Below are 57671 nucleotides of genomic sequence, written 5' to 3'. Positions count from 1 at the left end.
AGGTTGAAGATCGTGGGGAAGCCAAGCGCCTTGCGCGTCGGCCCGACGAAGCGCATCGCGCGGTGGTACTGCTGGGCAAAAAGAAAGCACAGGTCGTATCGCGCCAGCAGCGCCGCGCTTTGGGCCGGGGTGGCCTGGATATCGTACCCCAGGGCCTCCAAGACATCGGCTGCCCCGCTCTTGGAGCTGGCGGCGCGATTGCCGTGCTTGGCCACCTTGACGCCGGCCGCGGCAATCACGAACAGGCTGGTGGTTGAAATATTAAAGGTATTGTGGTGGTCGCCGCCGGTGCCGACGATTTCAAGGACCGGGCCTGCGGGGGTGAAGGCCAACGCGTTGTCTCGCATCGAGGCCGCGGCCCCGGCAATCTCCGTCGGCGTCGGGCCCTTGGCCGCCATCGCCGTTAGGTAGCTGGCGATCAGCTGCGGGTCGACTTGCCCCTGCATCAACTCGTCGTGGGTGGCCTTCGTCTGCTCAAAGCTCAGGTTGTGGTGAGCCAGTAATGCCGTAATCGTGTCGTTAATCATCGTTTGCTCCTTGGTGCCGCTGCACCTTGCCAAGTTCCCGCCGCCGACTGCTGGGCGTCGCCATCGCTTGCCTGCCATTCTTCTCACCGCCTTCTCAGATTGATTGCAAAAAAATTCCGTCCCTGACCAGTCTTCACGACTGATCAAGGACGGAATTTCTCCGCGGTGCCACCTCAATTGGCAAGTACCCTGGGTACTCGCCCACTTTGCGAAGGGCCAACACCCTCCCGGCAACTGACGTGTGTCGAAACGTCCACCCTGACTGGCCCGAGACGCCGGTGAAAAGCGATTGCTTCTCGCGGTGCATCCAAGTTTTTGGGGTGACCCTCAGTGGTCCATTTAACTGCCTGCGTTCGGCGACACTCTCAGCATCGGTCGCTCTCTTTACGGGCACAACAGTTGTTATCTCCACTTCAACGGTTTGAAACGAATTGTTCGATTGCCTAGAATATAGTCCGATTCTCATCGGCCGTCAATACTTTTCTCATAATTTTAACGGTCGAGTGCGATCGTGTACCCCCTCAGCTGACTCAGCGGCCGCGAATCGCTCGCCGTGCTGAACCTGGCCTCGATGCGAACCCGGCCCGAAGCCAGCGGCGTCAGGCGGTACAGCAGGCGATCGTGAAGGCCATCCAAGCAGGCCACCGTCAGCGAACCGTCTGGTTGCGTCACGTTCAAGTGGTAAGGCCCCCCGCTCGTGTTCACGATGCGCTCCGTATTCCACTGAATCGGGGTCTTGGTTGGGGCGAATTCGACGCTGGCCCGTTGCAAAATTGCGGTGGCGGCGTGAATGTCTTTGATCGGCGCCACCGGAGCATCCGGCACCGCGGTCGTCCCCAACCGCCAGATGTCCTTGAACGCCTTGGTCAAGGCGGCATCGGCCGGCGGGGTGAAGACCGTCGTGCCGGCCGCGTTGCTTCGCTCCTGCTTGGTCGCCAAAACCTGTGGCTGACCGGCATGAATGGTGAAGAGCAGCAGCTGGCTTTGGCCCAACACCGCGTTGCTGTCGTTGCAATAAGCCGCCAGCAGCGTGTAACTAGCGGTCGCTTGGTTGCCCTTGCGCCAGGCCACCTTGATCGTCGCGTCGGGCTTGCGCCAGGCAATCAGGTTGCCGTCAATCAGCGCGTTGGGCATATCCGCGGCGTCGCTGTAGTAGGTCCCGTTTTGGGCCCGGGTGTAGCGGTGGTAGACGAATCCCTGCTGATTGCCCCAAGCCGTCACGAACCGGGTCAGTTCCTTGGCCTTGGCCGCGTTCCAAGCCAGCCGCTTGCCGCTCGCTTGGCCCGAGGCCGCCTCGGCGCCTTGCTGAGGCTTCGGGCTGCAGGCGGCCAGGCTCAACAGCGCCGCGCCTGCGATCAGCCCTCGCCAGATTTTCAACATGTGTGACCCTCCGTTTCTGAGCTCGATTGTAGCAAAGCCGGCGGCAACACTCAATCGCATCGCGCATTGAGGGCCGATAAGATAACGCCGCCGGTTGGCGTTTTGAAGGGTCACGAGCAGATTTGCCAAAGCGTATTTACAAAACCTGACGCAAAAATAACAGTGTCAACGTGTAGTATGACATTAGGGACATCCCCCAAATGTTCCCAAACTGACTGTAACACCGCACGTTTCCCCAAAACGTGTTTCCCTGGTCGCCTCCCCAAGGCGACCTTTTTTGCGTTCAGTAGGCCTCGTGCTTGGTGGTGTCGCCAGTCACCAAGGTGCGAAAGTTGACGAACCCCGCGTCCAGCCCCCGCAGCAGGACCTCGGCCGCCCCCAGGTTGGTGGCCAACGGCACCGCGTAAACATCGGCGAGGCGAATCAGCGCGTTGACGTCAGGCTCGTGCGGCTGGGCCGTCAGCGGATCGCGCAAAAAGATCATCAGATCCAGCGCGTTTTGGGCAATCAAGGCGCCGATTTCCTGGTCGCCACCCAGCGGACCGGAGTGAAAACAGGTCACCTCAAAACCGGTGGCCTCCGCCACGATACGGCCGGTGTGGCCGGTGCCGTAGAGCTGATGGCCGGCCAGAATCTCGCGGTAAGCCGTCACCAGCCGCTTCATCTCGGGTTTCTTCTCGTCGTGGGCAATCAATGCGATGCGCATCGAATCATCTCCTTTGGGACCAGCATACCGTAAGCGCAACCAGCCGCGCAAGCATCAAAAAAACCGGCGCCCAGGCGCCGGTTGCGGTCAGTCCTCAAACAGCTTGAGGTTGGTCTTGGTGACCTTGGTTTTCTTGACGAACTCGCCGCGAACAATCACGCGGTCGTGCCGGCTCTTGGTCGCAATCTCGCAGGTGACCAACGTGATCAGCTTCTTGCCGGGCACATCGTCGACCCACTGCACTTGAGACATGTCCACCAGCACCTTTTTGGTCACCCGGTACTCGAACACGTGCTTGAGGTCGGTCAGGTAAATCTTGTCGCCTTTCTTGGCGTAGTCCAGCGCCGAGAACAGCAGCCCATTCCAGGTGATGTCGTGGCCGGCCAGCGCGTAATTGCCCTTGCCCATCACGTCGTTGGCCTTCATCGTGGCCGCGCCGACGGACATGTTGTCGTTGTCGAGCCCCTTGAGAATCGGCAACTTCAGCTTAACCGCCGGATAGGCCATCAGCCCGATGGAGTCCTTGCTGGCCATGGTGGCGCTGGCTACCGTCTTGAGATCAAGCGCCGACACACTGTCGAAGTCGAAGTTCGCCTTCTTTTTTTGGTTTTGCTCGATGGACTTGCGCGACACCGACTTGAGTGTCGAGGTAGACATCTCCTTGACCACGAACATCTTGATCTGCTCGTTGAACACCATTGCAAGCCCCAGCAGCAGGCCCAGCGTCAGTAAAACGCGCAAGGTCCAGACTTTGGCGCGGCTGTGCTTTTTCTTTGCCACAACTTTCCCTCCTGTCCGATTCGTTTGTGTCATTGTACAACGTCTGCGACTCAAGGACAAGCCGGCCCCACCCGACCGCTACCCGCGGCTCATGTAAACGGTCAGCGTCGCCTTCCCATAGGCAAAGCTGACCGTCACGCCGTTGCTCACAATCGGCTCGGGCGACTGGTTGGCGGCGTGTGCCTTGGCCGCCGCCGCAAGCCCTGCGCTGACGGCGCTGCTCTTGGCCCCCACCGCCGCGGTCAAAAGACCCAGCTGGGTGCCAAAGGCGCCGGTACCCATAGAGGTTTCAAGCGTGTTGAGCTTGACGACGGTCGTCAGACCCAACAGCTGACCGTCGTCGACACTGGCCGTCACCCGACCGCCGGCCGTTGCGGTCACCACCTTCTGGCCCGTGACCGCAGTCGGCAACTGGCGGGGCTTTGCGGCCTTTTTTGCCGCTTCCGCAATGGCGCTGGCCGCGGCCTGATCGCGATCGAACGCGGCCTGCTGCGCCGCCGAGCGGGTGGTTTTGAGCCTAGCCGCCTTGGCCGCGGCCGTGAGCTTGGCGCGTTCATCCTGGCTGAGGTACGTCCCCCACAGCGCTTGGTTGTAGCTGGTCGCCACCGCGCGGTAGGGGCCAAGCGCCGACGCGGCCGGCACCTTCACCTGCTTGGTCTGGTTGCCAGCCACCAGCCGCACCGTTCGCGCAACCACCGCCTGGGGCAAGCGGATGGTGAAGCGACCGGCCGCGACCTTGACCGTTCCCTTGGCCTGACGGGTCGAATAGCTCACGTGTGCATACCCCTTGGCGGCACCGCCAATCACCACGCTGGTGCCGCCGGCCACGGTGCTGGCGGGTTGCACGGTCAGGGCCTTCGCCTGCCGGCAGCCGGCCAGCCCTAGCGTCAGGGCCAGCAAGGCGACCCACTTGCCCCCTGTCATCGGCTCGCCTCCGCGCGAACGACCAAGTCCTTGAACAGCTTCAACTGCTCGGGATGGGCTTGCCACATGTTCTCAGGGTGCCACTGCACCGCCAAGAAGCGGTCGTCGGCCACCGATTCCACCGCCTCAATCACGCCGTCTTGAGCGTGGGCCACCGCACGCAGGCCAGCCGGCAGCATTCGCACCGCCTGGTGGTGGCGCGAATTGACGAAGCCGGTGGTGCCAATCAGCGTCGCCAAGCGGCTGGCGGGTGCGATTGTCACGTGGTGGGTCGGATCGGTCCCCGGGGCGGCCTGCGCGTGGCGCAGGCGGTAGTCTGGGTCTTGCGTCGCCAGGTCTTGGTAAAGCGTCCCGCCAAGGGCGACGCAGGCCACCTGCAGGCCGCGACAAATACCCAAAAGCGGCTTGCCGGCCGCCAGTGTGGCCCGAATCAGCGGGATTTCAAAGGCATCTCGCAAGCGGTCGGTGGTGCCAATGGCCGCCAGCGGCTCTTCCCCGTAGTACGTGGGATCCACATCCGGGCCGCCGGGCAGAATCAGCCCGTCAATGTGCGGGAGGTAGGCTTTGGCCAGCGCCGCGGCGGCCGCTTCACTGGCCGGCCGGGGCAAAACGATTGGCAGGCCGCCGGCGGCCACCACGGCCGCGACCAGCGGTGCCGGTGCGTACGGGGCAAGGCGTTGATTGAGGGGCGGCGCGGCGTCATCCAAGGCGTCGGCGACCACAGCGATAAGAGGTAACATCGACTCACCTGATTTCTCAATTGAAGTGGCTTCAATATAGCACGTGCCACGCCGAGAGACAACTTTGAGCCTGTCCCCCCCCCAACGCAAAAAAGCGCGGCGACCGCCGCGCTTCTTCGTACTATTGATTCGAGTCGCTGGCGCCGGGCCAAATCTGCGTCAACTAACCCAGATCCGCCCCGTTGCTGGCGATGACGCGCTGGTACCACGCAAAGGAATCCTTACGGCGACGTGCCAGGGTGCCGACGCCGGCGTCGTTTTTGTCGACGTAGATGAAGCCGTAGCGCTTGTCCATCTGACCGGTCCCGGCCGAGACCAGATCGATGCAGCCCCAAGGCATGTAGCCCCAAAGCTTAACGCCGTCTTCAACCACCGCCTGAATCATCTGCTCGATGTGGGCCTTGAGGTAAGCGATGCGGTACGGGTCGTGAATCGCGCCGTCCGCTTCGACCTTGTCGTAAGCGCCAAAGCCGTTTTCGACAATCATCAGCGGCAGGCGGTAGCGTTCCGTCAGCCAGTTGAGGCTGTAACGCAGCCCCACCGGATCGATTGGCCAGCCCCAATCCGAGGTCTTGAGGAACGGATTGGCCACCGCGGCGTTCTCGCCGTTGAAGTCGTAATGCGGATTGCGCTTCTGCCAGGCCACGGTCCCAGAGGCGTAGTACGAGAAGCCGACATAATCCACCTTGCCGGCGGCCAAGGCCGCTCGGTCGGCAGCCGTGATGTCCGGTCGCATGCCGGTGCGAGCGAAGAAGGCCTCCATGTAATCCGGGTAGGCCCCGAACACGTGAACGTCACTCCACCAGAAGCGCTTTTGCATCGCCTTATCGGCCATCAGGATGTCTTCTGGCTTGGCGCTTGCCGGGTACTGCGGCGTGAAGTTGACCATGCAGCCGATTTCAAAGCGCGGATTGATCGCATGCCCCGCCGCCACGGCCTTGGCCGAGGCCACCAGTTCGTAGTGGCTGGCCTGATACATCGCCGCCTCCTTCTCCTTGAGGCTGGTGCCAGCCGGGAAAAGCAGGCCGGAGTTGGTGGCCACCGCGAACTCGTTTTGGTAGCTGCACTGGTTGTTGATCTCGTTGAAGGTCATCCAGTAACGCACCGAATCCTTGTAGCGGGTGAAGCAGACCTTGGCGAACCGCACGAACAAGTCAATCAGCCGCCGGTCGCGCCAGCCACCGTACTCGGTTACCAGGTGGTAAGGCATCTCGAAGTGCGACAGCGTGATGACGGGTTCGATGCCGTACTTGTGACACTCCGCGAACACGTCGTCGTAAAACTGCAACCCCGCCTCGTTGGGCGTCGCCTCGTCGCCGTTCGGGAAGATCCGCGTCCAGGCAATCGAGGTGCGAAAGGCCTTAAAGCCCATCTCCGCAAACAACGCGATGTCTTCCTTGTAGTGGTGGTAAAAGTCAATCGCGGTGTGGTTCGGGTAGTTCTTGCCCGGCAACACCCCGGCCGTAATCTCACGCGGCACCCCGTTAGCGCCAGCGGTCATCACATCGGCAATGGACACGCCCTTGCCGCCTTCTTGCCAGCCGCCTTCCAGCTGATGCGCCGCGACCGCGCCGCCCCACAGAAAATCATCAGGTAATTGAGCCATGCTGAAGCCTCCATTCTCGTATTTGCCCCTTCACTTTAGCATGTTCGCCCGACGCGGCCAATCGTCTGGCCACCGATTGGCCACAATGTTCAGTAAGTGGCCAGAACACGCCTCAGCACTTGAACATTTTGTTCAACCCGCGGTATGCTTAGGTCAAAAAGGAGTCCAACATGAGCCTACTGAGTCGTCTGACCACCACCACCAACCTGACCCCCACCGAGCGGCGCATCGCCGCCTTCATTCACCAATCCCCGGACCGCGCTGCAGCGCTAACCATCCAGCAGCTGGCGCAGGCCACCTTCGCCTCCCACTCCGCGGTGGTGCGGCTAGCCCAAAAGCTGGGCTACACCGGTTTCGTCCCGCTGCGCAAGGCGCTTGAGGCCGAGAACCTTCAGCGGCTGCTGGCCCAGCGACCGGTCGACGCGAACTTTCCCTTCCGCACCGGCGACACCGCCATGACCATCGCCCAGAACTTGGCCGACCTCACCACCGCCACGGTTCGCCGCACCCTGACCCAGCTGGACGCAGCCGCCTTGAACCAGGCCGTCGACCGCATCCAGGCCGCCCAGCGGCTGTTTCTCTTTGCGGTCGGCGACTCCCAGATTCGGGCCCGCAGCTTTCAAAACGAGCTGACCAAACTCAACAAGTTTGCGATTATGGCCGGCGCCTATCAGGACGAATCCTGGGCGGTGGCCGGACTATCCGAACACGACCTAGCGATTTTCATCAGCTACGGCGGCGCCATCCACTCCCAGTTGGCGACCCTGCGCGTCCTGGCCGCTTGCGGGGTGCCGACGCTTCTGATCACTGGCAACGCCGACAGCGCAGGGCGAGCGGTGGCGACGCAGACCATCGTCGCCGCCCAGCCGGAGTACGACCTGATGAAAGTCGGCACCTTCGCCTCTCAGGCCGCCTTTGAGTACCTGCTGGATGTGCTGTTTGCCGTGCTTTACGCCCGGGATTACCCGCACAACCTCGCCCGAATCAAGACCCGCGTCGACCGCCAGCAGCCCTGAGGCCCTGGCACGACGCGCAAACAGCCGGCGACAGCGAGCTTGAAGCTCACTGTCACCGGCTGTTGGTGATTCTGGTCTCACTCGCCACGCGGCGGGAGTTGGTCTTGCCACTTGGGCATCTGATCCAAGAAGCGCTTGGCCTTGGGCACCACGCCGACCATATCGGCGTAGATGCGATCCAACACGCGGCGCAGCTCGGTCTTGGTCGCCGCGCTGACGGCGATGTTGTGCAGCTGGTGAAGGTCCAACACCGAAAAGCGCCGCAACAGGTACAGTGCCTTGGGCTGCACCCGAAAGCGGTAGGGGTCCAAGTGCCAGTGATCCTGGCACAGCAGGCCGCCGTACCGCTCGGAAAAGTCCAGCGGCAGATCACTGCGCCCATCCAGGACGCAACCGCGCCATTCGGGTTGAACGCCGAAGGCCCCAAGCAGCTGCACCTCGGCAATGTTAGTGATCACGGCCGGATCCAGCCCCGAATCGATCAAGGCCAAGGCCGTGGCCGCAAAATCGTACCACCGCCCGAGCGGCTCGCCGTCCTCAAAGGCCTGATCGATCAGCGCCAGCACGTAGGTTGCGTAAGCGTTGAGCTCAATGTCGCCGGCGATGGTCATGAACTGCCGGGCGTCTTTGACCGTGCTCATGAACGACAGGCCGTCTTGGTTGATGGTGCCGACGTAAGTGCCTTGGGTGAACGGAAGGATCCCGGCCGTCATTTTGAACCCCGGCTTACGCGCCCGGTTGAACATGAACATCCTCTTGCCGAACCGGTCGGTCATCAGCTTGACCAGCATGTCGGATTCGCGGTAATTGTGCCGCGCGATCACCAGCCCGGCGAACTCGGCGAGCTCGCGGGACATTACCGCAGGTCCTTTTTGTTGTAGCCCAGGCTCTTCAGGTAGGCGTTATTATCCCGCCAGTTCTTTTGAACCCGGACCCACAGCTTCAGGTTGACACGCTCACCCAACAGGCCCTCGATTTCGCGCCGCGAGCGGGTGCCAATCTGCTTGAACATCGCCCCGCCCTTGCCGATCACGATGGCCTTTTGCCCGTCTCGCTCGACGATGATGTAGGCCTCGATCTGCAGCTTGCCGGTTTCGCTGCGGTCCTTCATCCGTTCAACCTGGACGGCCACGGAATGCGGAATCTCGTCGTGGGTCAGGTGCAAAATCTGCTCGCGAATCAGCTCGCCGACCACGAAGTACTCGGGGTGGTCGGTCAGCTGGTCGTCCGGGTAGTACTGCGGCCCCTCCGGCAAAGCGGCGGTCAAGTCGTGCAGCAAGTCGGCGACATTGTTGCCCTCGGTGGCGGAAATCGGGTAAACCGCCTTGAAGTCGTGGTCCGCCTTGAAGCCGGCGATGTAAGGCAACAGATCATCTGGGTGAACCAGGTCGATTTTGTTGACAATCAAATACACCGGCACGTGAACATGGGCCAGCTGATCCAGAATGTACTGGTCGCCCGGGCCCTTCTTCTCGTCTGCGGCAACCATGAACAGCACGGCATCGACCTGATTCAGCGTCGACAAGGCCGCGGTGTCCATGTAGTCGTCCAGGGCGTTTTTGGGCTTGTGAATGCCCGGGGTGTCGACGAACACGACCTGGGCCTCGGGTTCGGTGTAGATCCCGTTAATCTTATTGCGGGTGGTCTGCGCCTTGGGGGACATGATGGCGATCTTCTCCCCTAAAATGCGGTTCATGAAGGTGGACTTCCCCACGTTCGGGCGTCCGATGATGGCAACAAAGCCGGAGTGATGTGTCAAGCGTTCAAATCTCCTTTCAAGAATGCGCCGGGCAACAACTCGGCGACGGTGGTTTCTTGGGTGGCACCGGCCAGGTTGGCCAGGGTGACGGCGGCGTCTTGCGCCATGAACTCGGCCATCACCTGCCGGCAGGCGCCGCACGGTGAGACCGGGCCAACGGTATCGGCGACGACCGCAATGGCGGTGACGTCGGTGCAGCCGGCGGCAACGGCCGCGAACAAGGCGTTGCGTTCGGCACACATCGCCAGGCCGTAGCTGGCGTTTTCGATGTTGCAGCCGGTGAACACCCGCCCGTTGGCCAGCACCGCCGCCCCCACCTTGAAGTGGGAGTACGGCACGTAGGCCAAGTCGCGCTGGGCGGTTGCGGCCGCGATTAAATCTGGCATAGTCTACCTCCAATGATTAGACTCAATGACCCAAAAGACGCCAGGCCACAGGTAAAAACACATAGGCGCCGCAGATCACCGCAATCATGGCCGCGACCAGCACAGCGCCGGCCGACATGTCCTTGATGCGCTTGGCTCGCAGGTCGAAGCGGTGGTCGACCACCAGATCCACCACCGCCTCGATCACAGTGTTCCAAAGCTCAGCCAAAAACACCAGCAGGATCGCCAAAATCAAGACGAACCAGTCGAACCGGCTGACCTGGAAAATGGCGGCACAGGCCAAGACCACGAGGGCAAAGGCGGACTCACGCCTGAAGTTGCCCTCGTGGCGGAAGGTTTCCGAAAGCCCCGCCCAAGCATGCTTGGCGGAGCTCACCCAGTGGTGGTTTTTGGCCGTGCGTTTATCGGGTGAGGCCATAGGCAGACAGGATTTTTTCCTGAAGCGGAATCATGACGGCCTCGTCCTCCGGCTTGATGTGATCGTAGCCGTTGAGGTGCAAGAAGCCATGCACGACGGTGTAACCCAACTCGCGCTCAAAGGAATGCTCGTAATCCACCGCCTGCCGCGCCACTTGGTCTGGATCGATGAACAGGTCCCCGATGTTGCGCGGAATGTCGTCGAAGCCAATCAGGTCCTCGTCGCCTTCCTCGATGGCAAAGCTGATGACGTCGGTCACCCGGTCGGTTTTGCGGTACTCGCGATTGATGCGGTTGATCTCTTCATCAGACACGATGGTGATGGCAATCTCCGTGTCGTCTTTCAGCTCGAGCGCCTTGCCGGCAAAGGCCACCAAGTCTTCCACCAGCTTGGTGTGAGCGGCGTTGAGCCGCTTGTCGTCATCGATCAGTTCTAGGTCCATGGGTCAGTTCTCCTTGTCTTCGTTGTTGAGTTTGGGGTATTCAATTCGGTTGTAAAACGTGCTGGCCAGCCCGTTCACCAGTGAGCGTTCCACCACGGCGAACTGCGCCATGCTGATCGGCGCCTCCGAGAACTGGCCGTCGACCACCCGCTCGTTGATGATGTTATGCACGAAGGTCGCGATGCCATCCGGGGTCGGGTGCTTCATCGACCGCACCGCCGCTTCGCACGTGTCGGCAATGTTCACCACGGCGGCCTCGAGCGTCTGCGGCTTGGGCCCCGGGTAGCGGAAGGCCGCCTCTTGCGTCGTCGGGTCGGCGTTTTTGGCGGTGATGTAGAAGTACTTCATCAGGGTGGTGCCGTGGTGTTGGGCACAAACATCGATGATGAACTGCGGCATGTGCCGCTTTTGCAGCATCGCCACGCCGTCTTGGACATGGGCGAAAATTATCGCGGCCGACTCCTGCGGTGACAGCTGGTGGTGCGGGCTCTCAAACCCCGCCGGCATGTTCTCGGTGAAGTACAACGGCCGCGTCAGCTTGCCGACGTCGTGGTAGTAACACGCGACGCGCGTCAGCATCTGCCGGCCACCGACCGCCGCCACCGCGTTGGCGGCGAGGTTGGCCACCATCATGCTGTGGTGATAGGTGCCAGGCGCCTCTTCCAGCAGCTGCTTGAGCAGCGGGTCGTTCGGGTTGGACAGCTTGTTGAGCCGGAAAATCGCGTCGTCGCGCCACAGCATCTCCAGGTACGGAGTAACCCCGATGGCCAGCCCGTACCCCAGCACCAGGCCGATCAGCGTGTAGCCGATGGTCTGCCAGGTGCTTGAGCGCATGAAGTCTGCGCCTTGCATCAACAGCAGGCTAAGGTTCAGGGCGAAGTTGACCCCCAGGACCCAAAAGGCGACGCGGCCCAGGACATCGTTCAGCCGCACCCGCGAGATCATCACGGCCAACAGCCCGGTGGTCAGGTACACCACCGCGGTGCCGCCGGTGAAGATGTAGCCGGTGGTCGAGTAAAAGGCGAAATAGGCAAAAAACGTCTGCATCAAGGCCGCCAGCAGCGCGAATCGCCGCCCGATGAAGGTGCGAAGAATCAGCGGTGCAAAGGCCGCCGGCAACAGCAGCGTCAAGTTGAGCTGCCCGGTGGTGGCGACAAAGCGCAGCGCCGCCATCACGGCGAGCATGAACAGCATCACGCCGGTGTAAAGCGCGGCGTTTTTGACCCGTTCGTGAAGCGGGTAAAGCCGCAGCAGCGCCAAAAGCGCCACCGCCTGAACCACCTCAAGCACAATCAGGCCGATCAGCGCCAGCGGCTTGGGTTCCTTGGTCAGGCCCAGCACCGCCAGCTGGTGCATCGCCGTGGCATCCACCAGGTGGCCTTCCTGAACGATCACCTGACCTTGCATAATCAGCACTGGGCTGACCGCGGCGGCCGCCGCGGCCTTTTTGGCCTTGGTCTGGGTGGCGTCGATCAGCTCATTGGGCACGATGGTCGCCGTCACCAACTGCCCGGCCAGCCCCCGCGCCGTTTTGCTCAGATTGGTCAACCTGAGCGTGGTCTTGGCGCTTTGAACCGCTGCCGACACCGCGTCCGGTGTGAGCTTGCCGGCCATCTGAGTGGTGACGACGCCTTGCGCCGCCGTGAACACCGCCGTGCGGGTGCTGGCCGTTAGGTCGAATAGCTGCTCGTAGAAGCGATCGCTCAGCTGATAGAAGTACGGGTAATCCGCCTTGGCATAGCTTTCGCGAAAGGCCTTGCGCAAAGCTGTCGGGCTCGGCGCCTTGTAGCTACCGGACTTGGCCTGGGCCTTGCTGGTCTCACTGGTCACGGTGGCGGCCACCGCCTTTTTGAGTCGGCTCAGCGCGTCTTGCTGCTTGCCGGCGATGGTGTTGTCAAAGGCGTAGACCGGCGTGACCGCGTTCTTGGCGGCGGTTTTGGCCTCCTTTGAACGCTTCACGTCCTGCACCGTCTGCGTCGCGATGATGGTCTGCGTCGCCACCGAGTTCTCCTTGATGCTCAAGGGTTGCGGCAACACCTGCCACACCAGCATCAAAAAGCTTGCCACCGCAAACAGGGCCACAATCAGACCTGTTCCGAACTGCCGCATGTAGCGCTTTTGCTTGTGCATGTGCCTGCCTCCTGGGTCGTCTACGCCTGAGGTGCGTGGTCACCGTATGCCTGGATAATCTCGGCCACAACCGGGTGCCGCACCACGTCGCTTGCGGCGAAGGTGGCAAAGCCGATGTGATCGAGGCCCTGCAGAATCTGCTGGGCCTCGATCAGCCCGGATACCTGGTGGTTGGGCAAGTCGATCTGGGTGATGTCGCCGTTGACAATCATCTTGGAGCCGAACCCCAGGCGCGTCAAGAACATCTTCATCTGCATACGCGTGGTGTTTTGCGCCTCGTCCAGAATCGCAAAGGCGTTGTCCAGCGTCCGGCCGCGCATGTAGGCCAGCGGCGCGATTTCGATTACGCCGCGGTCCAGTAGCCGGTTGGTGTGTTCAGTCCCCAGCACCGCATGCAAGGCATCGTAGATTGGCCGCAGGTACGGGTCGACTTTCTCCTTCAGATCACCCGGCAAAAAGCCCAGGCTCTCACCGGCCTCAACCGCCGGCCGCGTCAGGATCAGCCGCTCCACCTCTCCTGCCTTCAGCGCCGCCACGGCCATCACCACCGCCAGGTAAGTTTTACCGGTGCCGGCCGGGCCGATGCCGAAGGTAATGTCGTTGTGGCGAACCGATTGGATGTACTGGCGCTGACCAAAGTTCTTGACCCGAATCGGGGCCCCCTTGGCGTCTCGAATCAGCGTCTCCGCGTACATGTCCGCAAAGTATTCCAGTGTTCCGCGCTTGGCCATGTTGATGGCCGACGCCACATCCTGCGGCGCAACGCTGATGCCACGGTCCAACAGCGCAATCAACTGCCCGATCAGCTGAAAGGCGATGCTTGCCGCCTGGTTGTCGCCGCTGATTCGCAGCTCCTGGCCGAACGGTGCAATCAGCACGCCTAAGCCCTCTTCGATGAGCTTGAAGTTCTGGTCGTTGATACCGGCCAGTTGAATCGCCTGATCCGCATCCGCAAGGGTGATGAGTTTTTCTGTCGTGTCTGTTGCCAACACATGGCCTCCAATACCGCTAGTCTGCTTTCATTCTATCATAAACCTAGGCGTTCCCGACGGCCAGCGAGACGAAAAAAGCAGGCATCCGCCTGCCTCAATCCGCTAACCCAGCTTGGCCTTGACCAGCTTGTTGACCAGTGCCCCGTCGGCCTGACCCTTCACGCGTGGCATCAGCGCCTTCATCACCTTGCCGAAGTCGCCCTTGCCCGTGGCGCCGACTTCCGCAATCACCTGGTCGACAATGTCGGCCACCGCCGACTCGTCGAGCTGCTTGGGCAGGTAAGCCTCAACCACCTTGATTTCGGCCTCAAGTGGGGTCACCAGGTCGTCGCGACCGGCCGCGGCGAACTCCGCCAGGCTTTCCTTGCGCTGCTTAAGCTCGGTGGTCATCACCGCGGTTTCCTCGGCCGAAGTCAGGGCCTCACCCTTGGCAATCTGCTTGTTTTGAAGCGCCGCTTTGAGCATCCGCACGGTGCTGAGCGTCTGCTTGTCCCTGGCCTTCATTGCGTCTTTCATCTGTGCGTTCAACTGGTCCATCATTGCCATTGTCATTACCCTTTCCTGATTGTGATCATTGCCATTATAACAGTTTTGCGCCGCGGCCGGTGAGCCGGCGGGCAAAACAAAAAAGCCGGGGACAGGCCCCGGCCGGTGATGCTGATTAGAACTTCTTGCGCTTGCGAGCTGCTTCTGACTTCAGCTTCCGCTTAACGCTTGGCTTTTCGTAGAACTCACGCTTGCGGTATTCGGCCAATGTACCTGACTTGGATACGGTGCGCTTGAAGCGCCGAAGAGCATCATCGAGAGATTCGTTTTTCTTAACGACCGTCTTTGCCATATGATATCCCTCCCTCCGACACTGTGTAACCACCGACAGATATCATTGCCAACAGTTCTTGACCATTATATCGGACTTGAAAAAACGCGTCAATACGGCATTCCCAGTTTCTTGCGATTCACGCGAAAAAATTTGCCATTTTAAGTAAAAATCACCCGACAGCGGCGCCGCCGGGCAAACCGCCGCGCGTTTGTGTTAAAATAACGCTATCATCAACATTTCGGGCGTCCTGTGCCCAACCGGAGGAATGACATGCCGCAAGAAACGAATTACTACATTATCTCAGACTCCATCGGCGAAACCGGGCTGAAGCTGGCCCAGGCCGTGGCCGCCCAGTTCGGTGACCAAACCGCCCACTACCTGCGCTTTCCCTTCACCCACGACGAGCCTAAACTGATGGCGACCCTGGACGCCGCCAAGCAAGACAACGGCGTGGTCATCGCCACGCTGGTCACACCGGGGCTGGCGAAGCTTGGCAAGACCTACGCCAAGCAAATCGACCTGCCCTTCATCGACGTGATGACGCCGATGGTCGGTGCCGTTAGCGACTTGACCGGCGCCACCCCAAGCGGCGTGGCCGGGGCGGTTCACGATCTGAACGAAAAATACTTTGATCGCATCTCGGCCATGGAGTTCGCCGTCCTTTACGACGACGGCAAGGATCCCAAGGGTTTCTTGGAGGCCGACATTGTGCTGCTAGGGGTTTCACGCACCAGCAAGACACCGTTGTCGCTGTTCTTGGCCAACCGCAACCTCAAAGTCGCCAACCTCCCGCTGGTGCCCAACGCCCACATTCCAGCCGAGATCTACAAGGTTGACCCGAAGAAAATCGTCGGGCTGACCACCGACGCGTCGGTGTTGATGGAATTTCGCCGCGAGCGCATGATTGCCTACGGGTTAAACCCTGACACCGCCTACTCCGCAAGAGGCCAAGTCGACGCGGAGCTCAAGTTTGCCGCCGACCTGTACGAGAAGCTCGGCTGCATGGTGATCAACACCGCGAAACGCTCGATCGAAGAAACCGCCATGCTGATTCTCGAACGTATGGGCCTGGACGCCTTTGACGACGCGGCCAAGCACTAGACAACCAAAACTGGCCTGCAAGACGCAAAAGCGCCTTGCAGGCCAGTTTTTGGGTGCTAGTGCTGGGCGCGGTCAGCCGGTGCATCGGCCGCTGCGGCCAGCACCGCCAAGGCGCTGGGCGCGTAGGCCCCACTGCGCAGCCAGCCCAGCTCAACGCCATAGGGTGGCAGCTGGTGCTTCTTGTCGGCACCCACGTAAGGCGTCTCCAATATTTTGGGAATGCCAGCGAGCTGGGGATGATGCGCGATGGCGTTCAGGCAGTCAAAGCCCAGGGTGCCGGCCCCGATGTTGGCGTGGCGATCCTTATGCGCCCCTTGCGGATTCTTGGAGTCGTTGAGATGCACCACCGCCAGCTTGTCCAGGCCGATGATGTGGTCGAAGTCGTTGAGCACCCCGTCGAAGTCAGCCTTGACCGGGTAGCCCGCATCGCTCATGTGACAGGTGTCCATAGTGATGGCCAGCTTGTCGTTGCGCGACACGCGATCGAGGATGGCCGCCAACTCCTCGAAGCTACGCCCGACCTCGGTGCCCTTACCGGCCATGGTTTCAAGCGCGACCAGCACTGTCTGGTCGGCGTTGAGAATGCGGTTCAAGCCAGCGGCAATCTGCGCGATGCCGGCGGTCACGCCGGCGCCGACGTGAGCCCCGGGGTGAAAAGGCATTGCGTAGGCATGCAGCGCATCGGCCCGGGTAATCTCTTCTTGCATGAACTGAATCGCAAATTCGAAACTGTCGGGCTTGGCGGTGTTGCCGAGATTGACGATGTAAGGTGCGTGAATCACCAGGTGCGAGAGCCCCGCCGCCTGCATCGCGGCCAGCCCTTCGGGAATCTTCATCTCACTGGTGGGCTTGCGCCGGGTGTTTTGCGGGGCCCCGGTGTAAAACTGCAGCGTCGTCGCCCCATACGACACGGCCTCGGCCACCGCGCCAGGGAACATTTTGGGCGCCTTCATCGAGACATTGGCCCCAATCAACAGGTCAGTCGTCGTCATCGTCTTCCTCCTCATCGTGAATGAACCAGTCACGTGGCGTCGCCAGCCCCAGCACTTCCTTGGTTTTGCTCAGCGGATACGGGACGCGGTCTTTAGCATAGTAATCCATCGCCACAATCGTGCCCACCGTTCGGTTGGTTCCGACCGGCACGAGCACCCTGTCGCCAACTGCTAGACTGGTATCGCTGGTGCGGTAGCTGTAGGCCTGGCCATCGTGGTGGAACAGGACCTGGCAGTACAGCAGATCCTCCAGAGCCGGCCGGTGCCGCGTGAATACGCGTGAATCCAGCATCAGCGGGGTATTGGCCGCCAGGACCTGACCGATTTTGTAAGCAATCGTTGGCCAGTTGGTGAGCTGATCAGCCAGCGCCAGATTGCCGCGCAGTGTCTTCATCCCCGAGTAGCGGAAGGTGGCGTTCACGACCAGATCCGCCTGGGGCTGAGGCGGTTGGGGGCGGTCGAAGGCAAAGGTCAGCTCATCCAGCAACGCCGGCACCGCCGACCCGGTCACGGTCAGAGCCGCCGAGGTCGCAGCCGTCTCGGACACATACGAAATGGCGGCCTGATCGCGCTTCAGCGTCAAAACCTCCGCCTCACCGTACTGCACGTTCAGTGCAACCAACACATCGGGATCGCGGTCAAACAGCCACAGGTGAGGCAAACGCACCACCAGGCGAACGGCATCGGACAGCAGTCGTTGCGCCGGCGTCCAGCTCAGCGGCCCGTAGAAACGCCGCGTCTGGCCACCGGTAGTGTATACCTCCGCCGTCCAGCCGTCACCAGGCACCAGCTGATCTTGATAATCGTCAAAGTATTGCGACAGGCGCAACAGCAACGCGGCCATCGCCTCGGAACCAGGCGCGGCGGTCTCCAAGCGAGGATTGCCGCCGCTCGGCTGGCTCGTGAGCGTCGCGGCGTTCGGTGTCAGCTTCAGCGTCTGCGTCCCCGCCGCGGCCGGCAGCGGCTGATTCGGCGAATCGGTCGCGACACTGGTCAAGGTGAAGGCCGCAAGCGGCCCAAGCGGCCGACTCAAGACCTCAAGCCTTGCGAGGGCCAAGACGAACCACTGGTAATTGTCTTCGGTTTCTAACCCACCCCATGCCCACTGGCTGACCCACTCGTACTGGGAGTAAATTAGGTTCCCCAGGCTCAAGGCGTCATCAATGTATTCGGCAAAGGCCGTCAGTCCCGCCAAGGTATTCAGCGCCGGCGCCGCCGGGTACATGTACTTGACTCGCGCGTAGGCGTCCATTTTGAACGGGCTGGTCACCAGCGCCTCTTTCAGCTGTGGCGCCAGTGTAGTCAGGGTGTTGGTCGCGTGATGCGCCTCAAACCGCGCCAGCCAAGTGCTGGCAAACTGGTGTGTGGCCGCTCGATGTTTCATTCGTCTCACCTCCGCCCCATTGTACCAAAAAACAGCTGCCGGCTAGCAACTGTTTGGGAATCGGACATTCGCACGGCCGCGTCAGTCGGTCTTGGGTTCGTAGAAGCGCCCCATGATTTTCACGGACTCGGTGATGGAGACGAAGGCGTAAGGATCGGCCTTGCGCATCGCCTTTTCGAGATCGTACATCTCCGCACGGGAAATAATGGTGAACAGAATCGTCTTTTCCTCGTGGCGAAAGGCCCCTTCGGCGTCGTGGACGATGGTGATGCCGCGGCGCAGTGTGTTTTGAATCTCGTTGACCACTGCTTTTTGCTGTTCCGTGACGATCATCACCTGCAGCCGCTGCTGGCGCGTGTACAGCGCGTCCATCACCTTGCCGTTGATGAAGATAGCCAAGGCGGAGTAAAGCGCGTGTGGCCAGCCGTTGACGAAACCGGCGAGGAAAATGATTACGATGTTCACGGCGATGTTGACGGAGCCGACCGTCGTGCCGGTTTTTTTGCGCCAGACGATGCCGATGATGTCGAGGCCACCGGTCGAGATGTTGTTGCGCAGCGCAAACCCGGTCCCCAGGCCGTTGACCACGGCCCCAAAAATCCCGCAGACGATCGGGTCAGTGGTCAAGGGTTTGACCACCCCGAGCAGCCGAATCGAGACGGTTGAGAAGATGACGGCAAGAAAGGTGAACAGCGTGAAGCGATGCCCAATCTGGCGCCACGCCAGCACGAAGAGCGGCACGTTCAGCAAGAACAAAAGCGTCCCGGTGCTGAACAAATCGGTGGTCCGCATGCCAAAGACGGGCAGGTCGAACCATTTACGCACGACCGTCGCCAGCAGCTGAGCGGCCCCGGTGATCCCGCTGGCGAAGACGCCACCGGGCTCCCAGAACATGTTCAGCGCAATCGCCACGCAGATACTGTAAAAAATCGCCGCGGAAAAGCGGCTCCAGTTCTGGTGTCTGCGAATCAGTCGTTCAATGTCTTGCATCTAAGTCCCCTCCTATTGGTAGACTCAGTATAACACGCAGCAGGCGCCAGGCGCCGCCAAAATCATGCGGCCGCCGTTGGTCCGTGCCAGCCGATAGCACCACGAAACCGCCCCACGGGCAACAGGCTCACGGCCGGTCGCGAAAGTGGTTGGCATAGAGGTTGAGGCCGCCGACCACCGCGGCAACAGCCAGCCCGGCCAAGCCGCAGATGACCGGGTGCGTGAAGCCAGCAATCACGAAGAACAGCCCAGCGGCCAACACCCAAGTGCCCAGCGTAATTGCAGCCAGGAAACGCCAGGGCCGGCGCGGCGCGTCCTGCATCGGCGTGCTGATGTTCACCGATAAAATCAACACCGTGTAGCAGCCGACCATCAACGCCGCAAACAGCGGCTGGCGGTACGAAATCACGTCCTCGTACGCCTGGCCGCGCCACAGCATCACCCCGAGCACCGCCGCGATGAACAAGTTCTCCACCGCAAAGGCCGCCTTGATGTTCTTCAGGTTGCGCTGAATCAGCCGCTCGTCTTTAATCCGTTTCATCGTTGTCCTCCCAAAAGACGCCGTCCAGCGTCTGTCCCAGCTGCCGACAGATCCCGATGCACAACCGCAGCGAGGGGTTGTACGCCCCCTTCTCGATCAGGCTCAGGGTCTGGCGGGTGATGCCCACCGCTTCCGCCAATTCTTTTTGGGTCAGTCCGCGCGTCACGCGAAGCTCCCGCACACGATTGTCCATCGGTCCCTCCCGTCACATATATCTTCCATCACAAGGAAAATATAAGTTACATTGAGCTAGAAGTCAAGTACAAAAAAAACGGGCTAATCAGCCCGTTTCGTTCATCACTGAAATAAGGAAGCGTAGGCCCCGTACCCCTGCGCCTCAAGCTCGGCCGCCGGGATGAAGCGCAGGGCCGCCGAGTTGATGCAGTAGCGCAGGCCGCCCGTAGCCGTTGGGCCGTCCGTGAAGACGTGGCCCAGGTGCGAGTCGGCCTCCGCGCTGCGGACCTCGGTGCGTTCCATGCCGAAGCGCGAGTCACGTCGGTTGGTCAGCTTGGCCAGCGGCTTGGTGAAGCTCGGCCAGCCGCACCCCGCGTCGTACTTGTCCAAACTCGAGAACAGCGGCTCGCCGGACACCACGTCGACGTAGAGGCCGGGTCGGTCGAAGTCATCGTACTGCCCAGAAAACGGCCGCTCGGTGCCGCCTTCCTGGGTCACGCTGCGCTGAAGTGGCGTCAGGGCCGCGATGCGCTTTGTCTTGTCGTCCATGTTCATCACCTCAGCCTCAGTATATCAAAGCGCTAGATTGTTCGCAATTTAATGACACATAAAAAGGATCGCAGCGCTTGCTGCGACCCTTCACTCAACTATTCAGTCAACTCGTCGTCCCCGGCGTGGGCAGCCTCGGCGTCGACCCCAGCGCGAACCTGAATTCCCAGCTCGACCAGCTGTGCGTCCTCGACCGGCGTTGGCGCCTTGGTCATCGGCTCAGACGCCTTGCTGTTCTTAGGGAAGGCAATCACGTCGCGGATGTTGTCGCGACCGGCCAGAAGCATCGCCAGGCGGTCCAGGCCGATGGCCATGCCACCGTGCGGCGGGAAGCCATAGGTCAAAGCCTCAAGCAGGAAGCCGAACGCCTTTTCGGCCCGTTCCGGCGTGAAGCCCAAGGCACGAAGCATTTTCTCCTGAATCTCGCGGTCGTGGATACGAATCGAGCCGGAACCCAGTTCGTAACCGTTCAGCACCAGGTCGTAGCTTTGGGCATGGGCCTTGTGCGGGTCGGTGTCGAGCAGTGCCACGTCCTCCGGGTTCGGCATGGTGAACGGGTGGTGGGCCGAGACCCAGCGCTGAATGCCCTCATCGTACTCGAACAGTGGCCAGTTGGTGATCCAGCAGAAGTGAAAGGCGGACTCGTCGATCAAGCCGAGCTCGTGGCCGAGGTGGGTCCGCAGGTAGCCGAGGCTGGCGGCCACGACCTTGGCGGAATCGGCGACAAACAAGATTAGGTCGCCGGCCTTGGCGTTCAACTTAGTCGTGAGGGCCGCGCCGTCCGGGAAGAACTTGGCGATTGGGCCGCTGATGCCGTCGTCCGTCACCTTGAGCCAGGCCAGGCCCTTGGCACCGAAGCGCTTGATGTACTCTTGTTGGGCCTCGATCTTCTTGCGGGAGTAGTCGGCCGCAGCCCCTGGTGCGACAATGGCGCGAACCTGGCCACCGTTATCGAGTGCGGAACGAAAGACCTTGAAGTCCGAGTCGGCGACGAATGCCGACAGGTCCTGGATTTCTATGCCGAAGCGCAGGTCCGGCTTGTCCGAGCCGTACTTGTCCATCGCCGTTTGCCACTCGATGCGCTCGAACGGCAGGCTGACGGTGATGCCCATCACGTCCTTCATGATGCGGGCCGTCAAGCCCTCCATGATGTCTTGAATCTCCTTGGCCGACAGGAAGCTGGTCTCCATGTCAATCTGCGTGAACTCTGGCTGGCGGTCGCCGCGCAGATCCTCGTCGCGGTAGCAGCGGGTAATCTGGTAGTAGCGGTCGAAGCCGGCGCCCATCAGAAGCTGCTTGAACAGCTGTGGCGACTGCGGCAGCGCGTAGAAGCTGCCGGGGTAGACGCGAGACGGCACCAGGTAATCACGGGCGCCTTCAGGAGTGCTGGCGGTCAAGGTCGGCGTCTCGATGTCCAAAAAGCCGTTATCGTCGAAGTAGTGATGCGCCGCCTGCATGATTTTGGCTCGCGTGATCAGCCCCGCCTGCATCTCCGGGCGGCGCAGGTCCAGGTAACGGTAGCGCAGCTTGGTTTCCTCTGCGGCATTGACCCCATCCTCGATGGCAAACGGCGGGGTTTGCGCCTTGTTCAGAATCGTGGCGGTCGCAATCTCAACTTCGATTTCGCCGGTTTTGATCTTCGGGTTCGCAGCGGCGCGTTTTTGCACCGTGCCGGTGACCTCAATCACGTACTCAGACCGCATGGTTTCGGCCACGGCCAGGGCGTCTGCCCCGAATTCCTGGGAGAACACCAGCTGGACAATGCCTTCGCGGTCGCGCAGGTCGACGAAAATCAGGTTACCCAGGCTGCGGCGCTTTTGCACCCAGCCCTTCAGCGTCACGGTTTGGCCGATGTTTGCGGCGGTGACGTCGCCGGCGTATAAACTTCGCTTACTCATTTTGCTTCCTCCATCATGGCCTCGTAGACCCGCTTGAAGTCCTTGAGGATGTCGGCTTGCGGCACCGTCTGCTGGGTGCCGGTTGCCATGTTCTTGATTGCCACCGTGCCGTCAGCCAGCTCGGTTTCACCCAGCGTCATCACCAGCTGGGCGTTTTCCTTGTTGGCCGACTTGAACTGGGCCTTGGGCTTGCGACCCAAGTAATCCAGGTCAACGGCAAACCCCTGCAGGCGAATCGCATGCGCCAAGCGCGTGGCCGGCGCCACGGCGTCGTCTGAGATGGTCACGATGTAGGCCGGCAGGCTCGGTTCAACCTGTTGGTCTTGCATCAAAAGCATCAGGCGCTCGATGCCCATCCCAAAGCCGATGCCCGGGGTTTCGGGGCCGCCAAGCTCCTCAACCAGGCCGTTGTAGCGGCCGCCGCCGATGATGGTGGTGTAGCCGCCGCCAAAGACCGGGTCGTTGCTCATCACCTCAAAGATCGTGTGGTTGTAGTAATCCAGCCCCCGCACCATGTCGGCGTCGACCACGTAGTCGATGCCCAGGTCCTCCAGAAGCTGCCGCACCGTGTCAAAATGCGCTTGGGCGCTTGGGGTCAGGTAATCCAGAATCTTCGGCGCGTTGGCGACGATGGCCTGATCGCCCTTGTCCTTGGAGTCCAGCACCCGCAGCGGGTTTTTGACCAGGCGAACCTTGGAATCCTCAGACAGCTGATCTTCAAAAGGCGTCAGGTAATCGATCAGCGCCTGGTGGTAAGCGGCGCGGGACTCGGGATCCCCCAGACTGTTCAGCGCCACGCGCAACGACTTGGCGCCGAACGCGGCGAGCAGGTCCGTCGCCAAGGCAATGACCTCGGCGTCCAAGGCCGGACTGTCGGCCCCGAAGGCCTCGACACCGATCTGGTGGAACTCACGCTGGCGACCACTTTGGGGCCGCTCGTAGCGAAACATCGATCCCATGTAGTAGACCTTGTAAGGTTTGGCGAACTCGGGGCCAAACAGCTTGTTTTCGACGTAAGCCCGGACCACGCCGGCGGTGCCCTCAGGCCGCAGCGCCATCATGCGACCGCCCTTGTCCTCGAAATTGTACATCTCCTTGGTCACGATGTCGGAGGTTTCGCCGCTTGAGCGGGCGAAGACCTCCTGATTCTCGAACAGCGGCGTCCGCACTTCGCGGTAGCGGTAGCGCTCGAGCACGTCGCGAGCGCGGTTTTCCACCCGCTGCCACAGCTCGCTTTGGCCCGGCAGAATGTCTGCGGTGCCTTTTGGTCGTTGATAACTCATAATTGTCCTCCTTCAGGTGTCGGGACGCGAAAAAAAGCACTGCCCCCCTCTTGACGAGGGTGCAGCGCACGGTACCACCTTGTGATTTAACTCGGCCATAACGGTGGCAACCGGAGCGCGTCTGCCTCAGAAGTGTCTTTTCGGTCGGTCCCGGCTTTCACCATCCCGGGTCGCTTCACGTTGACCTATCCTGCTTCGTCATCGGCACATTGATTTAACAGTTACGATAGACGGTTTTGCCAGACTTGTCAAGCGGCCGGCAAAAATTGCCGGAGGTCGCGCAATTCCCGTGGGGTCTTGGTATAATGAAACAAAAGCAAAAAATTGTTAGGGATGATGAGATTGTCACAACCCAAGCTCAAGCGCTGGCCATTAATCCTCGCCTTCGCTGCCTTGATCGGTTTGTCCGTCGCCACCAGCACGGTTTTGGCCTCAAGCCAGACGCTGACCGTTCGGGCCAACCTGCTGAACGTTCGAATGGGCCCCGGCCTGGCGTACGCCGCCATGGGCCAGGTTCAAAGCGGTACCCGGCTGACCGTGCTCAAAAAAGAGAATTCCTGGTACCAGGTGCGGCTGGCCGGCAACAAAATCGGCTGGGTCGCCAGCTGGCTGGTCGATAACACCGAGGCCAGCACCAGCACGGCCAGCGTCGCCAAGGCCAAGGTGGCCGTCAACGTTCGCCAAACCGCGACAACCAGCGCCAAGATTTTGGGGACCCTGAAGGCCGGCACCACGCTCGACGTGCTGTACCAAGAAGGCGGCTGGACCGAAATCGCTTACCACAACACGGCAGCCTGGGTCACCTCAAGCGCCGTTCAGCTGACCGGGGCAACCACGGCGCTGGCCGCCCCGAAGCAGACCTACGTCAAGAAGGCCACGGCCCCCGCCCGCAGCCTGACCGTCACCACCAACATCAGCGTGAACCTGCGTCAGGCCGCCGGCATCAACGCCCCGATTGTCGAAAAGCTCGCTAAGGCGACGAAGCTGACGGTGCTGAGCCAGACCAGCGACTGGTACCACGTTCGCACCGCAGGCGGTAAGACCGGTTACGTGGCGAGCTGGACCGTCACCACGCCTGGCAGCAGCACCGCCAAGGCGGCCACCAGCCTGGCCGAGGCCACCATTGTGCTCGATCCTGGCCACGGCGGTCAGGATGCCGGGGCCGAATCCACCGGCAAGAAGTACGAGAAGACCTACACGCTGGCCATGGCCAAGGCCATCGGCGCCGCCCTTTCCGCGCAAGGGAGCAACGTGATTTACACCCGCGACGCGGACACCTTCGTCGACTTGGAACCCCGCGCGACCGCCTCGAACAACGCCCACGCCGACGCCTTCATCTCGATTCATTTCGACTCAAGTCCCAACCCCAACGAGGCCTCGGGCTTCACTACTTACTACTTCAGCGCCACCACCAGCAAGCCCTTGGCCTTGGCCCTCAACCAATCGCTGGGCAAGGCCCTGAGCCTGACTAACCGCGGCACCGCTTACGGTAACTTCCAGGTGCTGCGGGATAACAAGCAGCCGAGCGTCCTGATGGAAATGGGCTACATCAACACCGATAAGGACTTCAAGCTGATTGCCAGTCCCGCCTATCAGCAACGCGTCGCCGTCGCCGTGGTCCAGGGGCTGCAGGCCTACTTCCAGGCCGGCAACCACCAATAAACATCCGCGTCAAAATAAACACCCGTCATCGAAATGACGGGTGTTTATTTTAGCCTCGCCGGTGAGCGGTAGGCTCAGCGGCCGAAAAGCGACGGAATCTCGTGCAGGTGATCGACGTGGTACTCGGCCATCGGCGCATCCCCCAGGCCATCGACGTCAAAGTAGATACCGGCCACCCCGGCGGCCTGCCCGGCGATGATGTCGAGCTTGCGGTCCCCGATCATTGCGGTGGTCGTTGCCGGCAGCTGCCAGCGGTCGAGAATGTACAACACCGCATCCGGCTTCGGCTTTCGCGCCAGGTGCATCTCGGACGTCACGCCGCCGGCGAACAGGTCGCGCAGCCCGGAGTTGGCCAGAAGCTGCCACGCCGAGTTGTCGCGGTGAGTCATCAGGAAGTTGCGGCCGCCCTTAGCCACCACCGCCTCAAGCGTCGCTTGGGCTTCGGGGTACGGCTTGCAGGCCAACACCCGCTGCACCTCGACGTCGTGGTACTCGGCAAAAATCGCGGCGGCATCCCAGCCACGTTGCGCCGCGTAGTCTTCAATCACCGCGTGAACCGAGGTTTTCTTGGTGGTGATCAAAAGCGCGGCGGGATCGACCGTCACCCCGTGCTTGGTCAACGTCTCGTGCAAGGCACTCAGGATGCTCGGGTAGGTGTCGTAGAGGGTGCCGTCCAGGTCCCAGATTGCGTCAGTTAACATGTTGTTCCTCCGTGTCGAATAAAATGGTGACCGGGCCGTCGTTGGTCAGGCTGACCTGCATGTCGGCCCCGAACACGCCGGTTGCCACTTGCAGGTCGGTCGCCCGCAATCGGGCGACGAACAGGTCGTACAGCTGCTCGCCAAGCGCCGGGGCAGCCGCGGCGGTGAAGCTGGGGCGGTTACCCTTTCTGATGTCGGCGTACAGCGTGAACTGGGAAATCGCCAGCACCGCCCCGCCGACCTGGGCGAGAGCCAAGTTCATTTTGCCGGCCGGGTCGCTGAAGACCCGTAGCTTGCTGATCTTGGCCACGAGGTAATCCACATCGGCCGGCGTGTCGTTGGGCCCGACGCCCAACAGCACCACAAAGCCGCGGTCGATGCGTCCATGAACCACCCCATCGATTGACACCTGCGCGTGACTGACGCGTTGCACAACTGCTTTCATGTTCTCTCCTTTTTCCAAAAAACAGGGCCGCTTCCGCGGCCCCAGTGTCATCCCTGCTTGCGCTTGACTTCGTAAATGTCTGGCACGTTCTTGATTGCATCCATCATGCGCTCGAGGTGCGCGAGGTTGCGAATCCCCACGGTCACGTGGATGTCTGCCATCTTGTCGTGATCGACGCGGCCGTTGATGTTGGTCAGACTCTTGGTCTGCGCGTTGAGCGTCTGCAACACCTCGTTGAGCAACCCGTTGCGGTTGTAGCCGTAGATCTCAAGGTCGGTGTCGAACAGCTGCGTCTGATCGTTCATGTTTTGCCACTGCACGTCGATCAGCCGGCCGGCGTTGACCGGATCGGACATGTCGACGTTGGTGCAGTCCTGACGGTGAATGGTGACGCCGCGGCCCTTGGTGACGTAGCCGACAATCGGGTCGCCCGGCACCGGACTGCAGCACTTGGCCAGGTGAACCAGCAGGTTGTCGACGCCTTCGATCACGACGCCTTCTTCGGTGCGGCTGGTCGGCTTGCGTTCCTTGGACACCGTGGTGACCTTCTGGTTGGCGGCCAAAATCGCGGCCTCGCGTTCCTTTTGGTCCGCGGCCTCCTTCTCGCGCCGCGCCTTTTCGGTCAGCCGGTTAGCAATGACGCGGGGGCTGTACTCGCCGTAACCGATGGCCGACAGCAGCTCGTCTTCGGTGGTGAAGTTCAGCCGCTGCAAGAGCGCCGCCATCGCTGGCTTGCCGCCCATGAAGTCGCGCGGCGAAAGGTCCATGTCGGTAAGCGCATGCTCCAAGGCGTCGCGACCCTTGTCGGCGTTGACGCCCTTATCCTCTTGCTTGAAGTAGCGGCGAATCTTGTTGCGAGCCCGGGACGTGTAAACCAGGTTAATCCAGTCGCGGGACGGCTTGGAGCCGGAGCTGGTCAGCATTTCGACGATGTCGCCGTTTTTGAGTTGGTAGTTCAGCGGCACAATCTTGCCGTTGACCTTGGCGCCGACGCTCTTGTTGCCGACCTCGGTGTGAACCAAGTAGGCGAAATCCAGCGGTCCGGCGCCCTTGGGCAGCTCGTAAACGTCGCCGCGGGGCGTGAAGACGTAGACGCGATCGGTGAAAATATCGCCTTTGACGCTTTCCATGAAGTCGGCGGCATCGCTGCTTTCGTCTTGAATCTCCAGAATCTCGCGGAACAAGTCGAGCTTCTTGCCGGTTTTGTCGTACTGAACCTCTTGGGTCTGGCCTTCCTTGTAAGCCCAGTGGGCCGCAACGCCGTACTCGGCGACGTGGTGCATCTCCGCCGTGCGAATCTGCACCTCAAGCGGCTTGCCCTTGGGCCCGATCACCGTGGTGTGCAGACTCTGGTACATGTTCGCCTTGGGCATGGCGATGTAATCCTTGAAGCGACCCGGCATCGGCTTCCACTGGGTGTGAATGGCGCCGAGCACCGCGTAGCAATCCTTGATGGTCTCGGTGATCACTCGCACCGCCAGCAGGTCGTACAGCTCGTCGAACTGCTTGTGCTTGTCGCGCATTTTCTTGTAAATCGAGTAAATGTGCTTGGGACGGCCGTAAATCTCGTAACTGATGTTGAGGTCGGCCAGCGATTTTTTGATGTCGACAATGGCCGAGTCGATGTAGGCCTCCCGCTCGCCGCGCTTGGATTTCATCAGCTGCGCAATCCGGTAGTACTGCTGCGGGTTGAGGTAGCGCAAAGACAGGTCCTCAAGCTCCCACTTGATAGCCGAAATCCCCAGTCGGTCGGCCAGTGGCGCGTAAATTTCAAGCGTCTCGTTGGCGATGCGCCGCTGCTTGTCCGGACGCAGGTGCATTAGGGTGCGCATGTTGTGCAGCCGGTCGGCCAGCTTAACCAAAATCACGCGCATGTCCTTGGCCATCGCCAGAAGCATCTTGCGGTGGTTCTCGGCCAGCTCGTCCTTGTGGGCGACGTAGGTCACCTTGGACAGCTTGGTCAGCCCGTCGACGATCACCGCGGTTTCGGCGCCGAACACCTCTTGAATGTCGCCTAGCGTGATGTTGGTGTCTTCCACCACATCGTGCAGGTAACCGGAGGCGACCGTCACCGGGTCCATCTTCAGCTTGGCCAAAATACCGGCCACCTGAATCGGGTGAATGATGTAAGGCTCGCCGGACTTGCGCCGCTGGTCCTTGTGAACGTACGCGGCAAAATCATAGGCTTTCTTGACGAATGCGAGGTGCTCGTCGTTCATGTACCCCCGGCACAGGTCAAACACCTCTGCTTGGGTCAATTCAGGTTCTTCAGCCATGTTGTTCCTCCTTCTTGCAGCGGCCGGCGCAAGGCAGCAGCCAACGCAATGCGGCACGTGAGACCACACCGTGAAAACACAATTGATTTACCCTAGTATAGCGTATGCCCTCCGCGAATCAAAGGGGCGAAGCCACCGGGAAGCAAACAACGCCTCTTGCGGCCGAAGCCGAAGAGGCGTTGCATACGCGCTCAGTCTTGTTCCGCGATGCGCAGCGACTTCAACAGCCGCGCAAGCGGGGCGTAGACTAGGGCAAACAAGATCAGATTGACCGTCAGACCGGGCCCGACGTGCCGCGCAATCAGGGGGATCAGGCCGACGCTGGTGGCGCCGAGAAACCGCGCGACGAAGTAGTTGGCCACGATGTAGGTGATCAGCGTCAAGATCACCACCGCTCCGACGTACAAGGCGGTTTTGGGAATCAGCGGCTCAATCTGCCGCACCACGTAAACCAAAAGCGGCCATAACAGCAGGTTGACCCCGAGCATCCCGGTGTAGAAGCTGTCTGCAATCAGGCCGACCACGGCGGCGATGGCGACGATGTAGGCCTCATCCGGCAGCACCAGGGCAATCATCACCAGGGCCATCAGCGTCAGCTGCGGCACCCCGGTGAAGCCCGGTACCATCAGCCACTGGGCCAAAACCTGGGCCAAGGTGCCGTCGAGTAACAGCGCCACGGCCAGTACCAAGGCGACCCAGCCGTGACCCTTGAAGACGGGATCAGTTAGCATTGCCGTCCCCTCCGATCGTGCGGTCGATGACGGTGACCACGCTGGCGTCTGCGAGGTTGGCGGCCGGCTTCAGGTAGACCGTGTTGGCCAGGCCGAAGTCATCTTGCTTGACGCTGGCCACCGTGCCGATGAACAGCCCCTTGGGGGTGCTGCCGCCAAGTCCCGAGGTCATGACGCGCTGGCCCTTCTTGAGGTTCTCCTTGGTATCGATCTGGTTCATAATCAGCTGGTTGTTTTTCTCGCTGTAGCCGCTGATCACCCCGTTGATGATCTTGCCGCTGCCGGTGATGATCTGAGCGGCGAAGCGGTCGGCCGCCTTATTGTCGGTCGACAAAAGTTCAACCTTGGCGTTGGTCTTGGCGACTTCGACCACCCGCCCCAACAGCCCGGAACCCGACATCACCGGCATGTTCTTGGCGACGCCGGCGCCAGAACCCTTGTTGATCACCAGGATGTTGCGCCAATCGTTGGGCGAGCGCAGCATCACGGTAGCCGAAATCTGGGTGTAGTCGCTCAACGTGGCATTGAGCTGCAGCTGCTTTTTGAGCGCCTTGTTCTCTTGGGTCAGCGTCTGGTTGCGAACCTTGGTCTGCGCCAGGTCGTCGATCTGCGCCTTGAGCCGCTTGTTCTCCTGGAACGTGTTCAACAGCTGGTTGATGTCGTCCAACCCGCCCTTGAACAGCCGCACCGGCCCGGACACGACGCGGCCGCCGATGCCGACCACGTCGTTGCCAATCTGCTGAATCAGCGGTGGCGCTGCCCGGTTGTTACGCACCGTGATCGAGGTGAAAATCAGCCCCAGGCTGGTCAGCAAGGCGATCATCAGCACGATCATTTTTTTGTTTGAAAAGAACTTCTGCATCCTAACCTCCCGGGGAGCGACGGTCACTGAACGAAAGGGGCCGGTCCAAAACGTCGTGTTTTGTCACCGGCCCGCAGCTTAGTGTTTTTTGAGGACGTCGATGTTCTTCAGCGACTCGCCGGTGCCGATGGCCACGCAGTCGAGTGGATCCTGCGCGATGAACACCGGGACCTTGGTGGCGTCTGAGATCACCTCGGGCAGGTTCTTGAGCATCGCCCCACCGCCGGTCAGCACGATGCCGTGGTCGATGACGTCGGCCGCGATTTCCGGCGAGGTCTCCTCAAGCGTCTCCTTGATGGCGTCGATGATGGCCAGCACGATTTCGTTGATGGCGCTGGCCACGTCGGTCGCCGAGACGTCGATGGTCTTGGGCAACCCGGACAACAGGTCGCGGCCGCGAATAGTCATCGCGTCGATGTCCTTGGCCTTTTCGATGGAGGCGGAGCCGATCTGAATCTTGATGTCCTCGGCCGTGCGTTCGCCGATCAGTAGGCTGAAGTTCTGGCGAATGTAGGTGATGATGGCCTCGTCGATCTTGTCGCCGGCCATGCGAATCGAGCGGCTGGACACGATGCCGCCCAAAGAAATCGTGGCGACGTCCGTGGTGCCACCGCCGATGTCCACGACCATGCTGCCGGTCGGATCCATCACCGGCAAGCCGGCGCCGATGGCCGCCGCGTAGGGTTCTTCGATGACGAAGGCCTCCTTGGCCCCTGCTACCTTGGCCGCATCGATCACGGCGCGTTTTTCCACTTCCGTGACGCCGCTTGGCACGCAAATCATGACCTGCGGATGATTGCTCTTGCCGCCCAGCGCCTTGTCCATGAAGTACTTGAGCATCGCCGCGGTGGTGTCGTAATCCGCAATCACGCCGTCCTTCATCGGCCGGATGGCGTTGATGTTGGCCGGGGTGCGGCCAATCATCGCCCGGGCCTCTTCACCCACGGCAATAATCTCGTCTGTTTGCGAATTCTTGGCGACGACGGAAGGCTCGTGTGTGACGATTCCCTTACCGTCGACGTACACGAGGGTGTTGGCCGTGCCAAGATCAATTCCGATATTTTTCGATCCTAATCCGAGCAAAATATTCTCTCCTTCAAGTGACTGCCGTTTTTCGGTCTTTTGCATTATAGCATACTCGCCGCACCGACCACACGTCGGCCGGCCAAAACCCGCGCAATTCGGGGGATATTTGTAAAATTTTAAACCTTCTTCGCCAAGTGGTACGAGTAATAGTTATCCCCGCCGATCACCAGGTGGTCGACCAAAAGAACCCCCACCGCAAGCCCCGCCGCCTGGAAGCGGTCGGTCATCGCGTCGTCCAAGGCACTGGGCGTCGCGCGGCCGCTGGGGTGGTTGTGAACCAACACGACCCCGGCGGCATTGAGCAAAAGCGCCGCGCGAAACACCACCCGCGGGTCGGCCACGGCGCGGTCCAGGCCGCCTCGGGCCACCTCACGCTCCCCAATCACCGCCTGCTGAACGTCCAGGAAAATCGCGTGGATCACCTCTTGCGACCGCCCGGCCAACCGGGCCACCATGGCCGCACCAAGCGTGGCGCTGGACACCGCGGTCCCTTGCCGCAGGATCTGGCGGCGCTGGACCCGCGTCCCCAGCTCAACGGCCGCACTCAACACGCAGGCCTTGGCCAGGCCCAACCCGGGTAGCGCCTGCAGCTCGGCCACTGAGGCGACCCGCAACTGGCGCAACTGCGGGTAAGCGGCCAAAACTGCCGCCACGGTTTGGTGTAGCGGCACCGCGGCGCTGCCAAAGCCCAGCAGCACCTGCACCAGTTCCTCATCGCTCAGCGCGGCGGCGCCGTGCTGGCGGATTTTCTCTCGCGGCAACATAATCTCCTCCCCGCGGTCTCACACCGCGTCACAAGAGATTACGCCAACAGGGTCTGCCGCACCGCAGAAGCCAGGTACAAGGATCCCGCAATCACCACCGGCTCGTCGCGGTAGTCGGCCAGGTGGGCGGCCAAGGCCGACTGCCAGTCGCCAAACGTCGCCAGCCGCGCCTGGTCCGGGTAGTCGCCAAGCGCCGTGGCGCGGGGATTGTCCGGCACCGGCACCAGCCACAACCGAAAGCTGGTGCGTTCAAGCAACGCCAGCATCGTCTTGACGTCCTTATCGGCCAACGCGCCGATGATCAAAGTCAGTGGGCCGCGGCCGAATACCTGGTGCAGCGCGTCGATCAGCGACTGAATACCCTGGGGGTTGTGGGCCCCGTCGATCACGATCAACGGATCGGCGGAAAGCTGCTCCATTCGCGCCGGCCAGGTGCTTTTTGCCAAGCCACGACGAATGGCCCCGGCCGGCAGCGGCACCCCAAGCGCCGCGGCGGCCAGCTTGGCCGCCTGAATCGCCACCCCCGCGTTTTGCACCTGGTAGGGGCCGACCAAGGGAATGCGCAGGTCGCCCAGCCGTCCGTCGGCGTCGCGGTAGCCGAAGCGCTGCCCCCAGCCGTCGAGCTTGGCCTGGCCGACCTCAAAATCGCGGTCTTCGCGCAGCCACCGGCTGCCGGTTGCCTGCACCCGAGCCGCGACCACCGCCGCCGCTTCCGCCGGCAACGCCGCGGTGACCACCGGCCGCTTGGGCTTGATGATACCGGCCTTATGGGTAGCCACGCTGGTCAGCGTGTTGCCCAAAAGCTTGGCGTGGTCCAGCCCGACGCTTGTGATCACGCTGACCAGCGGATCGATCACGTTGGTGGAATCCGTGTCGCCACCGATGCCGACCTCAATCACCGCGACGTCGACGTGCTGCGCCGCGAAGAACCAAAAGGCGATGGCCGTGATGAACTCAAACTCGGTCACCCCAAGGCCGGGCCGTTGGCGCTGCAGCCGCTTCAGGGCCGCCGCCCCGGCGTCGTAGGCCAAGGCGAGGTCAGCGTCTGCAATCGGCTGGCCGTCGATGGCGATCCGTTCGTTGAAGCGCATGATGAACGGCGAGGTGAACAGCCCCACCGTCAGCCCGGTGGCCGACAGCATGTGGGCGATGGCGTTGGCGACCGAGCCCTTCCCGTTGGTGCCGGTCACATGGACGTACCGGCCGCGCTGCGGCTCGCCTAGCGCCGCCAAAAGCGCCGTGATCCGCTCGTGACCGCCGCTTTTGGCTAATCGCGGCAGCGCGTGAATCGCCGCCACCGCCTGTGAATAAGTCGTCATATCCTGCCCCTTTTCCGTTGCATTCCGGGCTTGCCCGGGTCTTAGTCAGTATACCGCAAAAAGGCGCCGCCGGTTCGGTGCCGCCGCAGACGCAAAAACGGCACCGAGGCCAAGGCCTGGGTGCCGCATGCTTAAAAGACGATGACTGGGGTGCCGGTGTCGACCACCGGGTAGAGCTTAGCGATGAAGGATGGCGGGTTGTTGACACAGCCGTGTGAGCCGTGTTCCTTGTACCAGTCGCCGCCGTACTTTTTTTGCCACGAGCTGTCGTGCAGCCCGACGCCGGTGTTGTCGATTGGCATCCAGTAAGAAACCGGCGTCGCGTAATCCGCGCCGCGCAAAATGGCGTTGCGCTGCTTGCTCCAGATGGCGAACACCCCGCTCGGCGTCGGCGTCGATGGCTTGCCGGTGACGACATCCGTGTCCATCACCAGCTTGCCGTCCTTGTAGTACCACTCGTGTTGATTGGCCTTGTCAACCTCGATGTAGGTGTTGCCGATGTCTGAACCGTCCGCGTGGTAACCGGTGCCGACGTGACTCAGGGCATGGGTGAAGTCCTTGCCCTTGAGAATCTCGGCGACCACCTTGGGCGTCTCCGTGGCGCTTGGAATGCTCCAGCCGTAGATGCCGGCGGGAACCGTCACCGTGCCCCGCTTAGTCGACTTGAACTGCCGACTCTTGGTGTAGGTGCCGTACTGCGCGTTGATCCCTTGAATGAAGGCCTTGACGCCGGCGCTTGAGACGCTGATTTTGCCGTCGGTGTAGCTCAGCCACTTGTGCAGGGTCTTGGTGGGAATCGTCACCGTGTGGTTTTGAATCGTCAGCTTGGCGTCAAGCTGGCTGATCGCCTGCAGCTTCGCCTTGGCCTTCACTAGGCTGGCCGATTGCTTGGTGATCTTGGGCTGAACGTACGTCGTCTTGAGGTCGACTGCGGTGCGGTTGCTGGTCACCGTGGCCGCGATGGCCTGACCCAGACGCTTGGCGCTGATCTGGGTGCCGGCCTTTTCGGGCTCAATCTCGAAGCGGTCTGCGGTCGCCACCACCTTCGCGTCGACCGGGGCCTTGCGCGATCCGTTGAGCTTGCCAGCCAGCGTCGTCGCGTACTGGTCGATCTGCTGATCCTCGCCGACCGCAAGCATCGCCGCCTTGTCGGAGCCGGCCAGCACCACCGCGCTGAAGCCCCAAGGGTTTTGCTTGGCCAACAGCTTCTTGAGCTGTGCCTTGAAATCACGCTTCAAGCCCAGCTGCGTCCCGCTGGCTTCGGCGACGGTTTGGCCGCCTTCGGTCAGCTTGTAGGTGACGCCCTTGAAATGACTGACCACGGCGGTGTTGGCCGCGGCGACGGTTTGGCCGCCAACCGCCACACCGAAAACCGTGGTGTTCGGCAAGAATCGCGCCTGGTAGTGGCGACTGCGGGCGACATAGGCGCCACCGGCCACGACCACAACGGCGGCCAGGCCAATCAGGATTGCGTGTTGTTTTTTCATGAGGCATCTCCTTGCTTGATCTCCCGCCGGGTGACGGGAATGGGCATATTATAACACGACTTGCGTCAACCCGGCGAAGTTGACGCTCGGGCCGCGGCCCAACGCTCGGCTTCATTATACCTTTATGACAAAGAGATGACAATATTACATTACCGTGTCGCGGCCGCAATCACACCCGCGCCAGCCGGCCGTCGGTCATGTCAAACACCGCGTCGGCGAACGGAATCAGGCGCTGGTCATGGGTGACCACTACCACCGCCTTGTCGCGAGTGTGGGCGAGGTCGGCCAAAAGCTGACCGACCACCTGCACCCGCGGTCCGTCCAAGGCCGCCGTCGGCTCGTCGGCCAGCAGAATCGCCGGATCCGGGTACAACGCCCGGGCGATGGCCACGCGCTGCTTTTGGCCGCCCGACAGCTCCGCCGGGTACTTGCCCACCAAGTCGGCGATGCCGAGCTGGGCCAAAAGCGCGGCCAGCGCGGTGCGACTCAGGTTGCCGGTTTTCTTGATGCGATCGACCAACTTGAACTGATCGGCCACCGTCAGGTACGGCAGCAAGTGGTAGGCCTGCAGCACAAACCCGATGGTGGTCAGCCGCAGCTGCTCACGCGCCTTGGCGCTGCGACTTTGGTAGACCTCCCCGGCCACGGTGACCACCCCGGCCGTTGGCGTCAACAGCCCCCCGGCGATGGTCAAAAACGTGCTTTTCCCCGAGCCGGACGGGCCGACGATCAGGCTGAGCGAGCCGGCTTCGGCGGCAAAGGAGACGTCGTGCAGAACCTGCACCCGGGCGCTGCCTTGGCCGAAGACCTGATCGACGTGTTCAAGTGTTAAAACTGCCATATTATCCTCCAATCACGCTGATGGGATCGACCTTGATGACCGAACGAACCGGAATCAGGCCCCCGAGCAGCGCCATCACGACCAGCAGCGCGGCGACGCCGGCCAACACCGGCACGTCAAACGCCATCGGCACGGCCGCAGGCATCGCCACGGCGGTCACCACCGTGAGCAAGGTGCCGATCACAAGCCCCGCCACGACCAAAAGCACCGACTGCGCAAGCGTCGCGCGAACCAGCACCCCGCTTGGCACCCCTTGGACGCGCATCACCGCGTAGTTCGGCAGTTTTTGCATGGTCAAAATGTACAGGAACACCGCGATGACGATCAACGAAATCACCATCAAAAAACCAATCATCAGCTCGAAGGTCATGTTCTGCGCGGAATACCCCGGCAGCTTGTTGATGAAGGTCTTCAGCTGGTAGGTCTGAAGCGCCGAGTCCTCGGCCTTGTAATCGGCGTTCTTCGACACGACGGCACTAGCCACCGGTCCGGGCATCAGGTTCTTCAGCGTTCGCCAGGCGGCGAGTTGGCCGTAGATCACCGGCGCGATGTTCATCTTCGCGTTGTCCGTGAAGCCGACAATGGTGTAGGCCGTTTGGTCAGCGTTGAGCTTGACCTTGTCGCCCAGCTTGTAGCCGGCCTGCTCAAAGGCGGTATCGGCCACCACCTGATGCGCATTTTGCGGCTTGTGGCCGGCCGTCAGCTTGACGGTCTTGGCCACGAACTGGGTCGCGTCCAGGCCGATGAACACGGCGCTTTCGTTGGCGTGACCCTTGGCCTTGGCGACCACCGACGCCTGGCCGATGTAGGCCTCGTCGTCAGACAAGCTACCGGCCTGAGCCTTGGTCAAAAGCGACTGACGCATGTCGACGTTGGCGTTGGCGTTGAGCGTCACGTTATCGACGCCCCACGACGACAGCGCCGCCGTGTTTTGGCGAGCCAAGCCCAGCGCCAGGCTGGTCAAAATAAAAATCAGGTAGCTGATCAGCACAATCATGGCAATAATCAGTCCCGAACGCAGCTTCTCCTTGCGAAGCTCCTTGAGTGCTAAAAACATCGTGTCATCTCCGAATCTTTGCAACGGCGGCCGCGAGTTGGTGTAGCCGCGCCGCCTGAGTTTCAGGTGCCAAAATCACGTCCTTGATGGTTTGGTGGCACAAAACCGCCACCGCCCACTCGCCGGGATCGGCCACAAGCGCCGAGGGCCGGCTGCCCAGCACGCTTTCGTTGGCGCGAAAGTGCTGCCGAATCAAGGCCCCGTACTCGGAGTCCTGAACGCTGTCGAGAAAGGCCCGAGTCGCCGCCACGTAGTCGGCGGCGCTGCATTGGCTTGGCAGCCCGGCGTGAATGGACCGCATGGCTTGGCCGAACAGGTACTGATACGCATCGGTCAGATCCGTGAAGTACTTGTAAAACGCCCCCCGCGCGATGCCGGCGGTCGCCACAATGCGGGCGACTTGGGCGTCGGCGAGCGGATGCGCGGCGAACTCCTGCAGCAGGGCCTGCGTCACCCGGGCTTTTTTGGGCTGAGCCAAGTTCATGAACGTTGTCGAAACCATAATCCCCCTCCATTTCAAGCGTCGACGCCTCACCTGAGCCGCTTCTTACCGAAAGTGACACAGTGTCAACTCGACCAGTATAGCATGAAGTGACACGGTGTCAACTTGAAAACAAAAAAACCGCCGCAAGTTGCGGCGGCCGCGCCGAAGCCACCGGACTCGGTGAATCCGGTGGCCTCGGCTTATTGGGTTACGTTCCTGACTTCATCTTACCGTGGTGGTGCCATTGCGCCCAACGGTTTCGGTCATCCGCGCGGCTAACTCGCTTGGGAGTGGCGGTGGCCGACCTGCAGCCGGTGGGGTGGTGCGAATCCGGGTCCCTGGTTTCCCCTCGTTTGATTCCGGGGTTGCACTAAAACTCTCGAGCTAAAAGCCGTGTGGCAATACACTGCGGCTTGTCATGGGTGGGGGCTGCGGTGCGAGCCGCAGGATGTGCCCCGCGCGGTGGATAACAAAGCAGCTGTGGCCTTTTGCTGCCTCCCCGTGCAAGAATAATCATTCGCGGATAGCTTAACACCGGACCAATTAGACGTCAAGCATTTTGCCTCGCGTCGTACCCACGCCAAACACCCGGCGCGATTTCGCGCCGGGTGTCTGTAGTACTGATGGTTCTGGCTAGCCTACTTGGCCGCCTGAAGCTCCGCGATGCGGGCATTGGTGGCCGCGAGCTTGGCCTCAAAGTCGGCCTGTTTGGCCTTTTGCTCGTCGACCACGGCCGCCGGGGCCTTGGCCAAAAAGCCTGGGTTGCCCAGCTTCTTGGTCACGCGGGTAATCTCTTGGGTCAGCTTGCCAGCCTCTTTTTGCAGCTTGGCGATTTCCTCGTCCAAGTCGATTAACTCGGTCAGCGGCACGTACACCGTGGCCCCGGAGATGACCGCCGACGCCGCAAGCGTCGGCACTTCGAGGTCTGGGCCGACCTCAAAGCCGGCCGTGTGAACGAAGCGGTCGATGAACTCGGCGTTGGCCGTGAACAGCGGCGCCAAGGCCGCGTCCTGCAGCCGCACCTGTACGTCAAGCGGGGTGCTGAGCGGCGCGTTGACTTCGGTGCGAATGCCGCGAACCGCGCGGATCAGCTCGATAATCGCCTGCATGTCGGTAATCGCCTGGTCGTTCTCGAACTCGGGGTGAACCACCGGGTAGCTGGCCGTCACGATCGACGCGCCGATGTGCGGCATGGTCAACCAGATTTTCTCGGTCACAAACGGCATAATCGGGTGCATCAGGCGCAGCACCTGATCCAGCACGTACATCAGGTTAACGCGCTTGGCGGCCTTGGCCGCCTCGTCGTCACCGGTCAGGACCTCCTTGGCCATTTCAATGTACCAATCGGCCAGCTCGTTCCAGATGAAGTTGTATAAGTCGCGCTCGGCCTCGCCGAACTCGAAGCTGTCGAACTTGGCGGTGACGCTGGCGACGGTTTGGTTCAACCGGGCGAACAGCCACTGGTCCGGCAGGTCGAAGGTCGAAGGATCGGGCTTTTGATCGGCGGTGGTGTCGGCCAGGTTCATCAAGACGAAGCGGGACATGTTCCAGATCTTGTTGACGAAGTTCCAGCTGGCCCCCATCTTGTCCCAGGAAAAACGCGTATCTTGGCCCGGCGTCGAGCCGTTGATCAAGAACCACCGCAAGGCGTCGGCGCCGTATTTTTCGATGACATCCATCGGGTCGATGCCGTTGCCCAGGCTCTTGCTCATCTTGCGGCCCTGCTCGTCGCGAATCAGGCCGTGCAGCAGAACGTTTTTGAACGGCCGCTTGCCGGTGAACTCAAGGCCCTGGAAAATCATCCGCGCAACCCAAAACGGAATGATGTCGTAGCCGGTAACCAGCGTATCGGTCGGGTAGTAACGCTTGTAGTCGGCCGCCTGCTCATCCGGCCAGCCCATGGTCGAAAACGGCCACAAGGCGGAGCTGAACCAGGTATCCAAGACGTCGGGGTCTTGCTCCCAGTTCTCGGCGTCTTCAGGCGCCTCCAGGCCGACGTACATCTCACCGGTCTGCTTGTTGTACCAGGCCGGAATGCGGTGGCCCCACCAGAGCTGCCGCGAGATCACCCAGTCGTGAATGTTTTCCATCCAGTTCAAGAAGGTGTGCTCGAAGCGTTCCGGCACGAAGGTGATCTTGTTGTCCGTGGCCTGGTTTTTGATCGCGGCCTCAGCCAAAGGCCCCATCTTGACGAACCACTGGGTCGACAGCCGGGCCTCGACCTGAACGCCGGTGCGTTCGGAGTGGCCGACGCTGTGGACGATCGGCACAATCTTGATCAAGTCGCCGCTTGCCTGCAGGTCCTTGACCAGATTCTTGCGGCACTCGAAGCGGTCCTGGCCGGCGTACTTGCCGGCGACGTCGTTCATGGTGCCGTCGTCGTTCATGCAGTTGATGCGCGGTAGGTCGTGGCGGTTGCCGACTTGAAAGTCGTTGGGGTCATGGGCCGGGGTGATTTTCACCGCGCCGGTGCCGAACTCGGGATCGGCGTGCTCATCGGCGATGATGGGAATCTCGCGCCCGACCCCGGGCACGATGACGGTCTTGCCGATCACGTCTTGGTACCGCGCGTCGTGGCCGTTGACCGCCACCGCGGTGTCGCCAAACATCGTTTCCGGCCGGGTCGTGGCGATTTCAATGCCCCCTGGGGTACCGTCGGCGAACTTGTAGATCATGTGGTAAAACGCGCCTTGGTCGTCTTGGTGCAGCACCTCGATGTCGGACAGCGCCGTGCGAGCCTGGGGATCCCAGTTGACGATGTACTCACCGCGGTAGATCAGCCCCTTATTGTAGAGGTCGACGAAGACCTTGCGAACCGCCTGGCTCAGCCCGTCGTCCAGCGTGAAGCGTTCGCGGGAGTAGTCCAAAGACAGGCCCATTTTGCCCCACTGCTTCTTGATGGTGGCGGCGAACTCGTCTTTCCACTCCCAGACCTTGTCGACGAACGCATCACGACCCAGGTCGTAGCGGGTGATGCCTTCCTGGCGCAGCTTGGCCTCAACCTTGGCCTGCGTCGCGATGCCGGCGTGGTCCATCCCCGGCAGCCACAGCGTGTCAAAGCCCTGCATCCGCTTTTGGCGAATGATCATGTCCTGAAGCGTGGTGTCCCAGGCGTGGCCGAGGTGCAGCTTGCCGGTGACATTCGGCGGCGGAATCACGATGCTGTACGGCTTGGCCGACTTGTCGCCGGACGGCTTGAAGACGCCTTGTTCCAGCCACTTCTCGTAGCGCCCCGCCTCAACCGCCTTGGGGTCGAATTTTGGTGCCAGTTCTTCTTTCATTGAACGTCCCTCCATGTGTTGCGTGACTAAACAAAAAAGACCCGTCCCAGTTCTAGGACGAGTCAGCTCGCGGTGCCACCTAAATTGAGGGCCAATGCCCTCCAGCTTATCGGATAACGGGCGTGGCCCGGCCTTTCCTACTCGGTTCAAAAAGGCAGCTCGCAAGCTACAATCGCGCGTGACGTCAAGGCTTGCACCGACCGCCTTGTCGCTGAAAACGTCACCGCGCGACCCTCTTGTTCAACGCGTTACCCGCATTATAGGCCAGCGGTTGGCCGGCCGTCAACGAAAAGTTGCCCAGGCACCGATCGAGCCGGCGGCGGCTCTCACCGCAAGGCGCCGTACCACCGCACGACAGCGGCCAGCCCGTTTCTCGCCGGTGGCCAGACGCCAGCGACCGTGCTGATCACCGCGCCTTTTCGTGGGCGCCCTTTTGGTGGGCGACGTACAGCAGGCTTTGAAGCTCCGAGGTCAGATCGATGTAGCGAATCGTGGTCCCCGGCTCGCAGACCACCGGCTGCGGGGCGAAGGTGAGAATCGCGTTCACCCCGGCCGCCTCCAGCGCGTTGACCACCGCGGTTTGTGACGTGCTGGGCACCGCCAAAATGGCGGTGTGCATCGCCGGCGTCAAGTGTTCCTGAAGCGTCGCGAAGTCGTAGACCGGAATGCCGGCGACCACCGTCCCCACCTTGGCCGGATCGGCGTCAAAGGCCATGGTGATGTTCAGATCGGGGTTGCGCCGGAAATTGTTTTCCATCAGCGCCGCCCCGAGGCCACCGACCCCGACCAGCAGCATCTCCTCGCGGCTTTGGACGTCCAAAAGCTTGCCGAACTCGTCGACTAAGGTGCCGACCGAGTAGCCGTAGCCGCTTTTGCCCAGCTCCCCGAAGCTGGAAAAATCGCGGCGAATGGTCGCAGACGGAATGTGAATAATCTCGCTAAGGCGGTCCGAACGGATGCGGCTGATGCCTTGCTGCTGGAGCTGCTGCACCGCGCGGTAGTACAACGGAATTCTGCGAACGGTCGCCTTGGAGACTTGTGCCTTGGTGTTTAACAACGTCTTCACCCCTCGTGATAACTGTTACCGCTTTCAGTTACCAGTTTATCACGAAGATTGTGAACGAGCAAACAAAGTCTGGTTGCAACCCGCATTTTTACTGATTTTTGTTCGTCAGTCCCACCCCGACCTGGGCCCGATTGGCTTGGCGACCTACCAAAAAGGCCCCGAAGCGCATCCGCTTCGGGGTCAGACAAGGCTTTAAAGCAATTCGGCGATGACGTCTTGATTTTGCGCCATGAACTCGTCGGAGCTGCGAATCTCGGTGATCTGAATGCCGGCCAAGGCCCGGGCCATCAACCCCTCGACGTCCAACTTGCTCTCGTAGTACCGGGACTTGTCTAAGTTGGGCTTAGTCTTGGGTGCCGGCGGGGCAAAAATCGTGCAGCAATCCTCGAACGGCATGATCGACAGCGCGTAGGTGTCGATGTCTTCCGCCACGCGGATGATCTCGTTTTTGTCCATCGTCGCCACCGGCCGGATAATCGGCATTGTGGTGACGTCGTTGATCGCGACCATGCTTTCAAGCGTCTGCGACGCGACCTGACCGACCGATTCGCCGTTGAAAATGGCAAGGGCCCCCTGCTTTTTGGCGATGGCCTCGGCCAACCGCAGCATCAGCCGCCGCTGAATGGTCATCAGGTAACCCTCCGGCAGGCTGGACTTAATGGTCTCTTGAATCTCCGTGAACGGCACCTGGATGAAGCGAATGCTACCGACATAAGGCGCCAGCTTGGTGGTCAACTGCTTGGCCTTGGCCAGGGCCTGGTCGCTGGTGTAAGGCGGCGAGAAGAAGTGAACCATTTCGATGTCAACCCCCCGCTTGAGGGCCAGGTAGCCGGCCACCGGCGAGTCAATCCCACCACTGAGCATCAACACACCCTTGCCGGCCGTGCCAACCGGCAAACCGCCGGCACCGAGGACCGTTTTGGTCGAGAGAAAAATCGCCTCGCGCCGCACCTCGACGCGCAGCACGTAATCCGGGTCCTTCATCTTGACGACCAGATCCGGCCGGACATCGGTCAGCATGTCGCCGAGGTTCAGGTTCATCTCGTTGGTGTCCAGCTCGAAGTTGTGGTCCGAACGCTTGGTCTGCACCTTGTACGAGGCACCGGTCGGCACGGTGGCCGCCATCAGCTCAAGCACCGCGGCGTGAACCGCCGGCATTTCCTTGGCCACTGCGACGGAAGGCGAGAAGCTTTGGATACCAAAAACCTTCCCGAGCCGCGCCATGACGGCGTCGGCGTCTTCGCCGTTCAGGTCAATGTGCAGCCGGTCGCGCTTGGGGTGCATTCGCAGCGCCGGGAACTCGTGGAGGGCCTTGGTGACGTTGCCGTTCAGCCGGCCGATGAAGGCCTGACGGTTCTTACCCTTGGTGGACAGCTCGCCGTAGCGAACCATGATTTCACTGTATTGCACAGTATCTTCCTTCCTATTGTTGAGGGGTGGCAAAAAGCTTGGCGAAGCCAGCGTAAACCTGGTCAAAGGCCGCGTTGAAGGCATCGGCCTCGGCCAAGGTGTTCTGGTCGTCTAGGCTGACGCGAATCGCGCTGGTCGCGACCTGGCTTGGCACGTGCATTGCCGCCAGGGTGCTGGACTCGGTACCCTTTTTGCTGGAGCAAGCGCTGGTGGTGCTGATGTAGATGTCGTGTTGCTCAAAGGCGTGAACGATGGTCTCGCCACGCACCCCGGGCAGCGCGAAGCACAAAATGTGCGGTGCAAAGTCCGGCGTGAGCTGGCTGAACATCACAACATTGGGAAACTTGGCGACGTGTTCGTAGATGCGGCGGCGAATCGCCTGCTCATGGGCCACCTTCTGGTCCTCGTCGGTTAACAGCAGCCGCAGGGCCTTGGCCATCGCCGCGATGGCCGGCGTGTTTTCGGTGCCAGAGCGTTGGTTGTCCTCTTGACCGCCGCCAGCCATAAGCGGCGCGATGTGGCGGCCTTCCTTCATGTAGACGAAGCCGGTGCCGCGCGGGGCGTGGAACTTGTGCCCGGAAAACGTGATGAAGTCGATCCGCGGGTTGCGCAGCGTCGCCATCAGCCCCTTGCCGATGCCTTGAACCGCATCGACGTGGAAGTGAACATTCGGGTGATCGGCCAGAATCGCCGCAATCTCATCGAGCGGCTGCTTGGCGCCGACCTCGTTGTTGACCGCCATCACGGAGACCAGAATCGTGTCGTCGCGCAAGGCGTTTTTCAAGTCGTTAGGGTCAATGAAGCCGCGGTGATCAACTGGGAGGTAGGTCACCTCAAAACCCAGCTGCTCGAGCTGGTGCATCGTGTTGATGACCGCGGGGTGCTCGATGGCGGTGGTGATCAGGTGCCGGCCGAACTGGCGCTTTTCAAAAGCGGTACCCTTGATCACCCAGTTATCGCCTTCCGTGCCGCAGCTGGTGAAGTAGATCTCGTCGGGCTTGGCCTGCATCAGCGCGGCAATCTGCTTGCGGGCCCCTTGCAGCATTGCGTCGGCCTTGCCGCCAACGGCGTGAAGGCTGCTGGGGTTGCCGTAAAAGTCCTCCGAGACGGTGCGGTAGGTGTCTAGCACCGCCGGCAGCGCCTTGGTGGTTGCACTGTTATCAAAATAAATCATGTGGGTCGTTCCTTCCAAATTGTAAGCTACTGCGTCTCATTATAGCAAAAGGGCCCCGCCGGCGGTAGTCAAAGATGCAGCGGCTTGACGACCGCTGCTTGCCATTGATTCGGCTTATCGTCACGGTCACCCGCCGCTGCCGGCCACTCGCCAGACGGCACATTGGCAACGCCTCTCATCAATGGGTCGCGGTGGTAATCAATCGATTGGTATGCTGCATGTACCGAACGCTCGAACGGCGGCAACAAACACGCGTGTTTCGGCTTGATGCGCCGTTAATCCGGAAAGTTGACAGCTAATTTTACCGATGCTACCATTCACGAATAATCGCTGATTCTGCCAATTGGGCGGTCACCGATAGTCATTGGTATGGTTGAATTCGCTAAGGAGGAATACTATGTCACGGCATTCATCGACACACCTGAAAGACAGCACAACCGAGCGCAAGTTGCGCTTCAGGCTCTACAAGTCCGGCAAGTTCTGGTTGGTCGCCGGCACCGCCTTTGGCATTTGGCTGGCCAAACCGCACAGCGTCAGCGCAGCGACCGTCGATGAGGGCGAGCCACCTGCCCTGACCGCCGAGGCGCCTGCCACCGCCCAAACACCCACCATCCCGCTGCTAAGCTCTATTTCCCCAGTCAGCGAAGACACGCCGGCGCCGGAAACGTCAACCACGACTGAACAAACGGCTGACGCTGACGCTTCCGCGACCACGGCGGCCGCTCAAGTCGCCTCTGAAACCAGCCCTGGTGAACCGGGTGCGGAAACAAATGATGGCGCAGGCGTTGCGCCAACCACCGCCACCGAATCAACGGCAGCGACGACCTCGGCCGCAACGGACCCGGACAGCACAACCACCGAAACGACTGGGCCCGACACCCTTGAATCCGATCAGCCCGAAGTGCCAACCACTGCAGACGCCACACGGGTTAACCCAAAAGCGGCCGCTCCAAAGGTTGCCGCCAGCCCGAATGGACAATCGCAAACTGATTCAACCAAGCTGGTGGGTGCGGCCAATACCATGGCCAGCACCACTGCGGACCAGAATATCACAGACGCTCATGACGAGATTCCGCCTCTGGCGCCTGAAGCCCCAGTAGATTCGCCGGAAATCACGACCTACTCCGCCACAATCACCGGCACCCCTGCCTGGAACGCCGAGGCGATCAGTGGGACCGCCACGCCTGGCAACACCGTCAAGCTCTGGCGAGGTGGCGAAATCGCGACTACAACCGTCGCCAGTGACGGAAGTTGGACGTTTGACCTCGCAGGCCTTGACCTTGACCTGACCAAGGCACTGGCAGTCCGAGAATACAATCCGAGCGGTCAGTCAGTCGGGGTCGTCGCTGTGCCGTATTACCAGTACGTCACACATCAAATCATACAGCGCGACGGAATGAAAACCGATGCAAGTGGCAACTACCTCGATCAAATCAATTTTACCGATTACGTCCTGATTCCGAGTCAGGCATCACTTTCCGGAGACACCGTGAACCTAACATTCGACTACTCGCCAATCTACTCTTGGCCACCACTGCGCCACAATGATTTTCCCGTGCTCGATGGCCTGGTCGCACAGTGGCGGGCAATCCCCGAACGGGTCAGTGTTTCCAATGTGACCACTGTCGACGCAATCTATTACTTTCCAGCAACGATTCAAGTGTCCCCGTTGGCCACTAACGATGACATGACAACAGCAGTCACACCCAAGGTAGCGAACACACCAGTTTCAAGCCTGCACTTAACTTCACCGAATTATCCAGCCGGCGTCACAATGACCGACTTAACCAAAAACGTCACCCGCACGATTCACTTCGTCGATGAGGCTGGCAATACGGTGGCGCCAGACGTTGTTCAAGCAGTTAAGTATACCCGAAGCGGAACTGTCAATTTTCTGACCAATCCGGCCACCGTCAGCTACTCGAATTGGGTTGCGGCCGACCCGGTGTGGTCCGAGGCCGCAGCGCCGCTTATCAATGGCCTGATACCGAGTGTAGACACGGTTGCTGCCGTAACGACAACAGGCGACACAGCCGACGAAACGGTGACCATCACCTACTTCCAGCAATTTGTGAACTTCGAAGGCCCCAAAGACGCCGGCACCCCGGTCTCGACGAATCCTGACGATCCCCGCAAGTATCCCGAGGGCATGACTGAGGCCGACAGCTACCTGACTAAGACCCGCACCATCGTGTTAATCAATGCGGTCACCGGTGAAAGCTACAATGAAGACACGCATCAGACCGTGACCTATGTGCGGCAGGGCGTTCTCGATTTCTCACAGACACCTGCACCGATGACCCAAGTGACTTGGACTGCCAGCGAGACGCAGTGGGCTGCCTTTAACGCGCCTGCTAAGCTTGGAATGATTGCGAGTCCCGGTCAAATTGATGCGGCAACGCCCCTGACGGATAGCTCCGATGCCACTGCAAACATTCGCTACTACCCAAGCACTGAAACCGTGACCAGTGAAAGTCCCAAAGTGGCTGGGGACCGTGTTAGCTTGGACAATGAGGACCCTCGAGTTTACCCAGCCGGCCTGACTATGACCGATTTGAAAAAAACCATCACCCGCGACATTAATTTCGTTGACGTTGACGGCGCAAATGTGGCCAGTCCGGTGCATCAAGAGGTCATTTTCACCCGGACTGCAAGCGTTAACTGGAGCACTGGCACCGCCACCGTCGTCTACAGTGAGTGGTCCGCAACTGAAACAGACTTTGAGGCGGTTACCAGCCCAGTAGTGCCGGGAATGATTCCGGCCAAAACGCTGACAGACGCGCTGACAGCCAGTATCGACAGTGCAACCACCACGGTTGACGTCGTCTACTTTCCGGCTATCGTAACCGTCTCTTCAAGGACGCCGCAGGTTGGTGGCACCCCGGTGTCCAATCACCCCGACGATCCGCGAATTTATCCGGATAATGTGGGTGAATCCGACCTGAACAATTCGATAACGCGAATCACCCGATTTGTTCTTGAAAGTGGGCGTCAATTTGCTTTTCGCCAGCAGGGCGTCCGCTACACGCGCGATGCTACAATCGACTATAGCATGGGTGACGGCACCAGCACCACCAGCTACAGTCCTTGGACCACACTTTGGGCATACTGGCAGGCCGCTGCCAATTATTCGTATGAAGGCTGGACCACATACGACCCTCCAGTCGAACAAGTATACGTCACTCCTGACATGCAAGATGAAGAAAGAATAATTCTCTTCTACCCTGACACGGTGACTGTAATGCCGGCAGCGCCAAAGAATTCAGGCGAACAAGTGACGGTCAACCCTGCAGACCCGCGTGTCTTTCCAGAAGGAGTCGCCGCTGCCGATTTGAACCGCACCCTGACACGCACCATCATGTTTGTCAATGGAGCAAACGGTGACACCGTGGCGCCTAACGTGACCCAGGTGCTGAAATACACGCGCATTGCCACAGTACATTTTGACCCGAACGGGTCGACCGTCACCTACGACGACTGGCAGAGCACCGACCCGGTTTGGCCTGGGCTGACCAGTCCGCAGTTTGCCGGACTTATCGCTAATCCGCAAACCGTGACCAATGAAACCACCGATGCTGACACGACGGATGCCTTCCTCACCATCTATTACTATCCAGACCAAGTGACGGTCACTCCTGACCAGCCCAAGAACCCTGGAGACGCGATTAATCCTGAGGATCCGAACGATAATCGTGTGTATCCGGAAGGCGTGGCACAAAGCGATTTGGTTCGCACCATCACGCGTACCATCCAGTACCAACTCGCCGGGATCCGGGCCGATTTGCCATCCCAAACCCAGCAAACCGTCACCTACACCCGCAGCGCGACGGTCAATCTCGCCACCGGCGCCGTGAGCTACAGCGACTGGGCCACGGCCAACGCGACCTGGTCGTCTGTGACCAGTCCTAATGTGCCGCAACTGGTACCATCCCCCAAGCAGGTGCCAGCCTTTACCACCACTGACGATTCGACCGATGAAACGGTGACGGTTCTTTACTATCCGGCGATTCTCACGGTGACCCCAGATGATCCCAAAAATCCGGGCGAGGCGGTGGATCCAACCAATCCCGAGGATGACCGTGAGTACCCGGCAGGTGTCTCGCAGCAGGACTTGACCAAAACGGTCACCCGCACCATCAAGTATGTCGATGCGACCGGCCAGTCCGTCGCCGATGCCGTGATTCAGCCAGTGATTTACACCCGCACAGCCACCGTCGATCTGAATGGCGGCATCACCTACTCTGGCTGGGTGAGCGCAGATGCCACATGGGCCGCGGCGACCAGCCCGAGTCTGGCCGACATGCTGACCTCCACTAAAGTCGTTGCAGAAAGCACCACTACTGCCAGCACGACCGACGAAACCGTGGTTGTGACCTACTTCCCGGCGATTATCACAGTCGAACCGACCGCCCCACACAATCCGGGAGACCCGATCGATTCGACCAATCCTGATGACAACCGGGAGTACCCAGCCGGTGTCACCACCAAGGACTTGACCCGAACAATTACGCGGATCATCAACTACTCAGCAAACAATGGTGACCTCGCTGCCAGCACCGTCATCCAGCCGGTCACCTACACGCGCAGTGCGACGATTAACCTGAATCAGCTCAGCGCGACCGACCCAACCGCAGGCATCACCTACACCGCCTGGGCTACGGCCGATGAGACCTGGCCGGCGGTCACCAGTCCATCGATTCCATCTTGGATCACCTTCACCAAGCAAGTCATTGCGACAACCACCACGCCGGATACGCCGACTACGATTGTGAACGTAACGTACTATCCTTCCCTACTCACCATCACCGCCGATGGGCCTCAAACAGCTGGCGCCCCCGTCGATGCGACAACTCCGGATGATGAGCGCATTTACCCAGCCGGCGTTGACACAGACGACCTGAATCGCACGACTACGCGAACCATCACCTACGTCGATGCCACGGGCGATCCGCTTGGTGAGGCTGTGACTCAAGCCGTCAAGTACACCCGCTCGGCAACGGTCGACTTGAATTTGGTGGATGCAAGCGACCCGCTCGCAGGTATCACCTACACGCAATGGTCGACAACCGATGCGGAGTGGCCGATTTTGACCAGTCCATCAAGAGCAGGACTCACGCCGAACATCAAGGTTATTGACGCGTTCACGACTACGCAAGACACAGCCGACGCGACGATCACCGTCACCTACTATCCTGCAACCTTGACAATCACACCGGAGTCACCCAAGCAGCCTGGTGAGGCGGTAGACCCAACCAATTCAAATGACAACCGCGTCTATCCAGCCGGCGTTGACACAGCCGATCTGAACCGGACCATCACCCGGACAATCACCTACGTTGACGCTGATGGGACCCAGCTCGGCGATGTTGTGACTCAAGCTGTTAAGTACACGCGTTCGGCAACGGTCGACTTGAATCTGGTGGATGCCAACGACCCGCTCGCGGGTATCACCTACACGCAATGGTCGACAACCGATGCGCAATGGCCTCAGGTCGCCAGTCCGGTACGGACGGGCATGATCCCGAACATGAAGGAAGTTGCGGCACGCATAACCAGTCCGACTACTGTTGATTCGACAATCACGGTCGTCTACTTCCCGGCCACTATCACGGTTTCGCCGGACAATCCCAAGAACCCAGGCGACAAAGTCAGCCCTGATGACCCCAACGATAACCGCGAGTACCCGGCCGGCGTCAGTGCAAGCGACCTGAACCGCGCCATCAGCCGTACCATCACCTACGTCGACGCCAATGGACATCAACTCGGCGATAGCGTAACTCAAGTGGTCAAATACACCCGCTCAGCAACCGTGAATCTCAACTCACTCGAAGAAACCGACCCGCTTGCGGGAATTGTCTATACACCTTGGACTACCACCGACGCCGAGTGGGCCCAAGTGGCCAGCCCAACGTATGTCGGCCTGACGCCAGACATGCGGGAGGTCGCGGCGGTCAAAACCAACCAGGACACCACCGATGTGTCCGTCACCGTCACCTACCGCGCAACCATCATCACCGGTTACCCCGGACCAGCCCCACAACCCCGGGGACAAGATTGACCCGACCAACCCGGACGACGACCGTGAGTACCCGGCTGGCGTTGCGACGGCGGATCTGAACCGCACCATGACGCGAACCATCAACTATGTGGATGAGCTGGGCAATCAGATTGCCCAGCCTGTAACTCAGATCGTCACCTACACGCGCAGCGCAGTGCTTGATTTAAGTCTGATCGATGCGGATAACCCAGACGCCGGCATCAGTTACACGGACTGGACGACCCGCGATGCCCTCTGGGCCGCGGCCGATAGCCCAACGCTCACTGGCCAAATCACTTTCACGAAAGTCGTGGGGGCTCAGAACACCACGGCCGAAACTACTAACACAACCGTCACCGTTATTTACTACCCGGCCATTTTGACGGTTCAGCCGACGGCGACGAAGAACCAAGGTGACAAGGTCACCCCCAACAATCCGGCCGACCAGCGCGAGTACCCGGCCGGTGTCAGCGCCGGCGATCTGAACCGGACCATCACCCGAACGATCAATTATGTTGACCCCAGTGGCAACCAGATTGCCCCAAGCGTCACGCAAAACGTCGCCTACTACCGTGCGGCCACCGTCGACTTGACGCGCGTCGACGCCAACGACCCACTGGCCGGCATCACCTACACGGCCTGGACGACGGCCGATGGTACCTGGGCCGCCGTGGCGAGCCCGACCCTCGGTGACCGGATTACCGATACCCCGGTCGTGGCGGCTCAGCGTCCCACGGTGCAAACCGCAAGCACGACCGTCACGGTGACCTACTACCCGGCCATTTTGACCGTTTTGCCGACCGATCCGAAGAACCAAGGCACCAAGATCACGGCAGACGCCGCCGACCCGAGGGAATATCCGGCCGGTGTCAGCGCCAGCGACCTGAACCGCGTGATCACTCGCACCATCAGTTACGTCGATGCGTTCGGCCAGGCGGTGGCCGAGCCGGTGATCCAAACCGTCACCTACTGGCGCATTGCGACCGTCGACCTGAACCGCGCCAACGCCGCCGACCCGACAGCAGGAATTGTCTACACCAGCTGGACAACCAGCGACAGCACCTGGGCAGCAGTTGAAAGCCCGGTGGTGACCGGGCTCGCGACCCGCACGAACGTGGTTGGCGCAGCTAAGGTCGCGTTCGCCACGCCGAGCCAGAGTGTGCGGGTCACGTACTACCCGGCGACCATCACCGTCACACCGAATGACCCGAAGAACCCAGGTGAGAAGGTCGATCCAGCTAACCCAGATGATGACCGCGTGTATCCGGCAGGCGTTGGCCAGGCCGACTTGAACCGCACCATCACCCGCACCATTCGCTACGTCGCCGCTGACGGCCAGGTTGTGGCCGACACCGTGGTGCAGCTTGTCACCTACACGCGCGAGGCCACCATTGACCTGAATGGTGACGTGGCCTACACCGCCTGGACAACGGCGAATGCCGATTGGCCTGAGGTCCTCAGTCCGACCAAAACAGGGCTGACCACGTTCACCCAATCGGTTGCGGCCAGCACCGCCGCCCCCGACACACCCGACGCCACCATCACCGTGACTTACTTTGCCACCACCGTCACCGTGGCACCGGGTGACCCGAAGAACCCGGGCGACCGGGTTGACCCAACCAACTCAGACGACCCGCGGGTTTATCCCGCTGGCGTCGCCCAGGCCGATTTGAACCGCACCATCACCCGCACCATTCGCTTCGTCGATCGCACCGGGCGCGAACTCGCCCAGGCGGTCGTTCAAACGCTCGAATTCAGTCGCACAGCCACCGTGACCTACGCCGCAGATGGCAGCGCCACCGTGGTTTACGGTGACTGGCAACCCGCCCAGGCCGCCTTTGCGGCCTACGTCGCCCCTGCCGTCGCAGGGTACACGGCTCGCTCGCCGCAAGTCCCTGCGCTGAGTGTCACGGCTGACGACGGCGACGCTCAGGCGGTGGTCGACTACCTGCGCAATCCGGCGGATCCAGTTCCGGAACCGACACCGGCACCGCACCACCCGACCACACCGACGCCGAAGCCGGCTCCGGCCGTGGATAACGGTGGGTCAAACCCGATACCAGCGCCTCAACCGCTGACGTCAGGTCAGGCGACCGGCGCAGCGCCGCAAAGCGCGACCCCCGCGACCACCCTACCTCAAACCGGCGAGGCAACCGCACCGCTGCTCAGCCTCTTCGGCCTGGTGCTAACCGGGGCGGCAAGCCTTCTGGCACTGCTCGGCCGCCGGCGTCGCCGCAACACCAACCATCACTAACCGTCACCGATGCAAAGCAGAATCGCGCGAACGTCTGGCAGCCGCCAGGCGTTTTTGCTTAGACGCAAAAAAAAAACACCCGCAAGCGGGTGTGTTCGGAAAGTCGATTACAGCTTCTGGTGGTAACAAGGCGAGTATTATCATTTTAACTCAATACAAATCCAGACACGTCAAGGTATTCAAGGAAGAAATATTGGCGTAACGCTGTGAAAATCGGCATGGATTGATAACTTCTGCAACAATGTGCAACAGTTGAGCTGACCCGTAAATACTACTGAATAAGTCGCGCATTTAACCGATGTGCGATTTTTTTCTACCGTTAGTCAAGTACAAATTCCGGTAGATCAGCTCTTGTTTGGCGGTTAGTCCTCCTCTTGGTTGGGAGATGGCTTGTTGGTGCCGCGAAGGAAAGCCCTCTTGCCTCGAAGACGATTTGCGGTTCGGTGTAGTTCTTTAACTGCTTGAGTAACTGCTGAAAGCCGAACCAATCATTGTCAATCTTGTCTTCCCGGACTTTCACCCGATCGACAACGATTGCGACCTCTGAGGTTGCTGCACTAACATCAATTCCAAATGCAACGGTCACTACGAACACCATCCTTTTAGGCTTTGATACGTGATGCACCATCAAACTATTTTTCAATACTCGACTTTATGGTCAACAGACTACGAACAGATTCTCTGATGGTGCAGTGAAGCTGCCATTTTGTGCTACGACGTCAGGCGTCAAAAAAAACCACGGCATGTTAACTTCACCACCACTCTAGCAGAAAACTAAAGTGGCGAAGATTGATTCCGTCGAATCAATCTTCGCCACTAAGGTTAGTCTGTTTGTGATTCGCCTAGTTAATCAAGAACTGACTATGCGCCTCACGCTGGGTGCAAAAGTTTTGATCAAGTTGCACTTAAGCCAGCGAGAAACAAGCTCGAACTTTCACTTAATCACGCATACTACTGTAATCCGTTAGGCATAGCCGCCTAGCAATCGCTACCACAATCAACCCGGCTATTATCATTAGGACCACCGCTGACCACCGCACGGCCGTAACCCCCGGCGTCATCACAATGCCTTGCAGCTGTGCAAAGGGATTGACGCTACTCGGGATAAAGCCTAGGCCGACCGCCACCAACAGTAACGCCGCCAAGCGCGCGCTTAGCTGTCGCACTGCGAGCGTCCCTAACTGGCTCCAACTCACCACAAATACCGCTAACGGTAGCCAATAACTTAGCTGCGTTACCAGCTGGTGCCCCAGCGACAGCGTGTTGCTCAACGGGTACCGCCAGGTTACGCGCTCATCACCGCCTAGCATTAGCCCCCAAATCGCGGCCACACCGACAGCCAAGACGGTGAAGCCTAGCAGTAACCCGACTGATACCCCGAGATCGGCAACCTGCAGCCGCCAACGCCGCCGCGTCGTGAGCAACTGATATCTCCAAGCTGGCGTGTCGAACAGCTCACGCCACAACGCCCCGGCCCCGATCGCGATAAACACGAAGACCGGCGTCCACATCAAAATTGCTAAACAGCGTTGTGCTAAGGCGCGAGGCGCCAGTGACCAGGTCGACCAGATCAAGGTCTGACCACTGTCTGAGACCTTTGAGACCTTGCGTCGAAGCGACTTCAAAGCAGGTAGCGTGGTCTGAGTCAGCGCAAGGCCGCTATTCGGCTCTACCTTTTCGAGCGCCAGCGTCGTTATTAGCGCCGCTTCGTAGTGTGTCGTGAAGCCGCGGTAATCTTTGCTCTCCAGAGCTTGAGCGGCGCGATGTTGGTCCGTGACCAGTTGCTTCTTGAAGGCCAAGGCTTGCCAGTGCGGTACCTCTGCTGGCCGTAGCTTCTTAGGCCGTGCGGGCGCCTGTTGGACCTCTTGGGCTAAAGATTCAACCTGCCGGTTCAGTCGTGTCACCAGCGTCTGCTCCTCTTGGGTCTTGCGCCAATAAGTCACGCCCACCACGGCACTACCGAACAGCACCGCTACTGCGGCCAGTAGCCATAGTAGACGAGAACGCCACAGTCGGCACCACCATAGTCCAAGCATCGCCTTCACCCCTTCCCGTTCCTTGCTAAATGGGCTGTATTTCACTAAGCCTGCGGCTCGTTGCCCTCTACCTAAACGCGCGCCACCGAGCACCGCGGAAGCGGACTGCTAGGGCCAGGCACTCGGGCCAAGACCGCCCAAGCACCAGCGCTACGGTAGCCGACCCGCTAAGCCCGCGGCTCGCTGCCCTCTACATGAAACAACGCCTCATACCTTGCCTCTGCGTCCGTCGTCACCACTTCTTCTTGAAGCGCCGTTCCTACCTTAAACAGGTAGTGATCCGTGACCTTCTGCAACTCAGCGAGGTTGTGCGACGACACCAGCACGATGCGACCGCTGTCCTGCAGCGCCACCAAGAGCTTGCGGATAATGATCACCGAGTCCGGGTCCAAGCCGTTGAGCGGCTCGTCCAGCAACAGGATCGGCGTCTTTGGCAACAGCGCCAACGCGATCGCCACCCGCTGCTTCTGCCCCATCGACAGACTACCGACGGGCTGCTTGGCAAAAGCGGCCAGCTCCAGCTGCGAAGAGACCGCTGCGATCGCCGCTTCGTCTGCGTGGTGCTGCCCCGCCACGAAGCGCAGGTGATCGACGGCGGACAGCCGCGGGTACAAGACGCTTGAGTCTTGCCCGTAGGCGATCTTGGCGAACACGACGGCGGCGCTTGGCGCCGCCCCATCGAGCAGGATCGTCCCGGCTTGCGGCCGCAGAAGTCCGCACAAGAGGTCGAACAGCGTGCTCTTCCCGCTCCCGTTAGGTCCGACCAGCCCGTACACACCGGGCTGGTTCAGCTTCAAGTTCGTGGCTTCGTACACCGGATGGTGCCGGTAAGCAAAACTCATCTGGTTCAAACTAATCTCGGTCATGCGACTCGCCTTCCTTTCACTGGCACTAATGCCCCCAGCAGTGCGAGGACTGCCACCACAAGGATGCCAACAAGCACATACGGCCACACCGTGGCGCTTGTTCCTAACACATGCGCCAGGTAGTTGCTGGCGACCCAGTCGCCGTTCAAGTACGTCCAAGGGTTGAACTTGCTGGCCGGCAGTACAAAGAACAACAGCGGCGCCACCACGCCGACCATCAACCCGGCGATGCGACTAGGCAGCCAACGGTTGACCAGCATGGCCAAGGCGCTGTTGGCGGCCAACGTCGCTACGATCAGCCCGGCGTAGCGGCCCAGGTACTGGGCCAGCGGCGCGATCTTAATCTGAAGCGGTAAGAAGAAGTTGGCGTCGTCATGTGCGGTAGCCCAGGCCCAGTGTTGCGTCACCTCTTTGCCTGCCACCCAAGTCTGGACGGGGTAACGCAGATCGCCCAAGCCATTGCGAACGGCGGCGTAGATCAGGAACAGCCCGAACGCAATGGCGACTAACGCCAGCGAGGCGACGAAGTGGAAAGCAAACTTGGTCAGCACCAACTGCCGCCACGACACATTCTGCAGTCGCAGCCACCGCACGTGATCGACGCGGCCGTGGTGCTCTTCGGCCAAGGTATCGCCTAGGAAGAGGTTCAAGACGGAAAGCGCCACCAACAGGCCCCCGACCGAAGCCCACTGCCAGACTTGAGTCCAGGCGTTCGGGTAGTACTGGCGGGTATGATTTGAGTCGGCTAGGTCGGAGACGTCCATGTTCTGTGTGGCGGTCGTAGTCGGGTTTGTTGGATAACCTAATGGGAGAATCGGATCGATATCAAGCTCCTTCATATAAATCAGTTGCGCTCGCAACGACTCAACTTCCCCCGCATGAAGCGTGTGACCAAGACTGCCCTGCACCGCAATTTCGGGATCACCTTTCATAAAGCGTCTGAGGGTCTGATTACGAATTTGCTTAGCTTTACGCCGAAGGTAAAGGCTGCGCATATGAAGACTACTAGCCAGATCTTTTTCTCCGACCTTTTTAATAGCAACATCAGCCGAGCGCATTAGCCGACGATCGCTTTCGATCCGATAATCAAACTTTGCAAGTTGCCACCGCTCAGCAGCCGACTGCTGGCGTAGCTCAACCTCCAGACACCCTGACATTAAAGCAACCAAGATTAGTACGCACGTCCACAGCGGGCGTCCAGATCGCCATTTTTTTAACTCAAGGACAAACATATCAATCATCACGCACCTCCTTACCATCGATAAAAGCCGAACAATCCACAAAAATGCGCAGACGGTTCGGCCGTGTGAAAATAAAAAAGATGATATTCTCCAATGTCGGCTATGAGTGATCTTCCCTTTACCGTCAGTAATATATCTTCTACGCTACAAGCTTATAGATACCTTGATATGTTGCGTTTCCAATATAGACAACATCGATTAACGCCCACCAGTGACTGCCAACGTAAAACCCGGTTTCAAAAACAGAACTTCCAGTGTGAAATACGCTCTTTGTGGTGATGCTCGGTTTAATACCGCTGGCAGCTTGCAGTGTAGTTTTTTGTGCTGCGGAAGTTGAGGCACCCACGCTAACTGACTGAGAACTTACCACGCCTCCAACGAAACAGCCAAGCCCAACAAGACAGATAAGCAAACCTTTTTTCATAACTTGCTCCTCTCCCACTCATATCCTCCGATTCTGATTGTATTCCAAATTTCCGTCAATAGCAAGCGCTTTCACAACGGCGCTTATGATGAGCAAGGTGACTGTGGCATTCACGTTAACCAGCAGCGAAGTCCTTGGGTGAAAAACGATACTACCTTGAAGACCAAAAAGGCGTATCGAACGGTATCATTGCCTCGTGAGCTGTACGATCTCCTTAATCAGGTCAAACCAAAGGCTGATGGCCACATCTTTGAGACATACGGATTCCGAGTTGCGCTGCGATTGGAGCCGCTATTGAAAGAGGCAAAAGTCGGTCATACGACCTTCCATGGCTTGCGCGACACGTTTGCCTCATTTCTGTTCAGTCAAGGAATCGACTTGGCCTACGTTTCGAGGCACTTAGGGCATGCGAGCCTGAGCATTACCCGGGACTACTACATCTCGCTGATGCCAGAAAAAAGGCGCTACGATATTTGGAGTTGATAGGCTACTTGCCTGCCAGCTCCTTTTTCTATACCATTTAGTTTTCAGCACACAAACAGGACACCACACGGCTTCCTGTTCATCGTCCCGACCAAAGAATTCAGAAATGGAGTTTGTGTGATGTCCCTTACTAGTCAGTCTATCCG

The 57671-nt window shown here is 60.3% G+C and carries 51 protein-coding genes and 1 other annotated feature (1 of these 52 running past the window's edge); of the genes, 6 read left to right on the top strand and 45 right to left on the bottom strand.

Features of this window, described 5'->3' with window-relative positions; genetic code table 11:
- The 7 genes from trpD to ACYVRZ_RS00225 all read right to left on the bottom strand — a co-directional run.
- Nucleotides 1-527: the 5' portion of an anthranilate phosphoribosyltransferase gene (gene trpD / locus ACYVRZ_RS00255; protein WP_461223771.1), read on the bottom strand. The gene continues 496 nt to the left of window position 1, outside the view; only the first 527 of its 1023 coding nucleotides appear in the window; it begins with the start codon at nt 525-527; its stop codon lies beyond the left edge, outside the window.
- Between the two features lie 492 nt (nt 528-1019).
- Nucleotides 1020-1907 (bottom strand): DUF4767 domain-containing protein, encoded by an 888-nt coding sequence (locus ACYVRZ_RS00250; RefSeq protein ID WP_461223769.1) that lies wholly within the window; start codon nt 1905-1907, stop codon nt 1020-1022.
- Between the two features lie 283 nt (nt 1908-2190).
- Nucleotides 2191-2613 carry a methylglyoxal synthase gene (locus tag ACYVRZ_RS00245; protein ID WP_461223767.1) on the bottom strand — a complete coding sequence of 141 codons (423 nt, stop codon included), beginning with the start codon at nt 2611-2613 and terminating at the stop codon, nt 2191-2193.
- Between the two features lie 87 nt (nt 2614-2700).
- Nucleotides 2701-3393, bottom strand: coding sequence for a class A sortase (locus ACYVRZ_RS00240; protein WP_461223765.1), 693 nt, complete (start codon nt 3391-3393; stop codon nt 2701-2703).
- A gap of 78 nt (nt 3394-3471) precedes the next feature.
- Nucleotides 3472-4317 carry a hypothetical protein gene (locus tag ACYVRZ_RS00235; protein WP_461223763.1) on the bottom strand — a complete coding sequence of 282 codons (846 nt, stop codon included), beginning with the start codon at nt 4315-4317 and terminating at the stop codon, nt 3472-3474.
- Nucleotides 4314-5057 (bottom strand): gamma-glutamyl-gamma-aminobutyrate hydrolase family protein, encoded by a 744-nt coding sequence (locus ACYVRZ_RS00230; protein WP_461223761.1) that lies wholly within the window; start codon nt 5055-5057, stop codon nt 4314-4316. Before ACYVRZ_RS00230 ends, ACYVRZ_RS00235 begins: the two co-directional genes overlap by 4 nt.
- Nucleotides 5058-5220: 163 nt before the next feature.
- Nucleotides 5221-6663: a 6-phospho-beta-glucosidase gene (locus ACYVRZ_RS00225; RefSeq protein WP_461223759.1), complete on the bottom strand. Its 1443-nt coding sequence runs from the start codon at nt 6661-6663 to the stop codon at nt 5221-5223.
- Nucleotides 6664-6833: 170 nt separating this feature from the next.
- On the opposite strand from ACYVRZ_RS00225, the gene ACYVRZ_RS00220 reads away from it, so the two are divergent.
- Entirely contained in the window at nt 6834-7679 is an 846-nt protein-coding gene (locus ACYVRZ_RS00220; protein ID WP_461223758.1) for a MurR/RpiR family transcriptional regulator, read from the top strand.
- A 77-nt stretch (nt 7680-7756) separates the two neighbouring features.
- Here ACYVRZ_RS00220 and recO read toward each other — a convergent pair whose 3' ends face one another.
- The 9 genes from recO to rpsU all read right to left on the bottom strand — a co-directional run bounded on the left by recO (nt 7757) and on the right by rpsU (nt 14644).
- Nucleotides 7757-8536, bottom strand: a complete 780-nt coding sequence (recO, locus tag ACYVRZ_RS00215; RefSeq protein ID WP_461223756.1) for a DNA repair protein RecO — start codon at nt 8534-8536, stop codon at nt 7757-7759.
- Entirely contained in the window at nt 8536-9438 is a 903-nt protein-coding gene (gene era, locus ACYVRZ_RS00210) for a GTPase Era (protein WP_461223754.1), read from the bottom strand. Before era ends, recO begins: the two co-directional genes overlap by 1 nt.
- Nucleotides 9435-9824, bottom strand: a complete 390-nt coding sequence (locus ACYVRZ_RS00205; RefSeq protein WP_461223752.1) for a cytidine deaminase — start codon at nt 9822-9824, stop codon at nt 9435-9437. The genes era and ACYVRZ_RS00205 overlap by 4 nt, the downstream gene beginning before the upstream one ends.
- 22 nt (nt 9825-9846) lie before the next feature.
- On the bottom strand, nt 9847-10242 hold the full coding sequence (locus ACYVRZ_RS00200) for a diacylglycerol kinase family protein (RefSeq protein WP_461223750.1): 396 nt from the start codon (nt 10240-10242) through the stop codon (nt 9847-9849).
- On the bottom strand, nt 10226-10684 hold the full coding sequence (gene ybeY, locus ACYVRZ_RS00195; protein WP_461223748.1) for an rRNA maturation RNase YbeY: 459 nt from the start codon (nt 10682-10684) through the stop codon (nt 10226-10228). The genes ACYVRZ_RS00200 and ybeY overlap by 17 nt, the downstream gene beginning before the upstream one ends.
- A 3-nt stretch (nt 10685-10687) precedes the next feature.
- Nucleotides 10688-12814, bottom strand: a complete 2127-nt coding sequence (locus tag ACYVRZ_RS00190; protein ID WP_461223746.1) for an HD family phosphohydrolase — start codon at nt 12812-12814, stop codon at nt 10688-10690.
- 20 nt (nt 12815-12834) lie between these two features.
- Nucleotides 12835-13803: a PhoH family protein gene (locus ACYVRZ_RS00185; RefSeq protein ID WP_461223744.1), complete on the bottom strand. Its 969-nt coding sequence runs from the start codon at nt 13801-13803 to the stop codon at nt 12835-12837.
- A gap of 105 nt (nt 13804-13908) precedes the next feature.
- Nucleotides 13909-14352, bottom strand: a complete 444-nt coding sequence (locus ACYVRZ_RS00180) for a GatB/YqeY domain-containing protein (RefSeq protein WP_461224520.1) — start codon at nt 14350-14352, stop codon at nt 13909-13911.
- 115 nt (nt 14353-14467) lie between these two features.
- Nucleotides 14468-14644 carry a 30S ribosomal protein S21 gene (gene rpsU / locus ACYVRZ_RS00175; RefSeq protein WP_054661478.1) on the bottom strand — a complete coding sequence of 59 codons (177 nt, stop codon included), beginning with the start codon at nt 14642-14644 and terminating at the stop codon, nt 14468-14470.
- A 252-nt stretch (nt 14645-14896) separates the two neighbouring features.
- Here rpsU and ACYVRZ_RS00170 point away from each other — a divergent pair, with 252 nt between their 5' ends.
- On the top strand, nt 14897-15727 hold the full coding sequence (locus ACYVRZ_RS00170; protein WP_262314718.1) for a pyruvate, water dikinase regulatory protein: 831 nt from the start codon (nt 14897-14899) through the stop codon (nt 15725-15727).
- 56 nt (nt 15728-15783) lie between these two features.
- Here ACYVRZ_RS00170 and ACYVRZ_RS00165 read toward each other — a convergent pair whose 3' ends face one another.
- From ACYVRZ_RS00165 to hisS, 8 genes are all read right to left on the bottom strand, one after another.
- The gene (locus ACYVRZ_RS00165) at nt 15784-16704 is read right to left on the bottom strand and encodes a deoxyribonuclease IV (protein WP_461224518.1); all 921 of its coding nucleotides are present in this window, start codon (nt 16702-16704) and stop codon (nt 15784-15786) included.
- Nucleotide 16705: 1 nt separating this feature from the next.
- Nucleotides 16706-18103 carry a hypothetical protein gene (locus ACYVRZ_RS00160; RefSeq protein ID WP_461223741.1) on the bottom strand — a complete coding sequence of 466 codons (1398 nt, stop codon included), beginning with the start codon at nt 18101-18103 and terminating at the stop codon, nt 16706-16708.
- Nucleotides 18104-18184: 81 nt separating this feature from the next.
- Nucleotides 18185-19093: a YitT family protein gene (locus tag ACYVRZ_RS00155; RefSeq protein ID WP_461223739.1), complete on the bottom strand. Its 909-nt coding sequence runs from the start codon at nt 19091-19093 to the stop codon at nt 18185-18187.
- 127 nt (nt 19094-19220) lie between these two features.
- Nucleotides 19221-19634, bottom strand: a complete 414-nt coding sequence (locus tag ACYVRZ_RS00150) for a hypothetical protein (RefSeq protein WP_461223737.1) — start codon at nt 19632-19634, stop codon at nt 19221-19223.
- Nucleotides 19621-19827: a helix-turn-helix transcriptional regulator gene (locus ACYVRZ_RS00145; protein WP_461223735.1), complete on the bottom strand. Its 207-nt coding sequence runs from the start codon at nt 19825-19827 to the stop codon at nt 19621-19623. The genes ACYVRZ_RS00150 and ACYVRZ_RS00145 overlap by 14 nt, the downstream gene beginning before the upstream one ends.
- Before the next feature lie 104 nt (nt 19828-19931).
- Nucleotides 19932-20357, bottom strand: coding sequence for a peptide-methionine (R)-S-oxide reductase MsrB (msrB, locus tag ACYVRZ_RS00140; RefSeq protein WP_461223733.1), 426 nt, complete (start codon nt 20355-20357; stop codon nt 19932-19934).
- A 98-nt stretch (nt 20358-20455) separates the two neighbouring features.
- Nucleotides 20456-22255, bottom strand: a complete 1800-nt coding sequence (gene aspS, locus ACYVRZ_RS00135) for an aspartate--tRNA ligase (protein WP_461223731.1) — start codon at nt 22253-22255, stop codon at nt 20456-20458.
- The gene (gene hisS / locus ACYVRZ_RS00130; protein WP_461223729.1) at nt 22252-23538 is read right to left on the bottom strand and encodes a histidine--tRNA ligase; all 1287 of its coding nucleotides are present in this window, start codon (nt 23536-23538) and stop codon (nt 22252-22254) included. Before hisS ends, aspS begins: the two co-directional genes overlap by 4 nt.
- A 342-nt stretch (nt 23539-23880) precedes the next feature.
- On the opposite strand from hisS, the gene ACYVRZ_RS00125 reads away from it, so the two are divergent.
- Nucleotides 23881-25200, top strand: a complete 1320-nt coding sequence (locus ACYVRZ_RS00125) for an N-acetylmuramoyl-L-alanine amidase (protein ID WP_461223727.1) — start codon at nt 23881-23883, stop codon at nt 25198-25200.
- Nucleotides 25201-25274: 74 nt separating this feature from the next.
- Here the strand turns inward: ACYVRZ_RS00125 and ACYVRZ_RS00120 are convergent, their stop codons facing one another.
- The 16 genes from ACYVRZ_RS00120 to ACYVRZ_RS00045 form a co-directional block, all read right to left on the bottom strand.
- On the bottom strand, nt 25275-25901 hold the full coding sequence (locus ACYVRZ_RS00120; RefSeq protein ID WP_461223725.1) for an HAD-IA family hydrolase: 627 nt from the start codon (nt 25899-25901) through the stop codon (nt 25275-25277).
- Nucleotides 25891-26346, bottom strand: coding sequence for a D-aminoacyl-tRNA deacylase (dtd, locus tag ACYVRZ_RS00115; protein WP_461223723.1), 456 nt, complete (start codon nt 26344-26346; stop codon nt 25891-25893). Before dtd ends, ACYVRZ_RS00120 begins: the two co-directional genes overlap by 11 nt.
- A gap of 47 nt (nt 26347-26393) precedes the next feature.
- The gene (locus tag ACYVRZ_RS00110; RefSeq protein ID WP_262314728.1) at nt 26394-28622 is read right to left on the bottom strand and encodes a RelA/SpoT family protein; all 2229 of its coding nucleotides are present in this window, start codon (nt 28620-28622) and stop codon (nt 26394-26396) included.
- A gap of 191 nt (nt 28623-28813) precedes the next feature.
- Nucleotides 28814-29353: a rod shape-determining protein MreD gene (gene mreD, locus ACYVRZ_RS00105; protein WP_461223721.1), complete on the bottom strand. Its 540-nt coding sequence runs from the start codon at nt 29351-29353 to the stop codon at nt 28814-28816.
- Nucleotides 29343-30215, bottom strand: coding sequence for a rod shape-determining protein MreC (gene mreC / locus ACYVRZ_RS00100; protein WP_461223719.1), 873 nt, complete (start codon nt 30213-30215; stop codon nt 29343-29345). Before mreC ends, mreD begins: the two co-directional genes overlap by 11 nt.
- A 78-nt stretch (nt 30216-30293) precedes the next feature.
- Entirely contained in the window at nt 30294-31298 is a 1005-nt protein-coding gene (locus ACYVRZ_RS00095; RefSeq protein ID WP_276580098.1) for a rod shape-determining protein, read from the bottom strand.
- 119 nt (nt 31299-31417) lie between these two features.
- Nucleotides 31418-32065, bottom strand: coding sequence for a RadC family protein (radC, locus tag ACYVRZ_RS00090; protein ID WP_461223717.1), 648 nt, complete (start codon nt 32063-32065; stop codon nt 31418-31420).
- Nucleotides 32066-32103: 38 nt separating this feature from the next.
- Entirely contained in the window at nt 32104-33384 is a 1281-nt protein-coding gene (locus tag ACYVRZ_RS00085) for a bifunctional folylpolyglutamate synthase/dihydrofolate synthase (protein WP_461223715.1), read from the bottom strand.
- Between the two features lie 131 nt (nt 33385-33515).
- Complete coding sequence (locus ACYVRZ_RS00080; protein ID WP_461223713.1) at nt 33516-34871, bottom strand: L,D-transpeptidase family protein; 1356 nt, start codon at nt 34869-34871, stop codon at nt 33516-33518.
- A gap of 169 nt (nt 34872-35040) precedes the next feature.
- Nucleotides 35041-35712 carry an ABC transporter ATP-binding protein gene (locus ACYVRZ_RS00075; protein WP_461223711.1) on the bottom strand — a complete coding sequence of 224 codons (672 nt, stop codon included), beginning with the start codon at nt 35710-35712 and terminating at the stop codon, nt 35041-35043.
- Between the two features lies 1 nt (nt 35713).
- A complete protein-coding gene (locus ACYVRZ_RS00070; RefSeq protein WP_461223709.1) occupies nt 35714-36769 on the bottom strand; it encodes an ABC transporter permease in 1056 nt (351 codons plus the stop codon).
- A gap of 4 nt (nt 36770-36773) precedes the next feature.
- Nucleotides 36774-37271, bottom strand: coding sequence for a TetR/AcrR family transcriptional regulator (locus ACYVRZ_RS00065; protein ID WP_461223707.1), 498 nt, complete (start codon nt 37269-37271; stop codon nt 36774-36776).
- A gap of 620 nt (nt 37272-37891) precedes the next feature.
- A complete protein-coding gene (locus ACYVRZ_RS00060) occupies nt 37892-40534 on the bottom strand; it encodes a valine--tRNA ligase (protein ID WP_461223705.1) in 2643 nt (880 codons plus the stop codon).
- 50 nt (nt 40535-40584) lie between these two features.
- Nucleotides 40585-40787 (bottom strand) — a binding site (T-box leader).
- Nucleotides 40788-40940: 153 nt separating this feature from the next.
- Nucleotides 40941-41591 carry a redox-sensing transcriptional repressor Rex gene (locus tag ACYVRZ_RS00055; protein WP_262314739.1) on the bottom strand — a complete coding sequence of 217 codons (651 nt, stop codon included), beginning with the start codon at nt 41589-41591 and terminating at the stop codon, nt 40941-40943.
- A 201-nt stretch (nt 41592-41792) separates the two neighbouring features.
- A complete protein-coding gene (gene thiI, locus ACYVRZ_RS00050) occupies nt 41793-43010 on the bottom strand; it encodes a tRNA uracil 4-sulfurtransferase ThiI (protein WP_461223703.1) in 1218 nt (405 codons plus the stop codon).
- A gap of 13 nt (nt 43011-43023) precedes the next feature.
- Nucleotides 43024-44184 (bottom strand): cysteine desulfurase family protein, encoded by a 1161-nt coding sequence (locus tag ACYVRZ_RS00045; protein ID WP_461223700.1) that lies wholly within the window; start codon nt 44182-44184, stop codon nt 43024-43026.
- A 397-nt stretch (nt 44185-44581) separates the two neighbouring features.
- Here ACYVRZ_RS00045 and ACYVRZ_RS00040 point away from each other — a divergent pair, with 397 nt between their 5' ends.
- The gene (locus tag ACYVRZ_RS00040; RefSeq protein WP_461223698.1) at nt 44582-50242 is read left to right on the top strand and encodes a mucin-binding protein; all 5661 of its coding nucleotides are present in this window, start codon (nt 44582-44584) and stop codon (nt 50240-50242) included.
- Nucleotides 50160-52475 (top strand): mucin-binding protein, encoded by a 2316-nt coding sequence (locus ACYVRZ_RS00035; protein ID WP_461223696.1) that lies wholly within the window; start codon nt 50160-50162, stop codon nt 52473-52475. Before ACYVRZ_RS00040 ends, ACYVRZ_RS00035 begins: the two co-directional genes overlap by 83 nt.
- A 319-nt stretch (nt 52476-52794) precedes the next feature.
- Here the strand turns inward: ACYVRZ_RS00035 and ACYVRZ_RS00030 are convergent, their stop codons facing one another.
- The 5 genes from ACYVRZ_RS00030 to ACYVRZ_RS00010 form a co-directional block, all read right to left on the bottom strand.
- The gene (locus tag ACYVRZ_RS00030) at nt 52795-53061 is read right to left on the bottom strand and encodes a hypothetical protein (protein WP_461223694.1); all 267 of its coding nucleotides are present in this window, start codon (nt 53059-53061) and stop codon (nt 52795-52797) included.
- A gap of 352 nt (nt 53062-53413) precedes the next feature.
- A complete protein-coding gene (locus tag ACYVRZ_RS00025; protein WP_461223692.1) occupies nt 53414-54511 on the bottom strand; it encodes a hypothetical protein in 1098 nt (365 codons plus the stop codon).
- 167 nt (nt 54512-54678) lie between these two features.
- The gene (locus ACYVRZ_RS00020) at nt 54679-55377 is read right to left on the bottom strand and encodes an ABC transporter ATP-binding protein (RefSeq protein WP_461223690.1); all 699 of its coding nucleotides are present in this window, start codon (nt 55375-55377) and stop codon (nt 54679-54681) included.
- On the bottom strand, nt 55374-56618 hold the full coding sequence (locus ACYVRZ_RS00015) for a hypothetical protein (RefSeq protein ID WP_461223688.1): 1245 nt from the start codon (nt 56616-56618) through the stop codon (nt 55374-55376). Before ACYVRZ_RS00015 ends, ACYVRZ_RS00020 begins: the two co-directional genes overlap by 4 nt.
- Before the next feature lie 139 nt (nt 56619-56757).
- Nucleotides 56758-57042 carry a hypothetical protein gene (locus tag ACYVRZ_RS00010; protein WP_461223686.1) on the bottom strand — a complete coding sequence of 95 codons (285 nt, stop codon included), beginning with the start codon at nt 57040-57042 and terminating at the stop codon, nt 56758-56760.
- 138 nt (nt 57043-57180) lie between these two features.
- On the opposite strand from ACYVRZ_RS00010, the gene ACYVRZ_RS00005 reads away from it, so the two are divergent.
- A complete protein-coding gene (locus ACYVRZ_RS00005) occupies nt 57181-57525 on the top strand; it encodes a tyrosine-type recombinase/integrase (RefSeq protein WP_461223685.1) in 345 nt (114 codons plus the stop codon).
- The last annotated feature ends 146 nt before the right edge of the window (nt 57526-57671 follow it).

It is taken from the genome of Lacticaseibacillus suihuaensis (assembly GCF_054785075.1).
The sequence above is the reverse complement of the archived record's forward strand: the minus strand, read 5'-3'. Positions and strand labels throughout refer to the sequence as shown.

Excerpts from the sequence above, each read along its gene's own strand:
- ACYVRZ_RS00010 (WP_461223686.1), bottom strand. The coding sequence starts at position 57,042 with ATGAAAAAAGGTTTGCTTATCTGTCTTGTTGGGCTTGGCTGTTTCGTT.
- ACYVRZ_RS00110 (WP_262314728.1), bottom strand. The coding sequence starts at position 28,622 with ATGGCTGAAGAACCTGAATTGACCCAAGCAGAGGTGTTTGACCTGTGC.
- aspS (WP_461223731.1), bottom strand. The coding sequence starts at position 22,255 with ATGAGTAAGCGAAGTTTATACGCCGGCGACGTCACCGCCGCAAACATC.
- ACYVRZ_RS00235 (WP_461223763.1), bottom strand. The coding sequence starts at position 4,317 with ATGACAGGGGGCAAGTGGGTCGCCTTGCTGGCCCTGACGCTAGGGCTG.
- ACYVRZ_RS00230 (WP_461223761.1), bottom strand. The coding sequence starts at position 5,057 with ATGTTACCTCTTATCGCTGTGGTCGCCGACGCCTTGGATGACGCCGCG.
- mreD (WP_461223721.1), bottom strand. The coding sequence starts at position 29,353 with ATGCTAACTGATCCCGTCTTCAAGGGTCACGGCTGGGTCGCCTTGGTA.
- msrB (WP_461223733.1), bottom strand. The coding sequence starts at position 20,357 with ATGGACGACAAGACAAAGCGCATCGCGGCCCTGACGCCACTTCAGCGC.
- ACYVRZ_RS00085 (WP_461223715.1), bottom strand. The coding sequence starts at position 33,384 with ATGACGACTTATTCACAGGCGGTGGCGGCGATTCACGCGCTGCCGCGA.
- recO (WP_461223756.1), bottom strand. The coding sequence starts at position 8,536 with ATGTCCCGCGAGCTCGCCGAGTTCGCCGGGCTGGTGATCGCGCGGCAC.
- ACYVRZ_RS00070 (WP_461223709.1), bottom strand. The coding sequence starts at position 36,769 with ATGTTTTTAGCACTCAAGGAGCTTCGCAAGGAGAAGCTGCGTTCGGGA.
- dtd (WP_461223723.1), bottom strand. The coding sequence starts at position 26,346 with ATGAAAGCAGTTGTGCAACGCGTCAGTCACGCGCAGGTGTCAATCGAT.
- ACYVRZ_RS00205 (WP_461223752.1), bottom strand. The coding sequence starts at position 9,824 with ATGCCAGATTTAATCGCGGCCGCAACCGCCCAGCGCGACTTGGCCTAC.
- ACYVRZ_RS00015 (WP_461223688.1), bottom strand. The coding sequence starts at position 56,618 with ATGATTGATATGTTTGTCCTTGAGTTAAAAAAATGGCGATCTGGACGC.
- rpsU (WP_054661478.1), bottom strand. The coding sequence starts at position 14,644 with ATGGCAAAGACGGTCGTTAAGAAAAACGAATCTCTCGATGATGCTCTT.
- ACYVRZ_RS00020 (WP_461223690.1), bottom strand. The coding sequence starts at position 55,377 with ATGACCGAGATTAGTTTGAACCAGATGAGTTTTGCTTACCGGCACCAT.
- ACYVRZ_RS00060 (WP_461223705.1), bottom strand. The coding sequence starts at position 40,534 with ATGAAAGAAGAACTGGCACCAAAATTCGACCCCAAGGCGGTTGAGGCG.
- ACYVRZ_RS00035 (WP_461223696.1), top strand. The coding sequence starts at position 50,160 with ATGTGTCCGTCACCGTCACCTACCGCGCAACCATCATCACCGGTTACC.
- ACYVRZ_RS00220 (WP_461223758.1), top strand. The coding sequence starts at position 6,834 with ATGAGCCTACTGAGTCGTCTGACCACCACCACCAACCTGACCCCCACC.
- radC (WP_461223717.1), bottom strand. The coding sequence starts at position 32,065 with ATGTTGCCGCGAGAGAAAATCCGCCAGCACGGCGCCGCCGCGCTGAGC.
- ACYVRZ_RS00190 (WP_461223746.1), bottom strand. The coding sequence starts at position 12,814 with ATGCACAAGCAAAAGCGCTACATGCGGCAGTTCGGAACAGGTCTGATT.
- ACYVRZ_RS00180 (WP_461224520.1), bottom strand. The coding sequence starts at position 14,352 with ATGGCAATGATGGACCAGTTGAACGCACAGATGAAAGACGCAATGAAG.
- hisS (WP_461223729.1), bottom strand. The coding sequence starts at position 23,538 with ATGAGTTATCAACGACCAAAAGGCACCGCAGACATTCTGCCGGGCCAA.
- ACYVRZ_RS00155 (WP_461223739.1), bottom strand. The coding sequence starts at position 19,093 with ATGCAAGACATTGAACGACTGATTCGCAGACACCAGAACTGGAGCCGC.
- ACYVRZ_RS00160 (WP_461223741.1), bottom strand. The coding sequence starts at position 18,103 with ATGAAACATCGAGCGGCCACACACCAGTTTGCCAGCACTTGGCTGGCG.
- ACYVRZ_RS00075 (WP_461223711.1), bottom strand. The coding sequence starts at position 35,712 with ATGGCAGTTTTAACACTTGAACACGTCGATCAGGTCTTCGGCCAAGGC.
- ybeY (WP_461223748.1), bottom strand. The coding sequence starts at position 10,684 with ATGGACCTAGAACTGATCGATGACGACAAGCGGCTCAACGCCGCTCAC.
- ACYVRZ_RS00225 (WP_461223759.1), bottom strand. The coding sequence starts at position 6,663 with ATGGCTCAATTACCTGATGATTTTCTGTGGGGCGGCGCGGTCGCGGCG.
- mreC (WP_461223719.1), bottom strand. The coding sequence starts at position 30,215 with ATGCAGAAGTTCTTTTCAAACAAAAAAATGATCGTGCTGATGATCGCC.
- ACYVRZ_RS00245 (WP_461223767.1), bottom strand. The coding sequence starts at position 2,613 with ATGCGCATCGCATTGATTGCCCACGACGAGAAGAAACCCGAGATGAAG.
- ACYVRZ_RS00200 (WP_461223750.1), bottom strand. The coding sequence starts at position 10,242 with ATGGCCTCACCCGATAAACGCACGGCCAAAAACCACCACTGGGTGAGC.
- ACYVRZ_RS00150 (WP_461223737.1), bottom strand. The coding sequence starts at position 19,634 with ATGAAACGGATTAAAGACGAGCGGCTGATTCAGCGCAACCTGAAGAAC.
- ACYVRZ_RS00080 (WP_461223713.1), bottom strand. The coding sequence starts at position 34,871 with ATGAAAAAACAACACGCAATCCTGATTGGCCTGGCCGCCGTTGTGGTC.
- ACYVRZ_RS00065 (WP_461223707.1), bottom strand. The coding sequence starts at position 37,271 with ATGGTTTCGACAACGTTCATGAACTTGGCTCAGCCCAAAAAAGCCCGG.
- ACYVRZ_RS00170 (WP_262314718.1), top strand. The coding sequence starts at position 14,897 with ATGCCGCAAGAAACGAATTACTACATTATCTCAGACTCCATCGGCGAA.
- ACYVRZ_RS00025 (WP_461223692.1), bottom strand. The coding sequence starts at position 54,511 with ATGCTTGGACTATGGTGGTGCCGACTGTGGCGTTCTCGTCTACTATGG.
- ACYVRZ_RS00250 (WP_461223769.1), bottom strand. The coding sequence starts at position 1,907 with ATGTTGAAAATCTGGCGAGGGCTGATCGCAGGCGCGGCGCTGTTGAGC.
- ACYVRZ_RS00145 (WP_461223735.1), bottom strand. The coding sequence starts at position 19,827 with ATGGACAATCGTGTGCGGGAGCTTCGCGTGACGCGCGGACTGACCCAA.
- ACYVRZ_RS00120 (WP_461223725.1), bottom strand. The coding sequence starts at position 25,901 with ATGTTAACTGACGCAATCTGGGACCTGGACGGCACCCTCTACGACACC.
- ACYVRZ_RS00045 (WP_461223700.1), bottom strand. The coding sequence starts at position 44,184 with ATGATTTATTTTGATAACAGTGCAACCACCAAGGCGCTGCCGGCGGTG.
- ACYVRZ_RS00040 (WP_461223698.1), top strand. The coding sequence starts at position 44,582 with ATGTCACGGCATTCATCGACACACCTGAAAGACAGCACAACCGAGCGC.